We start from the raw sequence: 45,659 nt of genomic DNA on the forward strand, positions 1-45,659 counted from the left end.
CAATAACCTACTACAGCATCGACGGACCATTTATCTTTAAGAATTTTTGTTTCTGCATACTTTATAAAAGCTTCGGCTGTAGCTATTTAATTTTTGCTCCGCAATTTGAGCGATGATTTTCATATACAGCCTGACCTGTTTCAGGGAAATAACTTGTAAATGTAGATAAATCACTTTTAAGCTGTAAGGTAGTACCACGTTTAATTTCACGGGAGATAGTACTTGGACTACGTCCTAATTTTTTAGCAATATAGCGAATACTTTTACCTTCTTTTAGTAATGCATAAATTTCTCCACGCTCATAGCTATTTAGGTGTTTAAAAGAACGTACAGTTGTGTTAGAATTAATTTTATCAACCATAGTGAAAACCTCCTGTATGTTTGGATTTGACACCTATATCATACATGATTTTCACTATGGTTTTAATATTTTTTATCTGTTGCATTTAATTTTACAATGAACCAATTAATTTTGATTATTTAAAATATATTGACAAATTACAAAATTATGTTAAAATATAATTGTAAGTGAAATGGCCCTATGGTCTAGTGGTTAGGACGCCGCCCTCTCACGGCGGTAGCTGGGGTTCAAATCCCCATAGGGTCACCAAAGAACCTTTTTAAAAGGTTCTTTTCTGTTTTAAAGCAAAAATACATAACACTATTTATGAATAAATCTCCCAGATTGAGAGAAAATACTCATGAAGGGAGGTTTTAATATGGCAAGAGAAATAAGAAGAGAAGAAAATGCTGGAATTTTAAGTACATTATTAAAATTTGTTGTTAATGCAGTTGTACTTTTGGCTGTTAGCTTTTTAGTACCAGGATTTGTGGTTGTGGGCTTTTGGACAGCGTTTTTAGCATCAATTGTAATTACACTTTTAGACTATTTAGCAGGAGCAGTATTTAAGATTGATGCTTCTCCTTTTGGAAGAGGCTTGAGTGGTTTTATTATAGCTGCAATCATCGTATATTTAACTCAATTTTTCGTTGCAGGTGTGTCAGTTAGTATATTTGGTGCATTGATTGCAGCAGTTGTTATTGGTCTATTTGATGCATTAATTCCAACAGATGTATTTTAAAGTTTAATTAGAAGATGATATGAATTATATTCAATTCATATCATCTTTTTTATGGCTAAATGTTATAACACAATTTATTAATTAATTGAAATAAGTTATACAATATAGAAAATATGATATATATATGATATAATAATTAACGAATTCTATGCATGGAGGTAAAGTTATGGCTAATCATGATATTGCTATGGGGATTGTGAGAGTTACTGAGGCTGCAGCTTTAGCATGTTCTAATTTGTTAGGTAGAGGAGATGTTGATTTAATAGAAAAGGCTGCAGTAGATGGGGTTAGACATGCATTTGAGCTATTACCAATTAAAGGTAGAGTAGTTATAGGGGAATGCGATCTAGATAAAAAGCCTATTATGTACATAGGTGAGAAGGTAGGAACTTGGAATGATGGATTAAAGGAATATGATGTTGCAATTGATCCACTAGATGGGCCCATTCTTGTGGCAAAGGGAAGGCCAAATGCCATTTCGGCTATAGCTGTAAGTGAAAAGGGCAAAATTTTTAAGGCACCTCAAATATATATGAAAAAGATTGCTGTAGGACCTAAGGCAAAAGGGACTATAGATTTAAATAAGAGCCTTACAGAAAACATAAAAAGAGTAGCTGAGGCTTTAAATAAGGAGATAGAAGAAGTAACTGTAATGATTCAAGACAGGCCCAGACATAAAGAGCTTATAGATGAGGCTAGAAGTGTTGGGGCTAGAGTTAAAATATTTGGAGAAGGAGATATTGCAGCAGCATTGGCAACAGCTTTTGAAGAAACTGGAGTAGATATGCTTGTTGGTATAGGTGGTGCTCCTGAAGGAGTTTTAGCAGCTGCTGCTTTAAAGTGTTTAGGAGGAGAAATATTAGTAAAGCTTATGCCAGAAAATCAAAGGCAAGTAGATATGTGTAAAAGAGCAGGACTTGATGATGTAAATAGAATATTATCTCAAGATGATTTGATAACATCAGATGATGTATATTTTGCGGCAACAGCTGTAACTGATTCAGATCTATTAAAGGGAATTGTTTATAAGGAAAATTATGCTACAACCCATTCAGTTGTAATGAGATCTTTAAATGGTGTTGTTAGATTTGTAGATGCTATTCATAAGCTTGATACAAGCCTAATTAAGATACAGGAATAAATTTAATAGTGATTTAAAACTTATGTATAAAAAGAAATGCTGAAAGATAATTACAGCATTTCTTTTTTATTATCCATAATAAGTAGAATAGCTTAACTTATTTTGGAATTTGTATTATACTAATGTGTATAAACACTGGAGGTGATGGTATGCGTACTTTTATAACATTTGATTTTGATAGGGAAACAAAAGAGAAAATTTATAGAATTCAAAGTAAAATTAAAGAAGGTAGCATAAAGGGCAGGTTTAAATATATAGACAATTTCCATTTAACAATTAAGTTTTTAGGAGAGACAGATGAAACTAAGATAGGCCTTATATATCAGGATTTATTAAGAAAATTAAAGGGAAAGCCAAAAATAAGTATATACTTAAAGGGATTAGGAAGCTTTGGAAAAGGAGAAGTTATAAAAACAATATATCTAAAATGCCATGGTGAATTGGATAAAGTTTATGAGATAGCAAAGGAAGTGGATAAAATAATTTCAAATTATGGTTTTAAGATGGAAAATAGCTTTACACCTCATGTAACGATTGCACAGGAGGTTTTATTAAAAGATTCATTTGAAGAGTTACAAATAAGCTTAGAAGATGAAAAAATTGATAATATTATTTTAGATAAAGTAATAATAATGAAGAGTGAACAGAAAAATGGAAAAAGGATATACACACCTCTTTATATATTACCATTAGAGTAGTGGGGATGATCATGTGAGACTTAAAAGATACATAAATGTATTAATTTTATTAGTTTTAGTTTTAGTAATTTTGAAATTTAGATCACAAGTTTTAAATATGATAAAAAATCCTAGTCAAATTAGAGATTTTTTGCTTTCCTACAGGCAGTATGCTGTTTTTATTTTTCTTGTTATATCTACAGTAAGATCAGTTTTTCTTTTGCCTGCGGGTGCTTTTGCAGTAATTTCAGGCTTGACATTTGGTAATTTTATTGGCACACTACTTACATGTGTGGGTGTAACTTTAAGTGGAATACTTGCATATCTTTTGTCTAGTTTGCTTGGTGGGGAATTTGTAGAAAACATATTAAAAGATAAAATATATAGAATTAATAAGTATATAAAAAACAATGGGCTTTTTTATATGGTTTCCTTAAGATTAATACCTATATTCCCATTTGATGCTGTAAGCTATGCATCAGGCTTATTAAAGATAAATTTTAAGGATTTTGTATTAGGAACGTTTTTAGGGAGCATACCAGGAGCATTTATTTATACTTTTTTAGGTAATTCTCTTTTAGATGTAGGGAGTATTAGGTTTAAAATATCTTTATTACTTGTTATAATATCCTCTATGATTCCGATTATTTATAAATATGTTCTAAAGAAAGGATGATTTTTATGATAACTAAGGAACAGATACAAAGAATAAATGAGCTTTATAGAAAGTCTCAAAATGAAGGTTTAACTGAAGAGGAAAAGAAGGAACAAGCTTATTTAAGAAGGCTTTATATTGATTCGGTAAAAGAAAGTCTAAGGGCTCAACTTGAAAGTATTAAAGTAGTTGATAAGGATGAATATGAAAGATTGATGAAGGATAAAGGATGTTCCTGTGGACATGAACATCACAGCTGCGGATGTGGCCATAAACATTAATTTTATAGGCAGTGATTATTATGAAAAGCGAATTAAGAAGTAAGTTAATTGAGGTAAGGAAAAAGCTCTCTAAAGAAGATGTTGAAGCAAGAAGTAGGAAGGTAGTTGAAAATATATTAAATTGGGATGTTTTTAATAGGTGTAGTGTAGTTATGCTATATTCTTCCTATAGAAACGAGGTAGATTTAGACTATATTGCCGATGAATTAATTAGAATAAATAAGACAGTTGTTTATCCAAAATCAATAAAGGAAACATATGATATTGTTCCCTATAAAGTTGATAGTAAAAGTCAATTGATAAAGGGTGCCTATGGGATATTAGAACCCATATCAACTGAAAAGATAGATAAGAATTTGATTGATATAATTTTAGTTCCTGGTGTTGCCTTTGATAAAATGGGATATAGGTTAGGGTATGGTGCGGGGTATTATGATAGATTTTTAAAGGATTATAAAGGAATAAAGGTTGGTGTATGCTACGATTTTCAAATAGTCGAGGATGTATATAGGGATGATCATGATGTTAAAATGGATTATTTGGTTTGTGAAAGGGGAATATTAAAACTATAAACAAAAAAATTGAAAAAATTTTAAATATAATGTAAAATAGGTTTGAAAGGTTTGCCAAAGGGGGTACATATAATGGACACAAAGGAACTTCAAAAGTTAACTAAGAAATATGAATATGTATGGGATAAGTTAACAGAAACAGATCTTAAGGATATGATGAATTTTAGTGAAGATTATAAAAAGTTTATGGACTCTTCAAAAACAGAGCGTGAAGCATGCCATGAAATAGTAAGAAGAGCAAAGGAAAAGGGATTTGTTGATATCAATGAAGTAATTAGCCAAAATAAGAAACTAAATGCTGGTGATAAGGTTTATGCAGTAAATAAGGATAAGGCAGTTGCTCTATTTATTATTGGTAATGAACCGATGGAAAAGGGCTTTAACATAGTTGGATCACATATAGATTCACCAAGAATAGACTTAAAACCAAATGCATTATATGAAGATGAAGGTTTTGCAATGCTTGAAACTCACTATTATGGTGGAATTAAGAAATATCAATGGGTAACTATTCCATTAGCGATACACGGTGTAGTAGTTAAAAAGGGTGGAGAAGTTGTAAATGTTGTAATTGGTGAAGATGAGAATGATCCTGTAGTGTACATAAGTGACTTATTAATACATCTATCAGCAAATCAAATGGAAAAGAAGCTTGCAAATGGAATAGAAGGAGAAGACTTAAACGTATTATTTGGAAGCATGCCTATTGAAGATAAAGAGGCAAAGGATAGAGTTAAATTAAATATCCTAAAGCTATTAAATGAAAAATATGGTATGACAGAAGAGGATTTTGTTACAGCAGAACTTGAAATAGTACCAGCGGGTAAGGCTAGAGACGTTGGTCTTGATAGAAGTATGGTTATGGCATATGGACATGATGACAGAATTTGTGCATTTACTTCACTGGCTGCAATGCTTGAAATAGAAAACCCTCAAAAAACATGCTGTGCCCTATTTGTAGATAAAGAAGAAATAGGTAGCAATGGAGCAACAGGAATGCATTCAAGATTTTTTGAAAATGTAGTGGCTGAAATAATGGAGCTTAAGGGAGAATATACAGAGCTTAAGTTAAGAAGAGCACTTGCAAATTCATGCATGTTATCTTCAGACGTAACATGTGGTGTAGATCCAAACTACCCTGGCGTTGTAGAAAAGAAGAATGCAGCATATCTAGGTAAAGGAATTGTCCTTACAAAATACACTGGTTCAAGGGGAAAATATACTTGCAATGATGCAAATGCTGAGTTTATGGGCAAGGTAAGAGATATATTTAATGATAATGGTATTGTATGGCAAACAGCTGAGCTTGGAAAGGTAGACCAAGGTGGTGGAGGAACAATAGCTTATATTTTAGCAGAGTATGGTATGGAAGTTGTAGACTGTGGAGTAGCACTTTTAAGCATGCATGCACCATGGGAGATAGCAAGCAAGGCAGATATTTTTGAAACATATAGAGCATATAAAGCATTTTTATTAAATGCGTAATTTAATTATTTGTATTAGCTATGTAACGTAAAGTTACATAGCTTTTTTATTTTTTATTAAATTTTATTGATGTACAATCATATAATGCATTAGGAGTGATGGTATGAGTGAAGTAGTATTTTTAACAGAAAAAACCTTAACTATTACAGACGAACAACCTGATATTAATATTAATACGGACATAATATGTTGTGGAAGTAATGGAAGATATATTTATAGAAGCTTTGTTTATTTTGATTTATCATCATTACCTTACAATGCATTTGTAACTTCAGCTAGGTTACAATTATTTCTGTTAGAAGATTATTTTAAGTGTTATAGTAAGAATTTATACATATATATGCTTAAAGAGGATTTTGGTGAATTTACAACATTTAACCAACAACCTAAAGTTTGTATGGAACGTGTAAATACAAATATATCATACAAGAAGTATGGGTTGATTGAAATAAACATAACTTCTTTTGTTCAAAAGTGGATAAGTGGGGAGGTAATAAACAAAGGATTGGCATTGAAATGCGATGAAAATAAAAAATCATTAGTTGCATTTGGATCTAAGAATAATAGTCAATATTCAGCAATTCCTAAATTACATATAAATTTTATCAAATCAAAGGAAGAGAGTGAGTTTTATACTAGATTCGTTGAAGTAAAAGAGGAAAGTTTTCAATTGCGTTTTGTGAATGTAGGATATAGCAGTATTTTTGATGTTAGCAAAATTATTATTGGAAGTTTTTTTATAAAAAATATTGGGGAGAGGGATGTAAATGTACGTGTTGATGTTAGTTCAGATGGAGTAAATTGGATAAAAGATAGTGAAAAACAAGTATATCCAAACCAATGTGATATACTTGTGCCAAAATATTATGGAAAGCACTACAGAATTGTTACATATACGCTTGGAGAAGGAAAAGTTGATATAAAATTTATATATCAGGTATATAAATAGGGGGGGTATATATGCCAAACAATGCTGTTTTTACAAATAGTGCAAGTGATTTGAAGGTACAGATTTTTGGATCAAGTACAACATTACCAATAAAAGTTGATAGCGATGGAAAATTACAGATTGCATCTATAGACAGTCCTGTAACCTTAAGCGGAGATCTAGACATTAGAGATTTATCAAGTTCCCAAGATAGTGTGGCAGTTTATGGAAGTAGTGATGGTGGAACAACAAAAACAATTTTAAAAACAGATAGTAGTGGAGCCCTTTATGTAACAGCTGAATCTTTAACAGTAGAAGCTGAAGACCTTGACATTAGAACTTTAACTCCAAACGATAGTATATCAATTTATGGTACAGATGGAACAAATAATGTACAAATTAAAACAGATAGCAATGGAAGAATTGAAGTAGCTTCTATTCAAAATACTATTGATGTTAATGTAACAAACAGTGATTTAGATATAAGAAACTTATCAGAAGGACAGGATTCAATATTAATTTATGGAAATGATGGTTCAAATAATGTGGTTATTGCAACTGATAGTGAAGGTTATATTAAAACAGTAAGTGCTAAAAGAAGCTTTATAAGTAGTTTGAATAGTAATTTAAGTACTGATGATGATTACACTTATTTAAGCTTTATTGATGTGTCAATGTATTCTGATTATGTATTCTATGTAAAAAATAAAGGTAGTAACAGTGCAAGTTTTGTAGTTCAGATTAGTCCTACTGAAAATGAAAGTGATGCTATAACTCATATAACAGATATTGAAGTAGAAGCAGGACAAAAAGAATTGATAATACCAAGTAAATTTTTACGTTATTTAAGATTAGGTTATAAGTCAAAAAATAGTGGACAGTCTACAACATTAGATATCTATTTCCAAGCAAGATATTAATTAGATTGGGTGGGAGGGTGGGAGTTAAGGGAGGGATTAAATGAATATTTCAGGGGTAATAATTGGGGTTTCAGATATAAATGAGAAGCTGGTAAATCAGTTGAAGAGTCTATGTAAAGAGATTATATATGTACCAATCATAAAGGCTATTAATAAATATAAAGATGTTAAGGAAGTAAATATAAATTTTGATGGTAATATTTCTAAACTAAAAAATATTTGTTCTTCTAATGTTATTGGAGACTATGTGCTTTTTGTTTATTCAAATGAATATTTTTCAGATACAGATAGTTTTTTAAGCATAGATTTTAAACACGAAGCTTATGAATTTAATGTTGTTCAGCAGAGACCAGAAGGTGTTGTAATTGAAAAACAGATAAGATTGAATAGAAAAGAAAAAACTTATATAGGTTTTAGTGGTAAAATTATACCATCTAATGATGTTAGAGTTGTAAAATCTATTATAAATACAAGTTATACTTCAAGAGAAGAAAGGATAAAAATTTATTCACAGTTGATCAAGTATAAAAGCGACTTAAAGTATATTGATTTTATTAAATATTTAATTGAAATTAATTATTTTATAGAGCAGTATGATGAGGTTATCAAATTGTATAGGACTATTTTAAAAGAAGTAGATGATTATACTAAAAGATTAGTAGCATTGTCCTTTTTTTATAAAAACAAATATTTAGAAGCAGAAGTATTGTTTGATGAATTGAAACAAAAAAAATATTCGGATGCTTTTTATTTTTCAGCATTGATAAATAAAAGGCTTGGGAATTATAATGAAGCTATTGAGGATTTATTAATAAGTTTACAGGTTAAGGATTATTCAGTTTGTATATGGGGATACAATTCATTTTTGAGTTATTATGAACTTGGAGAAATTTATTTTTATTTAGAGGATTTTAAAAAGGCATTGATGTATTATAGTTATGGGTATAATTCAAATAAAGATTATTTATTTTTAAATAAAATGTTTATAATTTTTAAGATATTAAATTATAACACATATGTGATAGAAAGTTATTTAAGGGACAATTTAAATATAGTAGGAAGAGAGTTATATATAAATATGATGAGGGGACTTCGAGATACGTCTAGATGGGAAGAGGTTTTAAGATACAGTATATTTGAGGATGATTTGGAATCGATTGAAACTAGAATATTAGCGTATTATCATATAGGAGAATATAGTAAAGCTTTAGAATTGTTAATTATTCATTTTAAGTATCTAGATAAGGAGTTATTCTCAGCTTTAGGTATTTGTTGTGTTCTTCTAGAAAATTCATTATATTCAAGCAGATTTGCAGATTTTGTTGAAATGGTTAAGTCTCAAAACCTTAGTGAACTTATAGAAGCACATAATTATTTTGCATTTAATACAGAATATAAAGGAAAAATAATATATCTTGAAGCTTTAATCAAGATATTGATAAGAAGTAGAAATCCAAAAGTAGCAATATTTTTACGAAAGTTGATGTCAGATGATATCAATATAAATTACTATGAGATGTTAAAAATGTGTTATGAAAATGGATTTTATGATATATGTGAGCAGATTATAGAAGAAAAATATGTAGATCAGAAATTTGATTTTAATGTACTTTCAATAAATGCAAAAATTAATTTTATAAAGGGAAATTATCAAGAATGCGAAAAATATATTTCATATGCATTGATGATTAAAGAAAGTGATGAGTTAAAAAAACTCCTCTGCATGTGCAGAATAAAAAACTGTATTTTAACGATATTAAAGTCAAAGGAGCTTAATGAAAAAACATCTTGTAAAAGATCCATAGATTATTTGGAGATTGTATATAATAATTTAAATATATTTAAATTTGAATGAGGAGGCAAGTATGGAAAGAGAATTGATAAATTTTATAACAGAGGATGATATAAAAAGAGAAGTAGATTCCTATCAAGCTATAATTAAATTTATAAAGGAAAACTTTAGAGAGGGAGAAGATTTTGGTAAAATTGCAGATTATCCAAAGCCTAGCTTATTAAAACCAGGTGCAGAAAAATTGTGTTCTCTACTTAATTTATCTGCACATGTTGATATTATTGAGAAGGTGGAAAACTTTAGAGAGGGTATATTCCATTATGTTTGTAAGTGTACTCTTAAAAACAATTTTGGAATAATTGTATCCGAAGGTTTAGGTTCCTGTAACAGCAAAGAAAATAAATTTTTAAATCAAAATCCATACGGAATTGCAAATACGGTTTTAAAGCTTGCAAAAAAGAGGGCGCTAGTTGATGCGATACTTACTGCTACAAGAACTTCAGGTATGTTTACTCAAGATATTGAAGATATAGATGAGGTTATTAGCTTAGAAGTGGAGAAGAATTTAGCAACATCAAGCCAAAAGGCATTTATTGCAAAGCTTGCTAAAGATAAGGGGTTAACTGAAGCTCAGTTTATTGAGTTTACAAAGAAAATAACAGGTAAAGAGAAGTCGAAGGAATGGACAAAAGAGGATGCTGCTAAAATAATTAAGACTTTAAAGAATAAATAGAATATAATTTTTATACATGCAGCACAATATGAATAAAGGGGTGATATTGTGCTGCATAAGGATATTTTAAATTATAATAATCCAGACTTTTCACAACCAATATCAATATTAGAAGAAATTGATTTTATAAACTACAATTACGATGAATTACCTTTACAAAGACTGCCAGAAGAATTAGATAGATATGCTAGCCTTGGAGCTATAGGTATTGCATTGAATGGACTAGGAAAAAGGATTGAGTCTGAGCATATTTTAAAGAGGTTGTAATTTAAAAAAGATAATGGATGGATTTTATGTTATGTTCTATAAAATCCATCCATTATTTTAATAGAAAAAATGGACAGATACTTGTAAATATAAGTAATTTAGATAACAAAAACATTTTTTTATTGACAAAATATTCGAAAAAGATATAAAATAAAAGTCGAACCTCCACTTTTCACCACAAAAAATAGGGGGAGGGGTTTAAATGCTTAAAGAAAAAATCGAAACTTTAAGAAATGAGTTATATGATGCTATTTTAAATAATAGATTTGATTCAATATTATTATTAAGTCAAGAATTAGATAAGCTAATAGTTGAGTATTACAATACATCAACAACAAATGCTTATCTTCCATCTTAATCACCTATTAGCCAAGGCAAATGCCTTGGCTAAAAAATTTTTTTGAAAAAATAAAAAATAATGTGGAAGGATTTTTATTTTTATTATAGAATATTAATTGTAGTGGTGGAAAGTGGAGTAAAGTGGTATAAAAGTGGAGGATAAGATGTTCATAGGGGAATATACTCATGCACTTGATTCCAAAAATAGAATGATAGTACCTGCTAAATTTAGAGAAGGTTTAGGTGGTAAATTCATAATAACCAAAGGACTTGATGGATGTCTCTATGTTTATCCTCTTGATGAGTGGAAAAAGCTTGAGGATAAGTTAAAGGAACTTCCTTTAACTAATAAAGATGCACGAGCTTTTGTTAGGTTTTTCTTTTCAGGTGCATCTGAAGTTGAGATAGACAAGCAAGGTAGAGCATTAATTCCCCAAAATCTTATCGAATATGCAAAGATAGAAAAGGAAATAGTAAGTATAGGAGTTTCAAATAGAATTGAAATTTGGAGCAAGGAAAAGTGGATTGAATACAATGAACAAAATATAGATTATGACGAAATAGCAGAAAAAATGTCGCAGCTGGGAATATAGTAACATGAGGTGGTAAAATTTATGGAATTTAAACATGTATCAATAATGCTAAATGAATGTATAGAAGGTCTAAATATTAAGCCAAATGGTATATATATAGATGGTACTTTAGGTGGAGCAGGTCATTCAAGTGAGATAGTAAAAAGGCTTAAAGATGGAATGTTAATTGGTATAGATCAAGATAAAGATGCTTTAAAAGCTTCAATGGAGAGGTTAAAGGGCTATGATAATGTAAAGTTTGTACATAATAATTTTGCCAATATAAAGGACGTATTGCTTGATTTAGGGATAGAAGGTGTAGATGGTATCCTTTTAGATTTAGGTGTATCATCCTATCAGCTAGATACACCTGAGAGAGGATTTAGCTATATGCATGATGCAAAGCTTGATATGAGAATGAATAGAGATTCGGATATAACAGCTTATGATGTAGTAAATTTTTATACTAAAGAAAGGCTTACCGAAATTATCAAAGAATACGGAGAAGAAAAGTGGGCATCAAGAATAGCAGATTTTATAGTTAAACAAAGGGCTGTAAAGCCTATTGAAACTACATACGAGCTTGTAGATGTAATTAAAGCGGCAATACCTGCGTCAGCAAGGCGTGAAGGTCCACATCCAGCAAAGAGGACGTTTCAAGCAATACGTATAGAAGTTAATAGAGAGATTGAAATATTAGAGAAGGCTATTAACGATTGCTTAGATGTACTTAATCCTGAAGGAAGGTTATGTGTTATCACCTTCCATTCGTTAGAGGATAGGATTGTAAAGAATGTATTTAAGTATAGACAAAATCCTTGTACTTGTCCTCCAAGTTTTCCCGTATGCGTATGTGGAAAAAAGCCAGATGTAGAAGTTATAACTAAAAAACCAATTGTTCCTTCGCAAGAGGAATTAGAATTAAATCCTAGATCAAGGAGTGCAAAGCTTAGAATAGCAAAAAAAATATAGGTTCTAAAGGTGTATGGGGGTGAATATTTATGGTAATGGCAAGAAAAAAAGGAAATTATGTTACTTCAGGTAATGTTGCATATAAAGTTCAAGTAAATGAAAAAAGGGAAGTTAAAAAAGTTCAAAAAACAAAACAAAAACAGAATAGAAACATTAAAGCCAAAGTTAAGGTTTTACAATTTATTGGTATGCTATTTCTTTTTTCAGTATTAACATTATCAAGATTTGTAGTTATTTATAATATGAATTCACAGCTTAGAGATTTAAAGAAACAAATAGTTCAAATACAAAAAGAAAATGAAAATTTACAAGTTGAACTTGCAAAAATTAACAACATTAAAAATATCGAAAATGTAGCAGTTACTAAGTACAATATGATAAACCCCAAGGCTGAAGAGGTTAGATTTGTAGATGTTAAGATGTTAGCTTCAACAGAGGAAAAGAAGGTTACAGCCTATGAAATATTTCAAAAGATAGTTGGATTTATATATTGATTTTAATACTCTCTAGGGGGGATGTATTTGTCTAAAACAACGCTATCTATGAAAAGAAGGATTGCTGTAGTATATGCAATCATAATATTAGTTCAAACGGTAATTGTTGGAAGATACGCATGGGTTCAACTTGTATGGTCTCCCCAATTACAAAGGATGGCACAAGAACAATGGACTAATAATGTGGTTATTGAAGCAAAAAGAGGTAAAATATTAGATAGAAATGGGAATCCACTGGCTTTAAGTGGAAATGTAGATAGAATAGATGTATTTTTGAAGGATGTTATAAATGCTGAGAAAAATAATAAAGTTACAAAGGATGAAATAGCTAGTAAATTAGCACCGCTGCTTGGAATGAGTAAAGAGGATATATTAAAAAAGCTTAATATGAAGTATAATGCTGTTACTATAAAAAGAAGGGTTGAAAAGGACATAGGAAATAAAGTAAGAGAACTAAAGTTGCCAGGGGTAATTGTATCTGAAGATACCAAAAGATACTATCCCAATGGCAATTTTTTAGCGCATATATTAGGTTCAACAGATTCAGATGGAAATGGCCGATCTGGTTTAGAACTATATTATAATAAGGAACTTAAGGGGATACCAGGAAGATTAGTCGTTCAAGCAGATGCGTATCACAGGGAATTACCATATGAATCGGCAGTTTACGATCCGCCAAGAAATGGATATGATTTAGTTTTAACTATAGACCAATCAATTCAATTTTTTGTTGAAAGAGCCCTTGAGCAGGGGTTAAAGGAATATAATGCCAAAAGAATAAGTGCAATTGTGATGGATCCAAAGACAGGAGAAATATTAGCAATGGCAAACAAACCTGACTTTGACCCTAATAATCCTGTAGGAGGATTAGATATTCAAGAGGCTTTAGCTAACTGGAGAAACAGAATGGTTCAAGAAGTTTTTGAGCCAGGTTCCATATTAAAGGTGGTAACTGCAGCAGCTGCATTAGAAGAAAATATAGTAAGTGATAATGATAAATTTGTGTGTACTGGTGGTAAGATGGTAGCTGGACGAAGGATTAAATGTTGGAGAACATCAGGACACGGTACACAAACTTTTGCTGAAATACTTCAAAATTCTTGTAACGTTGGATTTATGGAACTTGGTTTAGAGCTTGGTGCTGAAAAGCTTCATAAATATTTTGCACTATTTGGATTTGGTCAAAAAACAGGTATAGATTTTCCAGGAGAAGAGAAGGGACTTTTGACACCAGTTTCAAAAATGGGACCAGTTGAAACAGCAAACCAAGCATTTGGTCAAGGTGTTGCTGTAACAGGAATTCAATATTTAACAGCACTTGCGGCTATTGCAAATGATGGTGTCATGATGAGGCCACACCTTTTAAAACAAGTTATATATACAGATGAAAATGGCAATACTTCTGTAATAAAGGAATATATGCCACAATCTGTGAAACAGGTTGTATCAAAGGAAACAGCAATTAAATTAAGAGAAATATTAGAAAGTGTTGTAACAAAGGGTGCTGCTAAAAAGGCATATTTAGAAGGATATCATGTTGGTGGAAAGACAGGTACTGCACAAAAACCAAAGGAAGAAGGAAAAGGTTATGCAGCAGGTAAATATATTTCATCCTTTGCAGCTATTGCACCTGCAAATAATCCTAAAATTGCTATATTGGTATCCATTGATGAACCTGATCCATCAAATTATTATGCAGGAAGTACAGCAGCTCCACTTGCTAAAATTATAATTGAAGATATAATGAAATATTTAAATGTTGAGCCAGATAGTACAGCAGTTCAAGTTCCGGAAGTTGTTGTTCCTGAAGTTAGAGGTTTAAAGTTAGATGAGGCTATAAATATTTTAAAACAGTATAAGTTCGAAGCTGAAAAGCAGGGATCAGGAGATATCGTTTATGATATGAGTCCAAAGCCTGGGGTATCAGCAAAACAAAATACTAAAGTAATTCTTTACATGGGATATGAACAAAATAAGAATGCCAAGGTGATTGTTCCTGACTTTAAGAATTTAACTAAGAAAGAAATACAGGATCTTGCAAAATCAATTGGTTTGAAAGTTAACATAAGTGGAGAAGGTATAGGAGCAACTCAAGATATTCTTCCTGGACAAGAGGTTGACAAAAATACCACTATAAACGTATTATTAGAACAGCCAGAGGATTAATTTATTTAGCACAATATGGTTTTCCATATTGTGCTAAAACATTAAGGAGGTATGTATATGAGGTTGTTTGATATGCTTAAAGGGTTAGACTACGTCTTGATTAAGGGATCAGATCTAGAAATTGAACATATTACATATTCAAGTAGAGAGGTAGTAGAGGGAAGTTTATTTTTTTGTATAGAGGGGTTTAAAACAGATGGGCATCAATTTATTCAAGATGCAGTAAATAGAGGTGCTAAAGCTATTATTGTATCAAAGGATGTTAATGTAGAAGAGGATGTTACAATTGTAAAGGTTAAGGATACTAGAGAGGCAATGGCAATCGTATCATCAAACTTTTATGGAAATCCGTCTAAGTTTTTTAACGTAATAGGTGTAACTGGAACTAATGGAAAAACTACATCTACTTTCATGATTAAATCCATTTTAGATGAATATAATAGAAAAACAGCACTTTTAGGTACTATATATAATATAATAGGTGAAAAGATAGAAGAAGCTAAAAGAACAACACCAGAATCAATGGATTTACAGAGACTTTATAGTGAAATGAAAAATAGTGGAATTACGGATTGTATAATGGAGGTATCTTCTCACTCCCTTGAGCTTAAAAGAGTCTATGGTGTTGAATTTAAGGTAGGAATATTTACCAATTTAACTCAAGATCATCTTGATTTTCATAAAACTATGGAAAACTATTTCAATGCTAAGATGAAGCTATTTGAAAATAGTGAAAACTGCATTATAAATATAGATGATGAATATGGAAAAAGAGCAGCTGAAATGTTTAAAAATAAAAGGGTAATAACATATGGAATAGATAACAGAGCTGATATAATGGCAGAAAATTTAAAAATAGATTCAGATGGAAGTCAATTTGATTTAGTTATTAATGGTGTTAAACGAAGAGTAAAACTTCATCTACCTGGAAAATTTAATGTTTACAATGCTTTAGGATGCATTGGAGCAGCAATTGCTTTAAATATACCAGTTGATATTGCAATTAAAGGATTGGAAAAATTACAGTCTGTACCAGGTAGAAGTGAAAAGATAGTTTCACATGCAGGGTTTACAGTTGTTATAGATTATGCACACACTCCAGATGGAATAGAAAATATTTTGAAGGCGGCAAGAGAATATACAAGTGGAAGGCTAATAACTCTATTTGGATGTGGTGGAGATAGGGATAAAGGCAAAAGACCACTTATGGGCAAGGCTGCTGGAGAACTTTCAGATTTTTGTATAATAACTTCTGATAATCCAAGAAGTGAAGATCCTATGGCTATAATAAATGATATTATTCCTGGTATTGAGCAGACTGGTTGTAAATATATAGTTATTGAGGATAGAAAAAAGGCTATAGAATATGCAATAAAAAATGCTAAAAAGGGAGATGTAATAGTAGTTGCAGGAAAAGGTCATGAAAAATATCAGATACTTAAAGACAGAACGATTGAATTTGATGAAAGAAAGATAGTAGAGGGTTTTTTGAAGGAAATAATTACAACAGATGACATTATTAAGGCTACTTGCGGGAAAGTGTTTAATTTAAATGAAAATATTATTATAAACAAAATAACTACAGATAGTAGAAAGGTAGAAAAAGGGGATGTATTTATAGCTTTAAAGGGAGAAAAATTTGATGGACATGATTTTTTAGGAGAGGTAAAAGATAAAGGTGCAGTTTGTGCCGTTGTTTCAAAATTTATACCAAACGTTGATATTCCTCAGATATTAGTTGATGATACATTAAGGGCTTATAAAGAAATTGCAAGATATTATAGAAGAAGATTTGATATACCTATAGTAGCAATTACAGGAAGCTGCGGAAAAACAACAACTAAAGAGATGATTGCATCTGTATTATCTAGTAGATTAAATGTTCATAAAACTGAAAAGAACTTTAACAATGAGATAGGACTTCCAATGACAATATTAAATTTAAAGTCTAAACATGAAGCATCGGTTGTTGAAATGGGTATGAACCATTTTGGCGAAATTGAAAGTCTTTCTTATGTAGCTTTGCCTAAAATAGCTGTTATAACAAATATAGGTACAGCACATATTGAAAATTTAGGCAGCAGAGAGAACATACTAAAGGCAAAAATGGAGATTACAACATACTTCAATGAAGAAAATATATTAGTTATAAATTCTGATGATGATATGCTCTCTACAGTTAAAACTGATAAATATAAAATAATAAAATTTGCAATAAATAGTGATGCTGATTATAAAGCTTATGATATAATAGATTTAGGACAGGATGGAATGGAATTTAAATGTAATATATCTGGAGTTGAAAGAAGATTTAAAGTTAATTTGCCAGGACAACACAATATATATAATGCTTTATCTGCAATAGCTGTTGGAGATATACTTGGTCTACAATATGAAGATATATATAATGGAATATTAAATTTTAATCCTGGTAGCATGAGGATGAACATAGTTGAGCTTAAGGATGATATTAAGTTTATTGTAGACTGCTATAATGCAAATCCTGATTCAATGAAGGCAGCAATTGATGTTTTAAATAAATTTAATGGGCGAAGAATTGCTGTTTTAGGAGATATGTTCGAATTAGGTGAATTTTCAAAGGCTATGCACAAGGAAGTTGGAAATTATTTGGTTGATAAATGCGATGTATTAATTGCTATAGGAGAATTTGCAAAGGAATATTATAATGAAGCAATGGGTAAGATTGAATGCTACTACTTTATAAATAAAGAAGAGGCTTTAGATTTTATAAAGAATTTTATAAAAAGAGATGATGTAGTATTATTTAAGGCTTCAAGAGGAATGAAGCTTGAATATATATCAGACAGCTTGATAGAGCAAAGGAAGTGAGGTTGTAGACATGGAACTTACAATTTTTGCAACTATACTATCATTTATAATCGTATTATTAATCGGACCAATTGTTATACCTCTATTAAAAATATTTAAGTTTGGACAAAACATAAGGGAAGAGGGGCCTAAGAGCCATCTAAAGAAGGCAGGCACTCCTACCATGGGTGGATTAATGTTTATAATAAGCTTAATAATAAGCGTATTAACCCTATCTAGCAAAATAAGTAGTGCCCTATGGATTGCTCTTATTACAACTGTAGGATATGGATTAATAGGGCTATTGGATGACAGCTTAAAAATAATAAGAAAGAAGAATTTAGGACTTAGAGCCTATCAAAAGCTTATAGGTCAAATTACGTTTGCTTTAATTCTATCAATCTATGCTTATAACAATTCCGATATTGGAAGCTTTGTTCATATACCCTATACAACAAAGTTTATAAATTTGGGTATGTTCTATATACCATTTATGGTGTTTGTAGTAGTGGGAACTACAAATGCAGTTAACTTAACTGATGGATTAGATGGATTAGCCTCAAGTGTGACATTGATAATATGTGTGTTCTTTGCTATTGTAACCTATGGATTAAAAAAATATGATTTATCACTATTCTGCGGAGCGTTAGCTGGAGGTCTTTTAGGCTTCTTAAAGTATAATGCGTATCCTGCACAGGTATTTATGGGAGATACTGGTTCATTAGCATTAGGTGGGGCTATATCTGCACTTGCAATACTTTTAAAGATGCCTTTTATTCTTGTTATTGTTGGATTAATATATGTAGTTGAAGCCTTATCAGTAATAATACAGGTTGTAAGCTTTAAGCTTACAGGAAAAAGAGTATTTAAGATGGCCCCACTACATCACCACTATGAACAGTTAGGATGGCATGAAACAAAGATAGTTGCATGGTTTAGTATATTTACAGCTATATTTTGTTTGATTGGTTTTTTAGCAATTAGTTTTTAGGGGGTTAACAATGAAGGAAAAAAGAGGTCCCATAGATTTTGTGCTATTTGCAGATATATTAGTGCTGTTATCAATAGGTGTTTGTATGGTTTTTAGTGCAAGTATGCCTGAAGGGGAAAGGTTCTATGGTTCTCCATATTATTATTTAATCAGGCAAAGTATTTGGGCAACATTAGGCGTTATTGTAATGCTTTTTACATCTAATATAGATTATAAATTTTGGAGAAATAAAAATATATTATCAATAGGATTTATAGTAGTTGTCTTGATGCTTATTGCTGTATTTTTATTTCCACCAGTAAAGGGTGCAAGAAGATGGCTGGGTTTTGGTTTTGCTAAAATTCAGCCATCAGAAATAGCTAAGATATTTATTGTTTTATTTTTATCTAATATGATTGATAAAAAAGGTCCAGAAAAAATGAAAAGTTTAACTAAAGGTCTGTTGCCAGGATTGATTGTAATGGCTATATTTGTAGGACTTATAATTAAGGAACCAAACTTAAGTACCTCTGTAATTATTGCAACTGTTTCAATGATACTTTTATTTGTGGGTGGAGCTCAAATTAAATATATGATAGGACTATTTTTACTAGGAGTTGCGGCGGTAGCAGGGGCTATTCTAGTTGAACCTTATAGATTAAGAAGACTTGTTGGTTTTATGAATCCATGGGCAGATAAGCTTGATACAGGATATCAAGCAATACAGTCGTTGTATGCTTTAGGTTCTGGTGGATTGTTTGGAAGAGGTTTTGGATTTTCAATGCAAAAATTTCATTACATTCCTGAAGCACAGAATGACTTTATATTTTCAATATTAGGAGAAGAATTAGGATTTATAGGTACTTTTTTTGTGATTATATGTTTTTCAATTTTAATATGGAGAGGAATTAGGATTGCAATTAATTGTAAAGATAAATTTGGAAGTTTAGTTGCTTTAGGAATAACTTCAATAATAGCAGTTCAGTCTTCTGTAAACTTTCTAGTTGTTTCTTCTTTTATGCCTGTAACTGGTGTAACATTACCACTAATTAGTTATGGTGGTTCATCATTACTTTTTACAATGGCAGGTTTAGGTATATTACTAAATATTTCAAGATATATAACAAAGGATGGAGTTGATTGATATGAAGGTAATAATTACTGGTGGGGGTACAGGAGGACATATTTATCCAGGTGTAGCAATAGCTAAAAAGCTTCAGGAAAAGTATAAAAAAGTTGAGATTTTATTCGTAGGTAGTGAAAATGGATTAGAGGGAAAACTTGTACCTAAAGAAGGGTATAAAATAAAATTGATACCTGTCGAAGGTTTGAATAAAAAATTTTCATTTAGAACAATTAAATCGGTTATTAAGGTAATTAAAGGTTTTGGCAAGGCAGGAAAAATAATAAACGAATTTAAACCTGATATTGTGATAGGAACAGGGGGATATGTTTGTGGCCCAGTTGTTATGCAGGCTGCTTTAAAGGGTATACCTACTATTATTCATGAACAAAATGCTTTTCCTGGGGTTACAAACAAGCTATTATCACATTTTGTTGATAGAATTGCTATATCATTTGTTGAATCTGAGAAGTATTTTCCAAAAAACAAAGTTGTTTATACAGGCAATCCAGTAAGAAGCCAAATATTAAATTCAAACAAAGAAAAGGCAATACAATCCCTAGGTTTAGAAAAGAACAAACCAATACTTCTTGTGGTTGGAGGAAGTAGAGGGGCTAAAAATATCAATAATGCTGTTGTTGATATTTTAGGAGATTTAAACAATAACAATATACAGCTTATATTCATAACAGGAGAAAACAATTATAAAGAGGTTATGGATAAAGTAAATTCTAAGTATAACCTATCTGTTATGAAGGGTATTAAGATATTACCATATGCATTTAATATGCATGATGTTCTTGCTGCAAGTGATTTAATTATAAGTAGAGCAGGTGCAACAATTATTTCTGAAATAACTGCACTAGGAAAACCTTCTATTTTAATACCTTCACCATATGTTGCAAATAACCATCAAGAATACAATGCGCGAGCACTTGAAGAAAAGGGAGCATGTATTGTAATTAAAGAGTCACAGCTTAATGGAGATATATTAAAGGATCAAATAATAAATATCATTAATAACAAAGAAATACTTAAAAATATGTCAATTGCATCAAAGAGGCTTTCAAAAATTGATGCAGCAGATAAAATTGTAAACATAATAGAAGAATATGTAAAATGATGTTGCAGGATAATTCCTGCAACTTTAATACGAAGGAAAAGGATGATTAATATGGAGGCGAAATTAAAAGTTAGAAGAAAGAAAAGAAAATTGGTTTCATTTATAATAATTTTGATAATTTTATTGACATCAATTTTAACAGCACTAAAATCTGATTATTTTAAAATAAAGGAAGTAGAAGTTAAAAATAATAATTTAGTAACTAGAGATGAAATTATAATACTTGCAAATATAATAGGAGAAAATATATTTTTTCTTGACAAAAATAAGGTAAAGGCGAATATATTAAACAATCCTTATGTTAAGGATGTTAAAATAGATAGAAAGTTTCCAGCTAAGATTGTAATTAATATAGACGAAAAGGATATAAAGGGAATAATTAGGGTGAAAAATTATTATGTTGACATAGATAGTGAAGGTAGAATGGTGCATACAGTTAATAAATTTCCAAATGGTAAGCTAATTTATCTAGAAGGTATAGATGCAAAAGATTATGTGTATAATGATTATGTTGCAAAGGATGAAACAAAACGAAAAGCAGTTGTTGAAATGTTAAAGCTGTTTAATTATCCAGAGATAAAACAACAAATAGAGAAGGTTGATGTAGCAGACCCATTTAATGTTAAAATAATAACAAAAAGAGGAATAGACATATTAATTGGAGATTGTTCAAATCTTGATTATAAAATATCCTTTGCATTTACTCTTCTAGAGAGTCAAGACCTAAAGGATAAAAAAGGGTGGATTGAGGTAAGTTCGGATGGTACTGCAGTATTTAAAGAACAAGAGGTGATACAATGAAAAAGATTAAATCCCAGTTAAGCTTAGCCTTTATTTGTTTGATTTTAGGTTTTATGATCACCTATCAGTATAGATTATCCTACTCAAAGAAAAACATCATTGATACAAGGCAGATAAGTGATCTAGTTAAGCAAAATGAGCTTTTAAAGAAACAGAAGGATGAGTTAGAGGCAAAAGTTAAAGAATATCAAAGTAAAGTTGATGAAATAGAAAAGGCAGTTACAATGGGAAATGAGGCAACTGAAAAACTAAAGATTGAGCTGGATAATTTAAGAATATTATCTGGTTTAAATGATGTTGAGGGAAGTGGAATCATTATTACACTTTCACCCGCCCAAAGTTTGCAAAGTAATTATCAAAATCAAATTTATGCAACAGATCTTTTAGATATTGTAAATGAATTGAATGCTTCAGGTGCTGAAGCTATATCTATAAATGAAGAAAGATATACATCAAGAACACAAATAAGAGAAGCTGGGGCTTATATAAAAATAAATGATACAAAGTTTAGCCCACAGGATAAATTTATTATAAAGGCAATTGGAGATTCAAACATATTAGAGGGAGCATTTAAAATGCCTGGAAACATATTAGAACAAAACTCTGATAGAATAAGTTATAAAATAGAAAAGTCCAATGATATAAAGATAGTAAAGTTCAGCAAGAAGATAGAATACAAATATGCAAGGCCAGGAAGGTGATTATATGATACCATTAATCGGATTAATAATAGGTGTTATATTGGGGATTTTTTTAAAAATTGACATACCCAATTCATTAACAGCATATATTCCTGTTGCTATATTGGCAGCATTAGACTCAGTATTTGGTGGGGTAAGAGCATCCCTTGAAAAAAAGTTTGATTCCGACATATTTATATCAGGTTTTTTTAGTAATATAATTTTAGCCATTGGGCTTACTTATTTAGGAGATGCATTAAATGTTCCTATATATTTAGCAGCCGTTGTAGTTTTTGGCAGTAGATTGTTTAATAATTTTGCAATAATAAGAAGAATATTATTACAAAAGGGTAGGATTAAATTAAAGGGTAAGGAGGAGTGAATATGAAAATAAATGAAACAAAGCTTCTCCTTATGCTTTCAGGTTTATTTACAGGTTTAGTTATAACATCTTTTTTGGTTAAATCTACACCAAATAAAACTATTGTTTTAACTTATAAGGACTACCAAAATTTAAAGCATGATAACTTTTTATTAAATAGAGAAATATCTGTGTTATATAAAAATTTAATTGAACTACAAAGTAAATATAACGAATACATGTCTAGTGAAAAGACAAATAAAAAAGTATTAGAGGATTTAAAAAAGAATATAATGCTGCAAAGATGCTGTATGGAATTGAACCAGTTATAGGTCCAGGAGTTATTGTTAAGTTAGATGATGCAAAAAAATCAAATTATGAGAGTGATTTTGACTTGTGGAATAGCATAGTACACGATTTTGATATTAGGCAAATTATAATAGATCTTAAAAATGCTGATGCAGAGGCAATAGAGGTAAATGGATATAGAGTGGTTTCTACGACTTCTATAACTTGTGAAGGACCTATAATAATGATAAATGGAAATTATATAACTCCTCCATTTACAATAAAAGCGATTGGAGATAAGGATGCACTTTATTATGCTATGTATAATCCAGATAGCTGGTATAAAACTATGGAATTAAGAGGTTTAAGATTAAGCTTAAAAAGAAGTGATAATATAAGTGTAAGTGGAATAAATGACGGAATTGAAATTAAATACTTAAAGCCTAAAAAATAAATAAAAAGTATCTAATGTTTTTTAGAAAAATTACGATAAATGTATAGAATAATAAATATGTTGATAAATACATCTTATATTTATTCTTAAAAGATGTTACAATATATATGTATTATGCTTTAATATTATGATAATTAGAATATGAATTTAATTAAAAAATTTTATAATGTTAAAAGGGAATTTACTTTTTTTGTTGAATTATATTAATAATATATAAAAAAGTTGGGAGGTTAAATTTTAAATGAGCAATATAGTTGCAGCCTTAGATATAGGTTCATCTAAAGTTTGTGTAGTTATAGCAGAAATGAAGAATAAGCAGTTTAATGTTTTGGGTGTTGGGACCTCCGAATGTAAAGGTGTTAAAAAGGGGATTATCGTAGATATAGATACAACAGTTGAAGCAATAATAAATGCTCTAAAGCAAGCAGAGCATATGTCAAATAAGAAAATCAAATCAGTTTTTGTAAATATCCCTGGAGGATATACAAATCTATATAAAACAAAGGGCGTTATTGCTGTTTCAAGAGATGACAAGGAAATAACAAAAGAGGATGTTTCAAGAGTTCTTGAAGCTGCAAAGGTTGTAGCTATTCCACAGGATAAGGAAATAATTGACATAATACCTGAACAATATATAGTTGACGGTTATGATGAAATAAGAGATCCTATCGGAATGGTTGGTGTTAGATTAGAGGTAGATGCAAATTTGATAGTTGCATCATGTACAACAGTTCAAAACATAATAAGAAGCATTCAAAAGGCAGGACTTCAATGTGATGGAATAATATTAGAGCCATTAGCAACATCAAGCGTTGTTTTAAGCGATGATGAAAAGGAATTAGGAGTTGCTCTTGTAGATGTTGGTGCAGAGACAACAGATATATCTGTATTTAAAAAGGGAGCATTGGTTTATACAAAGGTGATTCCAGTTGGAGGAAATCATATAACAAATGATATTTCCATCATATGTAAGATAACTTCTACTGATGCAGAAAAAATTAAGAGACAATATGGTGTTGCTACTTCAAATTTAATACGAAATAATGATATAATAAAGATAAACAGCATCGGCGGTAAATCAGAAAAGGAAGTATACTTAAAGGATATAGCAGAGATCATGGAAGCTAGAATTTCAGAAATGCTATATCTAGTAAGAAAAGAGCTTGAAGATAAGAACCTATATAATTCAATATCTGCTGGTGTTGTTATTACTGGAGGAGGACTTTTTAACATAAAAGGAATTCAAGATACTGCTCAGGCAAGCTTTGAATTGCCTGTTAGATTTGGATATCCTAATTATATAGGTGTTGCAAATCCTGTTTACTCAGCATCAGCTGGTATAGCATATTATGCATTAAAGGAAAAGAAAGCAAGTACTGTAGAGTATGGACAGACAGTTTCAAAAAAGGAGGAAGTATATCAAGTAGAAGAGGAAGAAGAAGACGTATCAAGATCATCAGGAATCATAGAAAAGATCAAAGAATTCTTTGCAGACTTTTTCTAAAATACAAAAGGGGGTATAATTGTGCTAGATTTTGATTTTGAAATTGAATCAGGTGCTCAAATAAAAGTAGTAGGTGTAGGCGGCGGTGGAAATAACGCTGTTAATAGAATGATAGAGTCAGGACTTTCAGGTGTTGAATTTATTTCAGTTAATACAGATAGACAAGCATTATATCTATCAAAGGCTGGCCAAAAAATACAAATTGGAGAAAAGATGACAAAAGGGCTTGGAGCAGGAGCTAATCCTGAAATTGGTGAGAAGTCAGCAGAAGAAAGTAGAGAAGAAATTATGCAGGCTCTTAAGGGTTCAGACCTTGTATTTATAACTGCTGGTATGGGTGGAGGTACTGGTACTGGTGCAGCACCTGTAATAGCAGAAATAGCAAAAGAGATGGGTATATTAACTGTAGGAGTTGTAACAAAGCCATTTATGTTTGAAGGTAGAGTTAGAATGATAAATGCTGAAAAGGGAATAGCTAAGCTTAAGGAAAAGGTAGATACACTTGTTACAATTCCAAATGACAGGCTTTTACATGTAGTTGATAAAAAGACACCAATTACTGAAGCATTCAGAATTGCAGATGATGTATTAAGACAAGGTGTTCAAGGTATATCAGACTTAATAGTAAAGCCAGGTTTAATTAACCTAGACTTTGCTGACATAAAAACAATTATGTTAAATAGAGGTCTAGCCCATATGGGTATAGGTAGAGCATCAGGTGAAAACAGAGCAATTGAAGCAGCAAAGATGGCTATATCAAGCCCACTTCTTGAAACAACTATAGATGGAGCAACAGGGGTATTACTAAACATTACAGGTGGTTCAAACTTAACACTATTTGAAGTAAATGAAGCCGCAGAACAAGTAAGACAGGCGGCAGACCCAGATGCTAATATCATATTTGGTACAGCATTAGATGAAAGTTTAGGAGATGAAATAAGAATAACTGTTATTGCGACTGGTTTTGACAAGATAACAGAAATAAAGGCAACTCCAAAGAATAAAGAAGAAGTTATAGAAAAGGTTGCAGTTACTATAGAAGATGATTCAGACTTAGATATTCCTCCATTTATAAGAAATCAAAGAGCAAGAAGATAAGATGTCCAAAGGGACATCTTATTTTTTTATGTTTTTAGACTTATTTTTATTGTATAAAAAAATCATAAAATGTATTTATTTTTTATATATATAGATTATGATATGACAAAATTTATGCTTATAAGGTTGTATAATTAAAATAAAAAGTTGTCCACGGAGGTGGGCATAATATGAATATTATATATATTGACGTTCTTTTGATTGAAAACGTTTTAATTAATTTTTTGATTTTATATGTTGTTTACAGGTTTTGCAGAGTCAAGAGAAATCTATCCTACTTGTTTTTATCATCACTTATTGGGGCATTATATGTATTTATAGTCTTTTTCCCAGCGCTTAGTATGTTTTATTCGGCACTTATGAAGTTTTGTGTATCTATACTTATGATTATAATAGCATTTTGGCCTAGAACATTTAGGGCATTTTTGAAGATGCTGTTAATATTTTATGGTGTTGCGTTTTTCCTGGGAGGAGCTATTATATCAATATTTTACTTAGTAAATGATAAAATGGTTAGTTCAGTGAATGGGGTTATGCTTTTGAATAAAATTTCGTCTAAGTATTTAATATATGGAGTTATTGTGTCAATATTTGTTGTTAAGATATTATTTGATGTAGTTGATAGGTATTTTGATATAAAAAATAGGACAGTTCAAATTACAGTTATCAACAATGAAAAATCTATTAAATTAACGGCACTTCTTGACACAGGTAATTGTTTGAAGGATCCAATTTCTGGTCATCCAATTATAATAGTTGATATTAAATATATTGCTGATATACTGCCAAATGAAGTAATTGATTTAGTTATGAATAATAGAGATATTGCTGATATAAAGGACTTTGAAATAAGTAAGAGAATAAGAATAATTCCATATATGACAATAGGTGTTGAAAACGGGCTTTTAATTGGATACAGAGTTGATTATGTTTATGTAATTTCTAAAAATAAAGTAGGAGTAATTAAAGATCCTATATTAGCTCTATCAAGAAGAAACTTGTCAACAAAGGATGATTATCAGGCAATTGCTTATCCAGAAATAATAAGTTGGGAGGTATGAATGTATGGCTATATTTAATTTATTTGTTGAGTTTATAAGAAAATTATTTTCAAATATTTATAGATATATATTTGGAACTGATGAGGTTTATTATATAGGAGGTAACGATGTTCTGCCACCGCCACTTTCTAATGAAGAGGAAAAAGAGTTGGTGGATAGATTAAAGGCAGGGGATGAAACAGTAAAAAATATATTGATTGAAAGAAACTTAAGGTTAGTTGTCTATATTGCAAGAAAATTTGAAAATACAGGTGTTGGAGTTGAGGATTTAGTTTCAATTGGTACGATAGGGCTTATAAAGGCTGTTAATACATTTGACCCTGTAAAAAAAATAAAATTAGCAACTTATGCATCAAGATGTATTGAAAATGAAATATTGATGTATCTAAGAAGAAATAGCAGAATAAAGGCTGAGGTATCCTTTGATGAACCTTTAAATGTTGACTGGGATGGGAATGAATTGCTTTTATCTGATATTTTGGGTACAGATACAGATCTTATTTTCAATTATATTGAAGATGATGTTGAAAAACAGCTTTTAAGAAATGCAATGGGTAAGCTTTCAAAGAGGGAACAACAAATTGTAAGCCTAAGATTTGGACTTGCAGGTGGTGGAGAAAAAACACAGAAGGAAGTTGCAGATATTTTAGGTATATCTCAATCTTATATATCAAGATTAGAAAAGAAGATAATAAGAAGACTAAGGAAAGAAATAACAAAAATGACATAATATATCATGAATAAATAATAATCCCTTCGGAAATAATTTTAATACAAACTTCTGAAGGGGTTGATTTTTTATGCAGACAAATAAAGTTGAAATATGTGGAGTAAATACATCAAAACTTCCTGTACTTTCAAATGAAGAAATGCAGGAGTTGTTAATAAAAATGAAAAAAGGAGATAAAGAAGCTAGAGAAAAATTTATAAAAGGTAATCTAAGGCTTGTATTAAGTGTTATTCAAAGATTTAATAATAGAGGAGAAAATGTTGATGACCTGTTTCAAGTAGGATGCATCGGATTAATCAAAGCAATTGATAACTTTGATTTAAGTCAAAATGTGAAATTTTCTACATATGCAGTCCCAATGGTTATAGGAGAAATAAGAAGGTATCTTAGGGATAATAACTCAATAAGGGTTAGTAGATCTCTAAGGGATATTGCCTATAGGGCACTACAGGTTAGGGATAGTCTAATATCAAAAAACAATAAGGAGCCAACCGTATCAGAAATAGCTAAGGAACTTGATGTACCTAGAGAGGAGGTAGTATTTGCTCTAGATGCAATACAAGATCCTATTTCATTGTTTGAACCTATCTATCATGATAATGGCGATGCAATATATGTTATGGACCAAATCAGTGATAGCAAGAATACAGATGATAGCTGGATAGAAAATATATCAATAAAACAAGCACTTCAGAAGTTATCAAGTAGAGAAAAGCTTATTTTGACCTTAAGATTTTTTGAAGGAAAAACTCAGATGGAGGTTGCAGAAGAGATTGGTATATCACAGGCGCAGGTGTCAAGACTTGAAAAATCGGCACTTGCGCATATGAGGAAATACATTTAAATAATGTATTTATAAAACAAAATTAAAAAGTCCTTTGATTGGTTTTTAGACTAATTTAAAATATAATGATGTCTAAAAACCAACTCAAGGGACTTTTTTAGTTGTGTTTATATTCATTTTTAATTTTATTTGTGAATATAATTTTCTAGGGGGTTGATTACTATGAAAAATAAGGATGATAAATTTATTGCTTTATCTCAACTAAGACAAATGGAGGTTATAGATGTATCTTCAGGTAAAAAATTAGGATTTATAAGTGATATTATATTTGATGATGATTTTACCAAGATAGAAAGTCTTGTACTTCCGCCAGAGGGTGGACTTTTTTCTATATTCAAAAAAAGGGAGGAGATTATAATTCCTTGGCAGGATATAAAGACATTAGGTGTTGATGTTATATTAGTAGAAAGACACCAAGAAAATTCAAATGATAAATAGACATATGAAATTAAGAAAAAATAAGATATATTTTGTAATATGTATTTATATATTGTTTTTCAGAAATAACAATTTTTTTTGTGTTAGACAAAACTATATATAGTAAATATAATTATCACAGTACACTAAATGTTGATGTTTGGAGTGATAAAATGAGATGTCCCTTCTGCAATCATATCGAAACTAAGGTATTAGATTCAAGGCATAATGAAGATCATACGTCTATAAGAAGACGTCGAGAATGTTTAAGTTGCCTAAAGAGATTTACAACATATGAGAAAATTGAGGATTTACCTATTTATGTTATAAAAAGAGATGGCAGTAGAGAACCATTTGATAAAAGAAAAATATTAAATGGAATCTTAAAGTCATGTGAAAAAAGGCCTGTTTCAATTTCCAGTATCGAATCCATTGTAGATGATATTGAAAGAGTAATTTTCAATTCTATGGAACAAGAAATAAATAGTAGCTTCATAGGGGAACTTGTAATGGAAAGGCTCAGAAACCTAGATGATGTTGCTTATGTTAGATTTGCCTCTGTTTATAGGCAATTTAAAGATATAAATACATTTTTAGAAGAACTTCAAAAACTACTAAAGGAAAAGTAGAAAGGGTGTTTTTTTATGTTTAGCCAAATTAAAAAGAGAGACGGTAGAATAGTTAACTTTAGTAAGGAAAAGATTTCAAGGGCGATATTTATGTCAGCAAGGGAAGTTGGTGGTTCTGATTTTGCAATGGCAGACAGCATTGCAGACAAAGTTATAAATTATATGGCGACTGTTTTACCACCTGATGAAATTCCTACTGTAGAGTTTGTTCAAGATTGTGTTGAAAAGGTTCTAATAGAAGATGGACATGCTAAAACAGCTAAGGCATATATTTTATATAGAGCTAAAAGAACAAGATATAGAGAAGCAAAGACTGAACTTATGGATATTGTAAGAGAAATATTAGTTGAAACTAGCAGAGAAAATGCAAATATAGGAAATTCTCCTTCTGCTAAGATGCTTCAAATAGCTTCTGCAGCAAGTAAACAATACTATTTATCAAATGTTATACCAGAGCACATTGCAAAGGCCCATATAAACTGTGATATACATATACACGACTTGGATTTTTATGGTAAAACATTAAATTGTCTTCAAATAGATTTAACAAAACTATTATTAAATGGTTTTAATACAGGTTATGGTTATATTAGGCCACCTAAGAGAATATCATCAGCAACAGCGCAGGCAGCTATAATACTTCAAAGCAACCAAAATGATATGTATGGAGGACAAAGTTTCCCTCATTTTGACAAGTCAATGGCTGAGGTTATAAGAAACCTCAAGGAAAAACCTTCATATGAAGAAATATTCCAAGCTATGGAGGCTTTAATATATAATCTAAACAGCATGCATTCAAGAGCAGGTGCACAAGTTCCATTCAGCTCAATAAATTTAGGAACTGATACTACAGAAGAAGGAAGAATGGTTATAAAAGCTGTACTAGAGGTATTTGATAAAGGATTAGGAAAGGGAGAAAGTCCTATATTTCCTAATTTAGTGTTTAGAGTTAAAGAAGGAGTTAACCTAAATGAAGGCGATCCAAATTATGACCTATTTAAATTAGCTATAAAGGTCGCATCCCATAGAATGAATCCTACATTTAGTTTTATGGATTCAAGTTTTAATAAGAAATATGGTGATGAAATATCATACATGGGATGTAGAACAAGAACTATTCAAAATAGAAATGGTCTTGAGATTTCAGCAGGAAGAGGTAATATTGCACCTGTTACAATAAACTTACCAAGACTTGCATTAAAGGCTGGTTTTGGTAATATAGATGGCTTCTTTGAAGAATTTGATAAAATACTTGATCTTTGTAAAGAACAGCTTCTTCATAGATTTAATATACTTGCTAAACTAAAGGTTAAGGATCTACCATTTTTAATGGGACAAAAGCTATATATGGGGTCTGAAAACCTAAAGGAAGATGATGAAATATTAGAGGCAATTAAAAATGGTACATTAGGTATAGGATTTATAGGTTTAGCAGAAACTCTTGTTGCGTTAATTGGAAAACACCATGGAGAAGATGAAGAAGCATTAGATTTAGGGTTAAAAATAGTTAAGTATTTAAGAGATTACTGTGATAGAGCTAGTGAAGAAACAGGATTGAACTTTGTTGCTTATGCTACTCCAGCTGAGGGAACAGCAGGTAGATTTGTACCAAAGGATAGAGATAGATATGGACTAATAAAAGGTGTAACAGATAAGGAGTTTTATACAAATTCATTCCATGTACCAGTGTATTATGAAATAAGTATGTTTGATAAGATAAAAATAGAGGGTAAGTTCCATAGCCTATGTAATGGTGGACATATAACATATGTAGAATTGCCATCTACTTTTGAACACAATCTTGATGCCTTTGAAAAAATTATTAAATGGATGAAGGAATGCGATGTTGGATATGCTGGAGTAAATTTCCCAATAGATGAATGTAGAGTGTGTGGCTATAGGGGAGTTATAAATGATTCTGAATGTCCTGTATGTGAAAGTAGTGACATAAGAAGAATAAGAAGAATAACAGGATATTTATCAACAACTGATAGATTTAATGATGCAAAACTGAAGGAACTTTCAATGAGGGTTAAGCATCTATAAATTTAACATAAATTTAGCATGCTTTTAATATTAAAGCATGCTAAATTTTTAATTATATATTATAATGAAAGTGGTGATAGTATGAAAATTAGAATAGCAGGAATAAATAGAGAAAGTTTAGTAGATGGTCCAGGTATAAGATATGTTATATTTTCTCAAGGTTGTTTCCATAACTGCAGAGGATGTCACAATAAAGAGACGCATCCACTAGATGGAGGATATGAGGTAGAATTAGATTATATATATAACGATATTATTCAAAATAAGTATATAGATGGTGTTACCTTTTCAGGTGGAGATCCTTTTGTTCAAGTTGAAAAGTTTATTCATCTTGCTAAAAGGCTTAAAGAAAAAAATATACACATAATATGCTATACTGGATATTTATATGATGATATATTAAAAGATAGTAAAAAAAGAGAATTATTGAATTATATAGACATTTTAATTGATGGGCCCTTTGTTTTAGAACAAAGAACACTAAAAAAGCCATTTGTTGGTTCTTTAAATCAAAGGATTATAGATGTGAAAAAATCATTAAAGGAAAATAAAATAATTGAGGTTAAGTGGTGATGTTATGGGTTTTGAGTTTGTAAGTGTAAATGGCAGTAAATATCTTAAAAATAGAGAGCTTGAGAAAATGAATGTAAAACATTTCTTTTCAACCAGAATTGGAGGCTTTAGTAAGGGAAATTATTCAGAACTAAACCTTGGAGTTTATACAGAAGATGATGCTGATGATGTTTATAGAAATATGGAAAAGGCATTTACAGACAACAAGATGAATTTAAATAATGCTGTGTATTTAAAACAAGTTCATAGTGATAAAATTTATATAGTAGATAGAAGTAATTTTATGGATATAAAAGGTAAATTTGGTGATGCACTTATAACAAAAGAAAGGGATTTACCTATTGGTGTATTTACAGCAGACTGTGTTCCAGCATTAGTTTATGACAGTAAAAATAATATAATAGCCTCTGTGCATGCTGGCTGGAAGGGGACTTATAAGTGTATTTTAAAAAAGACCATTGAAATAATGGTAGAAGAGTTAAATGCAGATGTAAATTATACGTATGTGATATTGGGGCCAGCAATTGCAAAATGTTGTTTTGAAGTTAGCGTGGATGTTGCAGATAAATTTAATTTTATAGAAAAAAGAGAGGGAGTATATTTTGTAGACTTATTTTTGGAGAATAAAAAGCAGGCATTAAGTTTAGGGGTAGATGAAAAAAATATATATATATCTAATATCTGCACAAAGTGTAATAACAATTTATTCTATTCATATAGGGTAAACAATAGTACAGGAAGAATAGGCACTTTTATATCACTCTAGGGAGGTAAGTTTATGGCTTCAGAAAAAATATTAATCATAGACGATGAGCTTCATATTGTTGAACTAATAAAATATAATTTAGAAATGAATGGATACAAGGTTTATTATGCATTAAATGGAACTGATGGTATAAATTTAGCATATGAAAAGAAGCCGGATTTAATACTTTTAGATATTATGCTTCCTGAGATAGATGGTTTTGAGGTATGTAAGAAAATAAAAAGAGATGATGAGCTTGCAGATATTCCTATTATAATGCTCACAGCAAAGGGAGAAGAGTTTGATAAAATACTAGGACTAGAACTGGGTGCAGATGATTATATTACAAAGCCCTTCTCTGTTAGAGAGCTTGTTGCTAGAATTAAGGCTGTATTGAGGAGAAATACGAAGGAAGAGAAACAACAAAGCGTTATAAATATAGGAAATTTAACAATAGATTTAGAAAGGCATGAGGTTTTAAAGGATGGAAGAAAAATAGAGCTTACTTTGAAGGAGTTTGAGCTGTTAAAACTTCTTGTCTTGAATAAAGGAAAGGTTATGACAAGGGACTTTTTGTTAGATAAAATATGGGGTTATGAATATTATGGAGAAACAAGGACTGTAGATGTACACGTTAGACATTTAAGACAAAAGATAGAAGACGATGATAAAAATCCTAGATATATCGAAACAGTTAGAGGAATTGGATATAAGTTTAAGGATTAATGGTGATTTTATGAGAAAAAAGCTTATATATTTTATACTGCCTATAATAATATTTTGTGTTGTGTTTAATTTTTATCTTTTTGTTGTAATAATAAATAAATATAATCTTTCATCTGCAATAGTTGATGAACTACAATTTAAATTTGATTTTGTACAGTATGCAATTGCGAGTATAGTATTTACTACAATATTTGCAATTATAATGGTTGTATTTAAATTGGATTTTATAATAAATCCTATAAAAAAGCTAACTAATATAGCCACAAAGATTGCTCTTGGACAATATGAAAAAAGAATAGAAGTTTATGAGGCAGATGAAATGGGGCAGTTGATTCATTCATTTAACCTAATGGCAAGTAGATTAGAGGAGACAATTAAGGACTTACATGATAAAAAGAATAAACTATATTCGATTTTAAATAGTATGGATGATGGTGTAATATTTGTTGATAATGAAAAAAACATACTGCTTATTAATCCAGCAGCAATAGATATATTTGGATTAAACCATAACGTAAAAAATAGATATATTTTAGAGGTTATTAGAGACAAAAGAATTGAAGAGTTGATAAATAACCCTGATGAAACACCAGTAGAAATGGTAATAAATAATAACAAGCAAAGAATATTGCAGGTAAAATCAATATCAGTTACAGATTATGGAACAAACAATATGATCGGTGTACTTCTTGTGATACATGACGTTACAAAGATAAAAGCACTTGAAAATATGAGGTCAGAGTTTGTTGCTAATGTATCACATGAACTTAAAACGCCACTTACTTCCATAAAGGGCTTTGCAGAAACTTTAAAATATGTTGAAGATAAACAAACAAGAGATAAGTTTTTAGATATTATTTATGTTGAATCAGAAAGGCTTTCAAGGCTTATAAATGACATATTAACTTTATCAGAACTTGAAAATAAAGATTATTCAATTAATTTTCAAAAAGTATGTTTAAATGAATGCTTAACAGAGGTTTATTATATAATGCATAGAATCGCTCAAGAAAAGAATATTTCACTAGAGTTAAAGAACTTTGAGGAGGATCTTTATATTTATGGTGATAGAGATAAATTTAAGCAGATGATTATAAACTTAGTAGATAATGCTATAAAATATACTCCTCAGGGTGGAAATGTGTTTATAAAGCTTGAAAAGGAAGATATGAAGGCAAAGATAGAAGTAAAGGATACAGGTATAGGAATACCAAATCAGCATCTACCAAGGTTATTTGAAAGGTTTTATAGGGTTGATAAAGCAAGATCAAGATCTATGGGAGGAACAGGTCTTGGACTTGCTATAGTAAAACATATAGTTATGATTTTTAATGGTACGATTGATGTACAAAGTGAAGTAAACGTTGGTACAACCTTTACAATACATCTTCCAATATATAAACATTAATAAGAAATTATTATTTCATTAACAAAAACCCTATGCTTGAATTTGAAGGATTACTTATTAGGTATATGAGGTGATCCTTTGAAATTCAGCATGGGGTTTTTTTAGAGAAATTTGAGTTTAATATAATTAGTAAAGAGTATATTTTTATCATTTTCAACTTATTATTGCATATTTTGAGTTTAAATGATATTATTACATAATGAAATTATAAATGGAGTGAAGTATATGAGGCCACAAAAGAAAAATATTGTTGTAACATATGTAGCAAAAAATAGCATAGCTGAGAAGTATGGAATTGAACCAAATGATGAAATACTTGCAATTAATGGTACAGATGTTTTAGATACGATAGAATATAGATATTTAACAGCAGACAGTAAGTTGAATATAAAGATTAAAAAGCCATCAGGAGATATAAAGGAAATATTAATTAAAAAACGCCCATATGAGGATATAGGAATTGAATTTGATGATCCATATATAAATAATCCAAGACGATGTTCAAATAAGTGTATATTCTGTTTTATTGATCAGTTACCAAAGGGTATGAGGGATACACTTTATTTTAAGGATGATGATTCAAGGTTATCCTTTTTACAAGGAAATTTTATAACACTTACAAATATGTCAGATGAAGATATAGAAAGAATAATAAAGTTTAAAATAAGTCCAATTAATGTTTCAGTGCATACTACAAATCCTAATTTAAGGGTAAAGATGTTAAACAATAAAAGAGCTGGTAAGGTTTTAGAATATCTAAAAAAGTTAACAGATGCATCAATAAAGGTTAATTGTCAAATAGTATTATGTCCTGATATTAATGATGGTAAAGAGCTCGAAAGGACTATTTATGATCTATTCTCTATGTATCCGAATATATCAAATGTCGCAGTGGTTCCTGTTGGAATAACAAAATATAGAGAGGGATTATATCCTTTAAAATCCTTTGATAAAGAAACATCAAAACAAGTAATAAGACAGGTTGAAAAAATACAGCAGGATATATCACAAAGTATTGGTTCACCTTTTGTAAGGCTAGCAGATGAGTTTTATATAATGGCAGAAGAAAAGCTACCGGAATATGAACATTATGAAGATTTTGAACAACTTGAAGATGGTATTGGGATGATTAGATTTTTTGAAAAGTGCATAGAGGATGATCTAGAATACTTTGACTTTGATGGTAAGGGTTTAAAGTTTACAATTGCAACTGGAGTTTCAAGCTATGAATTTATAAAAGATATGGCAGAAAAAATAAATAATAAATTTAATGTCGACATTAGGGTGGTTCCAATAATAAATAATTTCTTTGGAGAAAAAATAACAGTAACAGGGCTTTTAACCTCAAAGGATATCTATGAACAAATTAAAGACAAACTTAATGGAAATATATTACTTCTTTCATCTAATATGTTTAAAGCAGATGAAGATGTGTTTTTAGATGATGTTCATATGCTTGATTTAAGCAATAGTCTTGGTGTAAAAATAGTTAAATGTAAATATACAGGAGAAGACCTTATAGAAAATATAGAACGTGAGGTGATAAAATGGCAAAGCCGATAGTTGCAATCATAGGAAGGCCTAATGTTGGAAAGTCTACACTGTTTAATAAGTTAGCTGGAAGAAGAATTGCAATAGTAGAGGATACTCCAGGTGTTACAAGAGATAGGCTATACTGCGAAGTTGAATGGTTAAATCATAAATTCACCCTTATAGATACAGGCGGAATTGAAATGGAAACAGAAGATGTAATTTTAAAGCAAATGAGAAGACAGGCAGAAATAGCAATTGAAACAGCTGATGTAATTCTTTTTATGGTTGATGGGAAGACTGGCATTACAGCAGATGACTATGAAGTTGCAAACATGTTAAGAAGAACACATAAACCAATAGTATTAGCTGTTAATAAAATAGATAATATTGAGATGGAAGCAAATAAATATGATTTTTATAATTTAGGTTTAGGAGAACCAATTACAATCTCTGCTGCTCTTGGATTAGGCCTTGGAGATATGCTCGATGAAATCGTAAAGCATTTTAAAACAGTATCAGATGATGAAGAGGAGTCACCTGAAATTAAGGTTGCAATTATAGGCCGTCCTAATGCAGGTAAGTCAACATTGTTAAATAGAATTGTAGGAGAAGAAAGATCAATAGTTAGTGATATACCAGGAACTACAAGGGATGCAATTGATAGTTATGTAGAAATAGGTGAGGACAAATTCTTATTTATTGATACTGCTGGGATAAGAAGAAAGAGCAAGGTTAAAGAAGAAGTTGAAAAGTATAGTGTTTTAAGAACAATAGCCGCAATAGAAAGGGCGGATGTTTGTCTTGTTATGATTGACGCACAAGAAGGTGTTACAGAGCAGGATGAAAGAATTGCAGGCTATGCTCATGAGGCAGGTAAGGGAGTTATTATAGTTGTAAACAAATGGGATGTAATAGAAAAAGACGATAAGACAATGAATGAATTTACAAAGAATATAAGAAATGATTTAGCCTTCTTAGACTATGCACCAATAATATTTATTTCAGCAAAAACAGGTCAAAGAGTAAATAAGATGATTGAATTAATTAAATATGTTGCAAATCAACATGCAATTAGAATAAAAACAGGTGTGCTAAATGAAGTTATAAGTGAAGCTGTAATGATGAAACAACCACCAATTGAAAAGGGTAAGCCTCTAAAGATTTACTATGTAACACAGGCATCAACTAAACCACCTACTTTTGTTTTCTTTGTAAATGATCCTGAAGTAGTTCATTTCTCATATGAAAGATACTTAGAAAATCAATTAAGACAACATTTTGGATTACAAGGAACGCCAATAAGATTTATATATAGATCAAAACAGGAGGATTAATATGAGGATTGCAGTTTTAGGAGCAGGAAGCTGGGGGAGCGCTATATCAATACATCTAGCTAAAAAAGGATATGAAGTAGATGTTTGGGATAGAAATGCTGATTTATTAAATGAGATAAATAACAATCATACTAATACAAGATATTTAAAGGATATTGTATTTCCAAGTAATATTAAGGGTATACATGAGCTTAAAGATTGCATAGAGGGAAAGCAAGTAGTGATATTTGCTATTCCATCCCATGCATTAAGATCGGTATGTGAATTGGCTAAGCCTTTTATAACTAAAGAACAGGTTTTGGTAAGTTTAGTTAAAGGCCTTGAGAACAAGACATATAAAAGAATGTCAGAGATAATTGAAGAGGAATGTCCAAATAACGAAGTTGTTGTTTTGTCAGGTCCAACGCATGCTGAGGAGGTTTCAGCTGGAATACCAACAACCATAGTAGCAGCTTCTAAAAATATTGAGGCTGCTGAGTACATACAGGATATATTTATGGATGCAAATTTTAGAGTATATACAAATAGCGATGTTGTTGGTGTGGAGATTGGTGCTGCTGTGAAAAATATAGTTGCTCTTGCTGCAGGTATATCAGATGGATTAGGATATGGAGATAATACGAAGGCAGCTCTTATGACAAGAGGCATTGCTGAAATTACAAGGCTTGGTGTAAAATTAGGGGCTAACCCTATGACTTTTGCAGGACTTGCTGGGATTGGAGATTTGATTGTTACATGTACTAGTATGCATTCAAGAAATAGAAGATGTGGTATTTTGTTAGGAAAAGGAATGGATTTAAAAACTGCAATGGAAAGTATAGGTATGGTTGTTGAGGGCGTTCATGCAACAGAAGCAGTATATAACCTTGCAAAGAGTATAGATGTTGAAATGCCAATTGTTAATGCCTTATATGATGTGCTGTTTAACAATAGAGATCCTAGGGATGCAGTAAATGAATTGATGACGAGGGATAAAAAGAGTGAAGAAGAATTTGTATTTTAAAGTGCTGTGAATAGTTCACGGCACTTATTTTTTTACAATTTTTTGTTCTAAAAATAATTTTTAAATAATATTATTACATAGAAGGTTTGTAGAAGGAGGTAACATTGTGGAAGGATTGGATATATACAAGGAGATAGCTGAAAGAACACAGGGTGACATTTATTTAGGTGTAGTAGGACCTGTTAGAACAGGTAAATCTACTTTTATAAGAAGGGTTATGGAGCTATTGGTTTTACCTAATATCCCAAACCCATCTGTAAGGGACAGAGCAAAAGATACACTTCCACAGAGCGGATCTGGTAAGACAATATCAACTTTTGAACCAAAGTTTATACCAAGCGATGGTGCTGTAGAAATTGAATTAAATGACAATGCAAAGATGAGAGTAAGAATGGTTGACTGTGTAGGATACATTATTGACGGTGTCTCAGGACACATTGAAAATGGAGAATCTAGAATGGTTAAAACACCATGGTTTGAAGAGGAAATACCATTTGTAGAAGCTGCAGAAATTGGAACAAGAAAAGTAATAAATGAGCACTCTACAATAGGTATAGTTGTAACTACAGATGGTTCAATTGCTGATATACCTAGAGAAAATTATATATATGCTGAAGAAAAGGTTGTAAATGAACTTAAAAAGATAAATAAGCCTTTTGTAGTTGTATTAAACACTACTCATCCATATAATCCAGACACAGTAAATTTAAGAAAGAATTTGGAAGAAAAATATAAAGTGCCTGTTTATATAGTAGATGCATTAAACATGAGACAGGAGGACATTAAAAATATATTAGAAAAGGTACTTTATGAATTCCCAGTTAAAGAAATTGGTATAAGAATTCCTGAATGGGTAGAAAAGTTACCATATGACCATTGGTTAAAGAGAAACTTTGTAAATGTAGTTAAAAATTCAATTGCAAGTCTAGAAAAGATAAAGGACATTAAGCCAGTTGTAGCTGACTACAAACAGTATGAATTTGTAGGTGATGTTAATTTAGATGATATAAGACTTGGTGAAGGTACAGCAGTCGTATCTATGAAGGTTAAGGAAGGATTATTCTTTAGAGTTCTCGGTGAAATTGCTGGTTATGACATAAATGGAGAACATCATCTATTAGAAATAATGAAGGATCTAGCATTCGCAAAGAGAGAATATGATAAGATATCAGATGCATTAAAGGATGCAAGGGAAGTAGGATATGGATTAGTTCCACCTCAGCTTGAGGAATTAAAGCTCGAAGAACCAGAAATTGTAAGACAAGGTAATAGATTTGGTGTTAAGTTAAGAGCTAGTGCACCTTCACTCCACATTATAAGAGCAAATGTTGAAACAGAAGTTTCACCAATTGTTGGAACTGAAAAACAGAGTGAAGAACTAGTTAAGTCAATGATGGAAGAATTCGAAAACGATCCACAAAGAATTTGGCAGTCAAATATGTTTGGTAAGTCACTTGAAGAGCTTGTTAAGGAAGGATTACAGAACAAGCTATATAAGATGCCAGAGGATGTACAAGAAAAGCTTCAAAGAGTTCTACAAAAGATTATTAATGAAGGAAACAGTGGAGTTTTATGTATAATAATATAGTAAAAATTTAAAGGGACTAAATGTCCCTTTAAATTTTTGCCTAAAAGCTAGTTATTTAGTGAAAAGTTTTGATATCCTTTATTAAAGAATGATAAAATTAAAAGGGACTTAAAAAGCCCCTTTTAATATTAAAATGAGAAGTAATCATTCATTTTTATGCAACCTTGTTTATCAGATATATTCTTATCTTTATTTGTAGTCTTATTTGTATCCACTAAAGTTTCTTTTACCATTTTAATGTTGCCTATATCCATAATATTCACTCCTTTCTAATTGTTTATAAGGATATGAGCTATTATGGAAGGCCTAATTAAATGATTCGTCATCCTTGTGGAAAACCTCTTTTATGAAGGTTACCACTTTAAAGGAAATCATTATAAAACCTCCTAACGAGTTATTGAGTTTATATTTGTTTGATTATATAATAACATGTAGTTAAGTAAAATACAAATTTGAAATATGGGTATAAATATTCTTAAAATTTGTTTAATCGCAATTAAAATGAATAAACTTTGTTTTCCTCAAAAGTCCTCAAATCTCCTCCTATCTCCTAATTGCTTTTTGTTATTAATTATATTGTTATCGTAAATGAGTTATTTTATTTTCGAAATTTAGAATGAAATTGAAGGAATTTGTACATTTTTGGAGAAAATATATACTTTGAGGAGGAATAAAGGTGATTAAAAAGCAGTTTTTGATAAAATATGTAATAGTAATAGCAGTTTTGTCGGCAGTATTAGTTAGTGTTTTAGCTTTACACGATGGGTATAAAACAGTAAAGATACAGAAAAATGTATATGAGGATAGAACGTATTTTGAGGGAATTTACTTTATGAATGAAATAGTATTAAAAACTCAAACAGTAGAAAATAAAAAATTAAAGGTTGAAAACGGTGACGTAGTTAAAAAAGGTAAGGTTATATATGAGGATATAATAAGTCCAATACAAGGGAAAGTATTACTATATGTTGATGGTAATGAAAATAAATTTAAAATAGAAAATATAAAAGCTATAAAAAAAGAGGATATTTCAAACTTAAAAAACATTAAAGTAACAGAAGGAATAAAGGTAGTAGATAATTCAACTTGGAATCTATGTATAGTTGCCAATAAGGATGAACTTAAAACACTAAAAAAGGGTGGAGAAATATTTATTGAAGTAAATTCCAATCAATATGCATGTACTATTAAAGATTATTTTATAAAGGACGAAAATATATTTATAGTTCTAACAACAAAATATGATATACCTGAATTTAATTTACAAAGATATTTTAATGGGTATATAATAAAGGTTAGGTATTATGGGTTTATTTTACCAAGAGATTCAGTTGTTGACTATGAAGGAAAGAGGGGAGTTTTTGTAAAAAGAGGGGAATATGTATATTTTACTCCTATTAATATAAATCATATGGATTATAAGATATGTGTAACTACAGATGAAATTTTAAAGGATAATGATGAAGTTATTATAAATCCTAAGGGTTTGAGGGATAAGCAGAAAATAAAGAGGTGATTTTATGGGAGTTGCTGAAAATGTTTATTATATAAAGAATAGAATTAAAGAAGTTTGTGAAAGATGTGGAAGAAACCATGATGAAATAATTTTAGTTGGAGTATCTAAAACACATCCAGTTGAAAAGTTAATTGAAGCAAAATCTGCAGGTATAGATATATTTGGAGAAAGTAAGGCTCAAGAGTTTTTAACTAAGTATGAAAAAATTGAAGGTGCAAAATGGCATTTTATAGGGCATCTTCAAAAAAATAAAGTTAAGTATATAATAGATAAAGTTGACCTTATACATTCTTTAGATGATTTAGAACTTGCAGGAGAAATAAATAAGAGGGCTCAAAAGATAAGCAGGGTAATGGATGTTCTTATACAGATTAATATTGGCAAAGAACAAACAAAATATGGAATTTATGAAGAGGATTTATTTGAGTTTGCTGAAAGGCTTACTCAATTCAATAATATAAAAATAAAAGGTCTTATGTGTATACCTCCCGATGAGGGTGATGATAAAACAAGACAGTATTTTAAGAGGATGAAGATGTTATTTGATGAAATTAAAAAACTTAACTATCGTAATTTTGATATTAAATATCTTTCAATGGGCATGACCCATGATTTTGAAATAGCAATAGAAGAAGGAGCTAACATAATAAGGGTAGGTACAGGTATTTTTGGAGAGAGAGATTATACAAAGGAGGAAAAGAAATGAGCAAGATGTTAAATAAAATATTTGGAACAATTGGCCTTGTTGATGAAGAACAAATGGAAGAAAAGGAAGTAGAGTTGCAGGAGCAAGAGGAAGAAGAGCAATTTGAAATGGTTAAGGAAACAAAGGGTAAAATTGTAAGCATAAAAAGTAAAACTATTGCACCAAAGATAGTTGTTAAAAATCCTCAAACATTAGGGGAGGATATGGAAGATTTAATAGATGCATTAAAGGTAAAAAATATAGTAATTATGAATATAGCTGATGCAGAAAAAAATATTGCAAGAAGATTGCTAGATGCGGTTTCAGGTGCTGTTTATGCACTTGATTGTACTTTACAAAAGATTGATAATGAAAGAGGAATATATTTAATTACACCAAAAAATATTGAAATAGAAAATGAACTTAAAAATCTATTGAGTAGAAGTGACATCTTTTCAATGGAATAATTAGGAGGTAAATTATGCTTTGGGGTTTTAAGCTTGCTTTATATAAATTTATAAACTTATTAGAGTTTTTGATTTTTTTAGATGCATTACTATCTTGGGTTGTTCCAAATAGGCACTCTAATCAACTTGTTAGGCTGATTGGCATAATAATTGATCCAATAAAGGAACCTTTTTATAGGCTTCAGTTTAAAATTCTTCCTAATACACCTGTTGATTTCTCACCAATGTTTGCAATTTTATTTTTAGAATTTGTAAAGACTGTATTGTTATAAAATGGTGATTGCATGAATATAGAACAGTTTATCAATAAAAATATTGAAAAGAGAGATGTATATATAAAATTATTAGATGTTGTAAATAGAGTAGAAAGAACATGGCAGGAACAATTTACAGATTTTTTAACTCCAGATGAGCAATATTTTTTAAACAAGGTTGCAGAAGGTAGAGAAATTGTTATTAAATATTTTGGAGGAAAAGAAAGTTTTGAAAGGGCTGTAGCTTTAATTAGTAAAGTAGAAATGGATATAGAATTTCCAGTAGATATAATTAAGGTAAAAGGGAATTTTAAATTTGAAAAGCTAACTCATAGAGATTATTTAGGTACTCTGTTATCGTTAGGCATAAAAAGGGAAAAAATAGGAGATATAAATGTATTTGATGATGGTGCAGAAATATATATATTGAGAGATTTTAGTGACTATGTTATATACAACATAAGTAAGATAAAACATACTGGAGTTAAGTTAGAAAAAATAACTATAGATCAGGCAAGAGAAAGGCTTGATACCTTTGAAGAAAAGATAGTTAATGTTTCATCTTTAAGACTTGATGCTATAGTTTCTGGAGCCTATAATCTTTCAAGAGCAGAAGGAGCAAATTTAGTAAAACAGGGTAATGTTAAATTAAATTATGTACTGAATGATGATCAATCTTTTAAAGTAAATGAGGGAGATATTGTATCAGTTAGAGGCTATGGAAGATTTTTATTTAGTAAGGTTCTAGGATATACAAAAAGTCAAAGGCTTTGTGTTTTAATTAAGAAATATAAATAAGAGGAGGAGTAATAATGACTATAACACCTAATGAAATAATAAATAAAGAATTTAAAAAAGTTTTTAGAGGATATGACGTTGATGAGGTTGATGAGTTTTTAGAGCAATTAAGTGAAGACTATGAAAAAATTTATAAAGATAATATTAATTTAAAAGAAAAGATAGAAGCACTAAATGAAAAGCTAAATCACTATGTAAATTTGGAAAATACACTACAAAATACTCTTTTACTTGCACAAACTGCAGCAGATCAAGCAAAGGAAAGTTCAAAGAAGGAAGCAGAACTTATAATAAAAAATGCACAGGAAACTGCAAATGAAATTATTAAAAAGGCAGAAGAAAGAGTGCTTGAGATTAATAAAGAATATGAAATATTAAAAAATGAATACAACATGTTTAAGAGTAGATTTAGAGCACTTCTTCAGTCAGAACTTGAAAATTTAGATAAAGAATACATAAAAAATGAGGTTCATTGTAAAATTAAATGCAACAGATAAAAAATATTAAAACCATAGTGAAAATCATGTATGATATAGGTGTCAAATCCAAACATACAGGAGGTTTTCACTATGGTTGATAAAATTAATTCTAACACAACTGTACGTTCTTTTAAACACCTAAATAGCTATGAGCGTGGAGAAATTTATGCATTACTAAAAGAAGGTAAAAGTATTCGCTATATTGCTAAAAAATTAGGACGTAGTCCAAGTACTATCTCCCGTGAAATTAAACGTGGTACTACCTTACAGCTTAAAAGTGATTTATCTACATTTACAAGTTATTTCCCTGAAACAGGTCAGGCTGTATATGAAAATCATCGCTCAAATTGCGGAGCAAAAATTAAATAGCTACAGCCGAAGCTTTTATAAAGTATGCAGAAACAAAAATTCTTAAAGATAAATGGTCCGTCGATGCTGTAGTAGGTTATTGTAAAAATGACCCTGCTTGGAAGGATAAATATATTGTTTCTACTAAAACATTGTACAACTATATTG

Annotated in this window: 49 protein-coding genes, 1 tRNA gene and 3 pseudogenes; 51 read left to right on the forward strand and 2 right to left on the reverse strand. The window is 30.4% G+C overall.

The annotated features are described in order from the left end of the window. Window positions 1-361, reverse strand: a pseudogene (locus TCEL_RS03810) (transposase); the annotation flags it as partial. 174 nt (window positions 362-535) lie between these two features. Here TCEL_RS03810 and TCEL_RS03815 point away from each other — a divergent pair. The 44 genes and pseudogenes from TCEL_RS03815 (at window position 536) to spoIVA (ending at window position 40,944) form a co-directional block, all read left to right on the forward strand. Beyond that, window positions 536-610 (forward strand) — tRNA-Glu (locus tag TCEL_RS03815). 109 nt (window positions 611-719) lie between these two features. After that, window positions 720-1,082: a phage holin family protein gene (locus TCEL_RS03820; RefSeq protein WP_018661313.1), complete on the forward strand. Its 363-nt coding sequence runs from the start codon at window positions 720-722 to the stop codon at window positions 1,080-1,082. 166 nt (window positions 1,083-1,248) lie between these two features. Next, window positions 1,249-2,223 carry a class II fructose-bisphosphatase gene (gene glpX, locus TCEL_RS03825; RefSeq protein ID WP_018661316.1) on the forward strand — a complete coding sequence of 325 codons (975 nt, stop codon included), beginning with the start codon at window positions 1,249-1,251 and terminating at the stop codon, window positions 2,221-2,223. Window positions 2,224-2,372: 149 nt separating this feature from the next. Continuing rightward, a complete protein-coding gene (thpR, locus tag TCEL_RS03830; RefSeq protein WP_018661318.1) occupies window positions 2,373-2,921 on the forward strand; it encodes an RNA 2',3'-cyclic phosphodiesterase in 549 nt (182 codons plus the stop codon). Between the two features lie 13 nt (window positions 2,922-2,934). Beyond that, a complete protein-coding gene (locus TCEL_RS03835) occupies window positions 2,935-3,576 on the forward strand; it encodes a TVP38/TMEM64 family protein (RefSeq protein ID WP_018661320.1) in 642 nt (213 codons plus the stop codon). Window positions 3,577-3,581: 5 nt separating this feature from the next. Continuing rightward, the gene (locus tag TCEL_RS03840; protein ID WP_018661322.1) at window positions 3,582-3,836 is read left to right on the forward strand and encodes a DUF896 domain-containing protein; all 255 of its coding nucleotides are present in this window, start codon (window positions 3,582-3,584) and stop codon (window positions 3,834-3,836) included. Window positions 3,837-3,856: 20 nt separating this feature from the next. Further along, a complete protein-coding gene (locus TCEL_RS03845) occupies window positions 3,857-4,408 on the forward strand; it encodes a 5-formyltetrahydrofolate cyclo-ligase (RefSeq protein ID WP_018661324.1) in 552 nt (183 codons plus the stop codon). Window positions 4,409-4,480: 72 nt separating this feature from the next. After that, window positions 4,481-5,893, forward strand: coding sequence for an aminopeptidase (locus tag TCEL_RS03850; RefSeq protein WP_018661326.1), 1,413 nt, complete (start codon window positions 4,481-4,483; stop codon window positions 5,891-5,893). A 103-nt stretch (window positions 5,894-5,996) separates the two neighbouring features. Further along, window positions 5,997-6,842, forward strand: a complete 846-nt coding sequence (locus TCEL_RS03855; RefSeq protein ID WP_018661328.1) for a DNRLRE domain-containing protein — start codon at window positions 5,997-5,999, stop codon at window positions 6,840-6,842. A gap of 11 nt (window positions 6,843-6,853) precedes the next feature. Further along, window positions 6,854-7,741, forward strand: a complete 888-nt coding sequence (locus TCEL_RS03860; protein WP_018661330.1) for a DUF6385 domain-containing protein — start codon at window positions 6,854-6,856, stop codon at window positions 7,739-7,741. A 40-nt stretch (window positions 7,742-7,781) separates the two neighbouring features. Continuing rightward, on the forward strand, window positions 7,782-9,596 hold the full coding sequence (locus TCEL_RS03865; RefSeq protein WP_018661331.1) for a tetratricopeptide repeat protein: 1,815 nt from the start codon (window positions 7,782-7,784) through the stop codon (window positions 9,594-9,596). A 10-nt stretch (window positions 9,597-9,606) separates the two neighbouring features. Next, window positions 9,607-10,266: a hypothetical protein gene (locus TCEL_RS03870; protein ID WP_018661332.1), complete on the forward strand. Its 660-nt coding sequence runs from the start codon at window positions 9,607-9,609 to the stop codon at window positions 10,264-10,266. A 48-nt stretch (window positions 10,267-10,314) separates the two neighbouring features. Then, window positions 10,315-10,533 carry a hypothetical protein gene (locus TCEL_RS03875; protein ID WP_018661333.1) on the forward strand — a complete coding sequence of 73 codons (219 nt, stop codon included), beginning with the start codon at window positions 10,315-10,317 and terminating at the stop codon, window positions 10,531-10,533. A gap of 202 nt (window positions 10,534-10,735) precedes the next feature. Beyond that, entirely contained in the window at window positions 10,736-10,891 is a 156-nt protein-coding gene (locus TCEL_RS13170) for an aspartyl-phosphate phosphatase Spo0E family protein (RefSeq protein ID WP_018661334.1), read from the forward strand. Window positions 10,892-11,036: 145 nt separating this feature from the next. Beyond that, window positions 11,037-11,465, forward strand: a complete 429-nt coding sequence (gene mraZ, locus TCEL_RS03880; protein WP_018661336.1) for a division/cell wall cluster transcriptional repressor MraZ — start codon at window positions 11,037-11,039, stop codon at window positions 11,463-11,465. Between the two features lie 21 nt (window positions 11,466-11,486). Further along, entirely contained in the window at window positions 11,487-12,416 is a 930-nt protein-coding gene (rsmH, locus tag TCEL_RS03885; RefSeq protein ID WP_018661338.1) for a 16S rRNA (cytosine(1402)-N(4))-methyltransferase RsmH, read from the forward strand. Between the two features lie 29 nt (window positions 12,417-12,445). Next, window positions 12,446-12,910: a septum formation initiator family protein gene (locus TCEL_RS03890; RefSeq protein ID WP_018661340.1), complete on the forward strand. Its 465-nt coding sequence runs from the start codon at window positions 12,446-12,448 to the stop codon at window positions 12,908-12,910. 27 nt (window positions 12,911-12,937) lie between these two features. Further along, on the forward strand, window positions 12,938-15,076 hold the full coding sequence (locus TCEL_RS03895; RefSeq protein WP_018661343.1) for a stage V sporulation protein D: 2,139 nt from the start codon (window positions 12,938-12,940) through the stop codon (window positions 15,074-15,076). 57 nt (window positions 15,077-15,133) lie between these two features. Continuing rightward, window positions 15,134-16,576, forward strand: a pseudogene (locus TCEL_RS14060) (UDP-N-acetylmuramoyl-L-alanyl-D-glutamate--2,6-diaminopimelate ligase); the annotation flags it as partial. A gap of 39 nt (window positions 16,577-16,615) precedes the next feature. After that, window positions 16,616-17,926 carry a UDP-N-acetylmuramoyl-tripeptide--D-alanyl-D-alanine ligase gene (locus tag TCEL_RS14065; protein WP_242823449.1) on the forward strand — a complete coding sequence of 437 codons (1,311 nt, stop codon included), beginning with the start codon at window positions 16,616-16,618 and terminating at the stop codon, window positions 17,924-17,926. A 10-nt stretch (window positions 17,927-17,936) separates the two neighbouring features. Then, window positions 17,937-18,896 (forward strand): phospho-N-acetylmuramoyl-pentapeptide-transferase, encoded by a 960-nt coding sequence (gene mraY / locus TCEL_RS03905; protein ID WP_018661347.1) that lies wholly within the window; start codon window positions 17,937-17,939, stop codon window positions 18,894-18,896. A 10-nt stretch (window positions 18,897-18,906) separates the two neighbouring features. Continuing rightward, window positions 18,907-20,019, forward strand: a complete 1,113-nt coding sequence (gene ftsW, locus TCEL_RS03910) for a putative lipid II flippase FtsW (RefSeq protein ID WP_018661348.1) — start codon at window positions 18,907-18,909, stop codon at window positions 20,017-20,019. Between the two features lies 1 nt (window position 20,020). Then, window positions 20,021-21,121, forward strand: coding sequence for an undecaprenyldiphospho-muramoylpentapeptide beta-N-acetylglucosaminyltransferase (gene murG, locus TCEL_RS03915; RefSeq protein ID WP_018661350.1), 1,101 nt, complete (start codon window positions 20,021-20,023; stop codon window positions 21,119-21,121). Window positions 21,122-21,172: 51 nt separating this feature from the next. Continuing rightward, window positions 21,173-21,922: a cell division protein FtsQ/DivIB gene (locus tag TCEL_RS03920; protein ID WP_018661352.1), complete on the forward strand. Its 750-nt coding sequence runs from the start codon at window positions 21,173-21,175 to the stop codon at window positions 21,920-21,922. Beyond that, window positions 21,919-22,623, forward strand: a complete 705-nt coding sequence (locus TCEL_RS03925) for a DUF881 domain-containing protein (RefSeq protein WP_018661354.1) — start codon at window positions 21,919-21,921, stop codon at window positions 22,621-22,623. The genes TCEL_RS03920 and TCEL_RS03925 overlap by 4 nt, the downstream gene beginning before the upstream one ends. 4 nt (window positions 22,624-22,627) lie before the next feature. Further along, window positions 22,628-22,984, forward strand: a complete 357-nt coding sequence (locus TCEL_RS03930) for a small basic family protein (RefSeq protein ID WP_018661355.1) — start codon at window positions 22,628-22,630, stop codon at window positions 22,982-22,984. Window positions 22,985-22,986: 2 nt separating this feature from the next. Continuing rightward, window positions 22,987-23,295, forward strand: a complete 309-nt coding sequence (locus TCEL_RS03935) for a hypothetical protein (protein ID WP_018661357.1) — start codon at window positions 22,987-22,989, stop codon at window positions 23,293-23,295. Next, entirely contained in the window at window positions 23,268-23,705 is a 438-nt protein-coding gene (locus TCEL_RS03940) for a DUF881 domain-containing protein (protein ID WP_018661360.1), read from the forward strand. The genes TCEL_RS03935 and TCEL_RS03940 overlap by 28 nt, the downstream gene beginning before the upstream one ends. Window positions 23,706-23,946: 241 nt before the next feature. Continuing rightward, entirely contained in the window at window positions 23,947-25,209 is a 1,263-nt protein-coding gene (gene ftsA / locus TCEL_RS03945; RefSeq protein ID WP_018661362.1) for a cell division protein FtsA, read from the forward strand. Between the two features lie 21 nt (window positions 25,210-25,230). Further along, window positions 25,231-26,307: a cell division protein FtsZ gene (gene ftsZ, locus TCEL_RS03950; RefSeq protein ID WP_018661364.1), complete on the forward strand. Its 1,077-nt coding sequence runs from the start codon at window positions 25,231-25,233 to the stop codon at window positions 26,305-26,307. A gap of 170 nt (window positions 26,308-26,477) precedes the next feature. Then, window positions 26,478-27,368, forward strand: coding sequence for a sigma-E processing peptidase SpoIIGA (gene spoIIGA / locus TCEL_RS03955; RefSeq protein ID WP_018661365.1), 891 nt, complete (start codon window positions 26,478-26,480; stop codon window positions 27,366-27,368). Window positions 27,369-27,372: 4 nt separating this feature from the next. Then, on the forward strand, window positions 27,373-28,098 hold the full coding sequence (sigE, locus tag TCEL_RS03960) for an RNA polymerase sporulation sigma factor SigE (RefSeq protein ID WP_018661367.1): 726 nt from the start codon (window positions 27,373-27,375) through the stop codon (window positions 28,096-28,098). 70 nt (window positions 28,099-28,168) lie between these two features. After that, a complete protein-coding gene (gene sigG, locus TCEL_RS03965) occupies window positions 28,169-28,942 on the forward strand; it encodes an RNA polymerase sporulation sigma factor SigG (RefSeq protein ID WP_018661368.1) in 774 nt (257 codons plus the stop codon). 162 nt (window positions 28,943-29,104) lie between these two features. Further along, on the forward strand, window positions 29,105-29,380 hold the full coding sequence (locus tag TCEL_RS03970) for a YlmC/YmxH family sporulation protein (protein WP_018661371.1): 276 nt from the start codon (window positions 29,105-29,107) through the stop codon (window positions 29,378-29,380). A gap of 152 nt (window positions 29,381-29,532) precedes the next feature. After that, window positions 29,533-29,988 (forward strand): transcriptional regulator NrdR, encoded by a 456-nt coding sequence (gene nrdR / locus TCEL_RS03975; protein ID WP_018661373.1) that lies wholly within the window; start codon window positions 29,533-29,535, stop codon window positions 29,986-29,988. Between the two features lie 15 nt (window positions 29,989-30,003). Next, a complete protein-coding gene (gene nrdD, locus TCEL_RS03980) occupies window positions 30,004-32,034 on the forward strand; it encodes an anaerobic ribonucleoside-triphosphate reductase (RefSeq protein ID WP_018661375.1) in 2,031 nt (676 codons plus the stop codon). Between the two features lie 81 nt (window positions 32,035-32,115). Beyond that, window positions 32,116-32,607 (forward strand): anaerobic ribonucleoside-triphosphate reductase activating protein, encoded by a 492-nt coding sequence (nrdG, locus tag TCEL_RS03985; RefSeq protein WP_018661377.1) that lies wholly within the window; start codon window positions 32,116-32,118, stop codon window positions 32,605-32,607. After that, window positions 32,591-33,373 carry a peptidoglycan editing factor PgeF gene (gene pgeF / locus TCEL_RS03990; protein WP_207636300.1) on the forward strand — a complete coding sequence of 261 codons (783 nt, stop codon included), beginning with the start codon at window positions 32,591-32,593 and terminating at the stop codon, window positions 33,371-33,373. Before nrdG ends, pgeF begins: the two co-directional genes overlap by 17 nt. Window positions 33,374-33,385: 12 nt before the next feature. Beyond that, window positions 33,386-34,078, forward strand: coding sequence for a winged helix-turn-helix domain-containing protein (locus TCEL_RS03995; protein WP_018661381.1), 693 nt, complete (start codon window positions 33,386-33,388; stop codon window positions 34,076-34,078). Next, window positions 34,017-35,486 carry a two-component system histidine kinase PnpS gene (gene pnpS / locus TCEL_RS04000; RefSeq protein ID WP_084739294.1) on the forward strand — a complete coding sequence of 490 codons (1,470 nt, stop codon included), beginning with the start codon at window positions 34,017-34,019 and terminating at the stop codon, window positions 35,484-35,486. Before TCEL_RS03995 ends, pnpS begins: the two co-directional genes overlap by 62 nt. 225 nt (window positions 35,487-35,711) lie before the next feature. Further along, window positions 35,712-37,049, forward strand: a complete 1,338-nt coding sequence (locus TCEL_RS04005) for a DUF512 domain-containing protein (protein WP_018661385.1) — start codon at window positions 35,712-35,714, stop codon at window positions 37,047-37,049. Next, the gene (gene der / locus TCEL_RS04010) at window positions 37,034-38,353 is read left to right on the forward strand and encodes a ribosome biogenesis GTPase Der (protein WP_018661387.1); all 1,320 of its coding nucleotides are present in this window, start codon (window positions 37,034-37,036) and stop codon (window positions 38,351-38,353) included. The genes TCEL_RS04005 and der overlap by 16 nt, the downstream gene beginning before the upstream one ends. Window position 38,354: 1 nt before the next feature. Then, entirely contained in the window at window positions 38,355-39,356 is a 1,002-nt protein-coding gene (locus TCEL_RS04015) for an NAD(P)H-dependent glycerol-3-phosphate dehydrogenase (protein ID WP_018661388.1), read from the forward strand. A 106-nt stretch (window positions 39,357-39,462) separates the two neighbouring features. After that, window positions 39,463-40,944 carry a stage IV sporulation protein A gene (spoIVA, locus tag TCEL_RS04020; protein WP_018661390.1) on the forward strand — a complete coding sequence of 494 codons (1,482 nt, stop codon included), beginning with the start codon at window positions 39,463-39,465 and terminating at the stop codon, window positions 40,942-40,944. Between the two features lie 128 nt (window positions 40,945-41,072). On the opposite strand, the gene TCEL_RS14185 is transcribed toward spoIVA, so the two are convergent. After that, window positions 41,073-41,198: a hypothetical protein gene (locus TCEL_RS14185; protein WP_018661392.1), complete on the reverse strand. Its 126-nt coding sequence runs from the start codon at window positions 41,196-41,198 to the stop codon at window positions 41,073-41,075. A gap of 422 nt (window positions 41,199-41,620) precedes the next feature. Between TCEL_RS14185 and TCEL_RS04025 the strand changes: the two genes are divergently transcribed. From TCEL_RS04025 to TCEL_RS04055, 7 genes and pseudogenes are all read left to right on the forward strand, one after another. Continuing rightward, window positions 41,621-42,460 carry a biotin/lipoyl attachment domain-containing protein gene (locus TCEL_RS04025; protein ID WP_018661394.1) on the forward strand — a complete coding sequence of 280 codons (840 nt, stop codon included), beginning with the start codon at window positions 41,621-41,623 and terminating at the stop codon, window positions 42,458-42,460. Between the two features lie 4 nt (window positions 42,461-42,464). After that, window positions 42,465-43,166, forward strand: a complete 702-nt coding sequence (locus TCEL_RS04030; protein ID WP_018661396.1) for a YggS family pyridoxal phosphate-dependent enzyme — start codon at window positions 42,465-42,467, stop codon at window positions 43,164-43,166. Continuing rightward, a complete protein-coding gene (locus TCEL_RS04035) occupies window positions 43,163-43,612 on the forward strand; it encodes a cell division protein SepF (RefSeq protein WP_018661398.1) in 450 nt (149 codons plus the stop codon). Before TCEL_RS04030 ends, TCEL_RS04035 begins: the two co-directional genes overlap by 4 nt. Before the next feature lie 14 nt (window positions 43,613-43,626). After that, on the forward strand, window positions 43,627-43,884 hold the full coding sequence (locus TCEL_RS04040; RefSeq protein WP_018661400.1) for a YggT family protein: 258 nt from the start codon (window positions 43,627-43,629) through the stop codon (window positions 43,882-43,884). A gap of 12 nt (window positions 43,885-43,896) precedes the next feature. After that, window positions 43,897-44,664 (forward strand): YlmH family RNA-binding protein, encoded by a 768-nt coding sequence (locus tag TCEL_RS04045; RefSeq protein WP_018661401.1) that lies wholly within the window; start codon window positions 43,897-43,899, stop codon window positions 44,662-44,664. 14 nt (window positions 44,665-44,678) lie between these two features. Beyond that, the gene (locus TCEL_RS04050) at window positions 44,679-45,161 is read left to right on the forward strand and encodes a DivIVA domain-containing protein (RefSeq protein ID WP_018661403.1); all 483 of its coding nucleotides are present in this window, start codon (window positions 44,679-44,681) and stop codon (window positions 45,159-45,161) included. Between the two features lie 72 nt (window positions 45,162-45,233). Further along, window positions 45,234-45,659 (forward strand): annotated as a pseudogene (locus TCEL_RS04055) (transposase); the annotation flags it as partial.

It is taken from the genome of Thermobrachium celere DSM 8682 (genome assembly GCF_000430995.1).
GTDB classification, from domain to species: domain Bacteria; phylum Bacillota; class Clostridia; order Clostridiales; family Caloramatoraceae; genus Thermobrachium; species Thermobrachium celere.

What these genes read in the sequence shown, in the direction of transcription:
- TCEL_RS03860 (WP_018661330.1), top strand. Translation starts at nt 6,854, where the DNA reads ATGCCAAACAATGCTGTTTTTACAAATAGTGCAAGTGATTTGAAGGTA.
- TCEL_RS04015 (WP_018661388.1), top strand. Translation starts at nt 38,355, where the DNA reads ATGAGGATTGCAGTTTTAGGAGCAGGAAGCTGGGGGAGCGCTATATCA.
- der (WP_018661387.1), top strand. Translation starts at nt 37,034, where the DNA reads ATGGCAAAGCCGATAGTTGCAATCATAGGAAGGCCTAATGTTGGAAAG.
- TCEL_RS04045 (WP_018661401.1), top strand. Translation starts at nt 43,897, where the DNA reads ATGAATATAGAACAGTTTATCAATAAAAATATTGAAAAGAGAGATGTA.
- TCEL_RS04030 (WP_018661396.1), top strand. Translation starts at nt 42,465, where the DNA reads ATGGGAGTTGCTGAAAATGTTTATTATATAAAGAATAGAATTAAAGAA.
- TCEL_RS03820 (WP_018661313.1), top strand. Translation starts at nt 720, where the DNA reads ATGGCAAGAGAAATAAGAAGAGAAGAAAATGCTGGAATTTTAAGTACA.
- sigE (WP_018661367.1), top strand. Translation starts at nt 27,373, where the DNA reads ATGGCTATATTTAATTTATTTGTTGAGTTTATAAGAAAATTATTTTCA.
- TCEL_RS14185 (WP_018661392.1), bottom strand. Translation starts at nt 41,198, where the DNA reads ATGGATATAGGCAACATTAAAATGGTAAAAGAAACTTTAGTGGATACA.
- TCEL_RS13170 (WP_018661334.1), top strand. Translation starts at nt 10,736, where the DNA reads ATGCTTAAAGAAAAAATCGAAACTTTAAGAAATGAGTTATATGATGCT.
- TCEL_RS03870 (WP_018661332.1), top strand. Translation starts at nt 9,607, where the DNA reads ATGGAAAGAGAATTGATAAATTTTATAACAGAGGATGATATAAAAAGA.
- TCEL_RS03855 (WP_018661328.1), top strand. Translation starts at nt 5,997, where the DNA reads ATGAGTGAAGTAGTATTTTTAACAGAAAAAACCTTAACTATTACAGAC.
- ftsA (WP_018661362.1), top strand. Translation starts at nt 23,947, where the DNA reads ATGAGCAATATAGTTGCAGCCTTAGATATAGGTTCATCTAAAGTTTGT.
- nrdG (WP_018661377.1), top strand. Translation starts at nt 32,116, where the DNA reads ATGAAAATTAGAATAGCAGGAATAAATAGAGAAAGTTTAGTAGATGGT.
- TCEL_RS03995 (WP_018661381.1), top strand. Translation starts at nt 33,386, where the DNA reads ATGGCTTCAGAAAAAATATTAATCATAGACGATGAGCTTCATATTGTT.
- TCEL_RS03935 (WP_018661357.1), top strand. Translation starts at nt 22,987, where the DNA reads ATGAAAATAAATGAAACAAAGCTTCTCCTTATGCTTTCAGGTTTATTT.
- TCEL_RS03925 (WP_018661354.1), top strand. Translation starts at nt 21,919, where the DNA reads ATGAAAAAGATTAAATCCCAGTTAAGCTTAGCCTTTATTTGTTTGATT.
- TCEL_RS03845 (WP_018661324.1), top strand. Translation starts at nt 3,857, where the DNA reads ATGAAAAGCGAATTAAGAAGTAAGTTAATTGAGGTAAGGAAAAAGCTC.
- TCEL_RS04035 (WP_018661398.1), top strand. Translation starts at nt 43,163, where the DNA reads ATGAGCAAGATGTTAAATAAAATATTTGGAACAATTGGCCTTGTTGAT.
- nrdR (WP_018661373.1), top strand. Translation starts at nt 29,533, where the DNA reads ATGAGATGTCCCTTCTGCAATCATATCGAAACTAAGGTATTAGATTCA.
- mraY (WP_018661347.1), top strand. Translation starts at nt 17,937, where the DNA reads ATGGAACTTACAATTTTTGCAACTATACTATCATTTATAATCGTATTA.
- TCEL_RS03850 (WP_018661326.1), top strand. Translation starts at nt 4,481, where the DNA reads ATGGACACAAAGGAACTTCAAAAGTTAACTAAGAAATATGAATATGTA.
- TCEL_RS04005 (WP_018661385.1), top strand. Translation starts at nt 35,712, where the DNA reads ATGAGGCCACAAAAGAAAAATATTGTTGTAACATATGTAGCAAAAAAT.
- glpX (WP_018661316.1), top strand. Translation starts at nt 1,249, where the DNA reads ATGGCTAATCATGATATTGCTATGGGGATTGTGAGAGTTACTGAGGCT.
- TCEL_RS03865 (WP_018661331.1), top strand. Translation starts at nt 7,782, where the DNA reads ATGAATATTTCAGGGGTAATAATTGGGGTTTCAGATATAAATGAGAAG.
- sigG (WP_018661368.1), top strand. Translation starts at nt 28,169, where the DNA reads ATGCAGACAAATAAAGTTGAAATATGTGGAGTAAATACATCAAAACTT.
- TCEL_RS03940 (WP_018661360.1), top strand. Translation starts at nt 23,268, where the DNA reads ATGCTGTATGGAATTGAACCAGTTATAGGTCCAGGAGTTATTGTTAAG.
- mraZ (WP_018661336.1), top strand. Translation starts at nt 11,037, where the DNA reads ATGTTCATAGGGGAATATACTCATGCACTTGATTCCAAAAATAGAATG.
- nrdD (WP_018661375.1), top strand. Translation starts at nt 30,004, where the DNA reads ATGTTTAGCCAAATTAAAAAGAGAGACGGTAGAATAGTTAACTTTAGT.
- thpR (WP_018661318.1), top strand. Translation starts at nt 2,373, where the DNA reads ATGCGTACTTTTATAACATTTGATTTTGATAGGGAAACAAAAGAGAAA.
- murG (WP_018661350.1), top strand. Translation starts at nt 20,021, where the DNA reads ATGAAGGTAATAATTACTGGTGGGGGTACAGGAGGACATATTTATCCA.
- TCEL_RS04040 (WP_018661400.1), top strand. Translation starts at nt 43,627, where the DNA reads ATGCTTTGGGGTTTTAAGCTTGCTTTATATAAATTTATAAACTTATTA.
- TCEL_RS03840 (WP_018661322.1), top strand. Translation starts at nt 3,582, where the DNA reads ATGATAACTAAGGAACAGATACAAAGAATAAATGAGCTTTATAGAAAG.
- pnpS (WP_084739294.1), top strand. Translation starts at nt 34,017, where the DNA reads ATGATAAAAATCCTAGATATATCGAAACAGTTAGAGGAATTGGATATA.
- TCEL_RS03970 (WP_018661371.1), top strand. Translation starts at nt 29,105, where the DNA reads ATGAAAAATAAGGATGATAAATTTATTGCTTTATCTCAACTAAGACAA.
- ftsW (WP_018661348.1), top strand. Translation starts at nt 18,907, where the DNA reads ATGAAGGAAAAAAGAGGTCCCATAGATTTTGTGCTATTTGCAGATATA.
- rsmH (WP_018661338.1), top strand. Translation starts at nt 11,487, where the DNA reads ATGGAATTTAAACATGTATCAATAATGCTAAATGAATGTATAGAAGGT.
- TCEL_RS04050 (WP_018661403.1), top strand. Translation starts at nt 44,679, where the DNA reads ATGACTATAACACCTAATGAAATAATAAATAAAGAATTTAAAAAAGTT.
- spoIIGA (WP_018661365.1), top strand. Translation starts at nt 26,478, where the DNA reads ATGAATATTATATATATTGACGTTCTTTTGATTGAAAACGTTTTAATT.
- TCEL_RS03920 (WP_018661352.1), top strand. Translation starts at nt 21,173, where the DNA reads ATGGAGGCGAAATTAAAAGTTAGAAGAAAGAAAAGAAAATTGGTTTCA.
- TCEL_RS03890 (WP_018661340.1), top strand. Translation starts at nt 12,446, where the DNA reads ATGGTAATGGCAAGAAAAAAAGGAAATTATGTTACTTCAGGTAATGTT.
- TCEL_RS03930 (WP_018661355.1), top strand. Translation starts at nt 22,628, where the DNA reads ATGATACCATTAATCGGATTAATAATAGGTGTTATATTGGGGATTTTT.